Consider the following 41995-nt stretch of genomic DNA (forward strand, 5'->3'; position numbering starts at 1 on the left):
CTGGTGACCAGAACGACAAGAGCCGTATGACGAGAGATTGTCACGTACGGATCTGCGAGGGCCGAGGGGTGAGAATCCCCTCGGCTACTCGGCGGCCTTGGCGAGGATGTCGCCCGCCTCGCTTCCCTCGGGCGCGTGTACCAGGCGTACGTGTCCGTCACCCGATCCGCGCCGGTCCACCGGGGCCACGGCGCCGTGGGTGCCGTCAGGCAGGTTCACCCACAGTTGGAAGTCGTCGTGCCGGACGAAGTCAGCGCCCTTGACGGGCCACGGGTAGTGGTGCTCCCCGGGCACTTTGGGAAGGACGCCCTGGTGGTTGCCGTTACTCATCGGCACGCACGCGTTGAATAGCGAGTCGGTCCACTGCTCAACGCCGTCGGCGTCCGTGATCGGCGTGCGCAGCAGTTCCTCGGCGCCGTCGTAACCCAGTTCCCCAAGGGCGCGCAGGGTGTTGGGGAAAGCGTCGATGAGCTCGGCGGCCTCCTGCCGCAGCCGGTCTACCTTCGCCGGGTCGGCGCAGAACTGCATGCTCCACTCGATGCCCACCCGCGCGCGGTACATACGCCAGCCGCTGACCCCTTTGACCCACAGACTGCCGCCGTGATGCATCTCCCAATGCTCGGCACCGGGAGGCTGGGGCCCGTAGGGGAGGTCGTCCTCGCTCATCTCGGCGAGGATCTTGTGTGCCGCCTTCTTCGCGTCCCGGAAGTACGGCGACTCGAAACGCGGGGGGTGGTCGACCAGCTGTATTTTCCAGGGGTGGTTCTCCGATTCCGTGCCGCCGGGCGTCAGCGCCGCCGGGGTTCGGGTCTTGGCGGCCGCGGACGTCCGGGACTTCGCGCCGGTTGCTGTACGGGACTTGGCTGTTGCAGGGGAAGCGGTGTGCGTCATGGTCGGCCTCCTCGCGCCGGTGACGCGGACTCGCGCCAGACCCGCGGCGCCAGTGCCGGTGTCTCCATCGTGCGCCCGGAGCCGAAGGCGGGCCAGTCGGCGGACGGCTCTTGCGTCCGCGGAAGCCCCGCCGTACGTCTGCCACTTGGTATGCCGCGGCCATGCCCCTGGCGGCCGCCGACGACTGCGGTGGACAGGGCGGACCGGGAGGGCAGACGATGGGAGTGGCGCGGCCCGGGGCAATGGCGGGCTGCGACGGAGAAGGAGGTCCTATTGGCCTTCAGCATCTCGTTCACGCGCACCTTCCAGCAGCCCCTGAATCGACCCCGTCTTGGCCGCAGGTGACAGCGGATTCAACATCCGGTTCGGACGCGCCCTGTGGCTGGGTGACGGTCTGCTCCTTCCCACCCATTCCGGGAAACCATGTGATGTCCGGCTACGAAGTCCGCAGTGCGGGCGGACTACCGATGCGCTGCCCACTCCCACCCGTGGAAATTGACCTGAACCCAAAGAGACGGCACCGGCCGGAGAGCGCGCCCCGGTCAGCACCGCCGAGCACGCCACCAGCAGCACGCTCAAAAGCACGCCGGTGCTGGGATCGGCCAGGGTCTGCAGCTGTTCCGCCAGCGGCCCGATCACGCGGTGCTGACAGGGCGGCGACTTGATCAAGGCAGATGCTGGCAGACTGACGGCACATCAGAAAACGCGGTGGTGTAGGCGACTCGATCGGTCACCGGTAATAGCTGGAAGTGTCGGTGACCATGTCGATCACGCAGATGACGTCGTCATAGGCGCAGACCGCATAGAGCAGTCGGCCGTCGCGGGACATCAGCAACCTGTCCGGCCGGTGACCAAGGAAGATGCGGGTCGAAGTGAGGTCGGGCATGGCAGGGCATGGCACCAGCATGGAATCGACCCACAGGTCACACAAGGAACGCGGCAGTCAGGGCCGCGAGTTCCCCTATGTAGGCCAACACACTGGCCGGTTGCCACCGCCGTGGTCTTGTGATGTGGGCATGCTGGTTCCTTCCTCCGCGCTCTGGCACGGCGAGCTGCTGTGCCAGGCACCGCGTCGACATCACCTTCACCGTGAACCGAATCCTGTTTCCGGCGCCATACGAGGAGGCTTTCGAGGCGATGCCTCAGAGCGGATGAAGGTGATCTGGACTGACGATCCGTCACCCCGGCGTCCCGGCATCGGCAACACACCAGGCAGGGCTGTCACCTTCAGCCACCGGCCACGGGTAGGCTCAACTCGGTGTGATCGATGTACTGCTCATCGCCCCCGTACGGGTGTACCGAGAGGCGACCCTCGAGGCGCTGCGGTCCCAGCCCGCACTCTTGCTCGTCGGCAGCGGCGGTACCGCCGCCGAAGCGGTCTCGGCAGCCAACCGGCTCCGGCCTTCCGTCCTCCTGCTCGACCTCGCCGTGCCGGACAGCGTCGCGGCCGTACGGTCGATCCGATCCGGCACCCCAGACACCCGGCTCCTCGCCTTCGGCGTGGAGGACACCCGACCCACGCGCGAGGTGATCATCGCCGCCGCACAGGCCGGAGTCGCCGGGTTCATCGACGCCGGGCACTCGCTCCAAGACATGGTGGCCGCCATCACCGGCGTGGTACGGGGCGAAGCACCGTGCCCGCCCCGGATCGCGGCCTGGCTGCTCCGCCACGTACAGGGCGCCGGAACGCCTCCGGGCCCGGTACGAGGCGAGCTACCAGCCTCCCTGACGGCGCGTGAGCGCGAGGTGCTCTTTCTCATCGCGGAGGGTCTGTCCAACCAGCAGATCAGTGAGCGGTTGGTCATCGGGAGGGCGACCGTCAAGTCGCACGTCCACGCGGTGCTGCGCAAACTGGGAGTCACGCACCGCGAGGCGGCGGTGCGGGTGCTGCGTAGCCCGGGGGGAGCTGAAGGCGCCGGCGGCGAGGCCCCGCCACGAGGTTGAGGAGGGGGCGGAGAGCTGGCTGAGGAGGTGGAGGCCTTCCTCCACCCGGGCCCCCCGGAATTTCCCCCTCGAAGGCGGGTGGCATCCGCCGGGAAGCGCGGTAGCCATCCTTCTGTGCCCCCCACAGCCTCCCGGCGGATGCCGGAACTCTCACCGCTTCGGCACTGGGTCACCGACGTGCTCGTACGCGCTATGCAGGAGTCGTCCTCGCCGCCGCTCGCGGAGGAGCCGCAGGCACCGGGAGCAGTCCGCGCGGCCGAGGCCGACCCGTTGGAGCGGCTGTATCCGTCCCGCCGCCAGATTGTCGTGGAGCTGACCGCGCGACGGCCGACGGCCAGTGTGGCGTCCCCGCCGCCGCTGCCCGACCACCTGGCGGCCCCGCTGCTGCGACAGGGGTTCGACAACTTCGACCTGTGCGCCCTGGCCCTGGTCCTGGCACCCGACCTTGACCCCGTCTTCGGACGGACTCTCGCCTGGTTGCGCGATGGTGGCGGCGACCCTGGGTTCCCGTACCCGAGCGTGGACCTCGTCGCCCAACTGTGCTGCGCCGATGACGCTGAGCGGGACACCGTCGCAGTTCGGCTGGGGCCCGGTGCCCCGCTGATCCGCCTCGGGCTGTTGGAGGTACTCGGCGACGGGCCCACCGACTCCTGTTCGCACCGCTCGACACTGCGCGCGTCCGGCGCGCTGCTGAGCTGGACCTTCGGAGTGTCCGAGCTCCCGGAAGACCTCGCCTCGGTGGCCGAGGTGGATGCATACGTCCCGCCGGAACCCGGGGACGGGGCAGCCGTACGGGCACTGACGCGGCGGTTGCTCGGTCCGGCTCCGGCCCTGACCCACCTGTATGGGCCCCAGGCCGGCCCCTGCCTCGACGTGGCCTGGTGGAGTGCCGCGCGGGCGGACCGCACGGTGCTGCGGATCGAGGCGGAAGCGCTGGGCGAGCCGGGGACCGCCCGGCGGCTGGCCGCCCACGCGCTGCTGCGCGAGGCGGTCGTGGTGGTCGACGTCTCAGCCGGCGCCCCACCGCCCGATCCGGTGTGGGAACTGTTCGCGCATGCCGTCGTCATCGGCGCCGAGCGGTCCCTGCCACCGGTGCCGCCAGGGGCCGCACCGGCCGGCATCGCCTCTGTACCGGTGCTGCACGCCCCCACCGATCCGACCGGCCCGGCGCTGGCGGCGGCGCTGCGAGAGCGGGGTGTCGCGCTCGAAGGGACGCCCACGGCCCGCCCACGGGGTGTGTGGACCCACCTGGCCGGTATGGAACAGCGCAGGCTCGTGGAGGCGTTGGCGGCCCGCGGGCACGCCACGTTCGAGACGGGCGCGGAGGGTGGCGAGGACCGTGGAGGCGCAGCGCCGTGTGTGACGGTCGCGGACGTCTGCGAGGTGGCATCTCTGGTGACGGCACGGGCCCTGGAGCGGCTGGCGACCCGCCTGTCGACCACCGGCGACTGGTCCTCGCTGGTCCTGCCCGCGCCCGTGGTCGAGCAACTGCACGACGTACGGTCCCATGTGGCGTGCCGGAGCTCGGTCCGGGAGCGGTACCGGCTGCCCGACGCCGCCGGGCGCGGGGTCTCGGTTCTGTTCGCCGGGCCCAGCGGTACCGGGAAGACGCTCGCCGCCCGGCTCATCGCCGGGGAGATCGGTCATCCTCTGTACCGGGTCGACCTGGCGTCGGTGGTTTCCAAGTACATCGGTGAGACGGAACGCAACCTTGAGGCCGTCTTCACGGCGGCCGAACGCACCGACGCGGTGCTGCTCTTCGACGAGGCGGACGCGCTCTTCGGCAAGCGGAGCGAGGTCCAGGACGCGCGGGACCGTTACGCCAACCTGGAGGTGGCCTACCTGCTGCAGCGGATGGAGGACTACGACGGGCTTGCGGTGCTCGCCACCAACCTGCGGCACCACCTGGACGAGGCGTTCACGCGCCGGCTCTCCTTCATCGTGCACTTCCCCTTTCCCGAGGTGCCCGAGCGCGAACGGATCTGGCGGAGCACGTGGCCGGCGGGACTGCCACATACACCGGACCTGGATTTCCGGCTGCTGGCCGAGCGCTACCCGCTGTCCGGCGGCCACATCCGCAACGTGGTGGTCACCGCCGCGCATCTGGCGGTGGCCGGTGGTGGTGTGGTGGACCACGAGACGATGCTGCGCGCGGTGGAGCGGGAGTACGACAAGTTCGGGCAGCCGGCGCGGGAACGGACCGCGGGGGGTGCGCTCTGATGTCGGACCCCGGCCGCGCACGGGACGGCTCGCTGCCGGCCGTACTCGACGAACGCGACACGGAGCAGGGGCGTGCGCTTCCGGTGTCGGTCCGGGGGCCGCTGGAGCGGGCCTTCGGGGCGCCGCTCGCCGATGTCGCGGTCCATACCGACCCGGCGGCCGCCGCGACGGCCGACCGGCTGCACGCACAGGCTTACGCGGCGGGTCGGCACATTGTGTTCGGTCCCGGGCGGTTCGATCCGCACTCGCCGCGTGGCAGGGCCCTGCTCGCGCACGAGCTCACCCATGTACTGCAACAGCGGGCACCGGCGGGTGCTGGTGGGCGGCGGTCGGCGGAGGCGGAGGCCGACGGCGCCGGGGCGCTGGCCTCGGCCGGACTCCCGGCGCCGGTGGCCGTCGGGACCCCGGTCGGCATTGCGTGCGCGGACAAGGACAAGGAGCCCTACGGCCTGAAGTCCCTGTGGGCCGCTGCTAAGGAGAAGGCCCGCTCGGCCGTCCACACCGTGGTGGGTGAGCAGGAGGGCGTGCTGCTTGAGGTCACGAGCGCGATCGACACCCTGGGCGGCCTCCCGTACGCGGCGACGGCTGCGGCAGATCCGGTGATCGACCAGCTCCCGGTGACGCCGCAGACCAAGAAGAAGATCCGCACGGTGGTGGCGGTGGTCGACGCACAGGGCAAGGAGGGGCGGGACGCGGTGAAGGCCCTGGCCGAGCAGGGGCCGAAGGATCCGGAGACCGGCCAGTCCGTCCTCATCGACCCCGTCACCAAGGTGCCTGCGCTGTCCGGGCTGGTCACGCACTACGGGGGCAAGGGACTCAAGAAGATCGACCAAGCGGTGTTCGGCGACCAACAGCCGGAAAAGTCCGCGCTGTTCACCGACGAGGAGATCGGCCAGCTGATGGGCGCGCTCGGCCTGCAGCTCGCGCTGTCCTACGTCGGTGGCGAGGAGGTCCAAGTCGCGCTGAAGGTGGTGGGCGCGGCGGGGGCGGTCAAGGGAATCCTGGACAGCATCGCGAAGAACCCCAAGGGCTTCCTCAAAGACGAGGAGTTCTGGCGGCAGGTGATCGGCGCCGTTCTGTATGTGGTGAGCCTGCACCAGGCGACGGTCGGGCGGCGGATCACATCGATTCTGCTGTCGACGGGTCAGCTCATGATCGCGGCGGGGCCGCCGGCTCTGCAACTGCAGCAGGACCTGCAGTTGGTGCAGGGGCCGGAGCGGGACGCCGCGATCCAGCGGGACGTGCAGAAACTGGCCGAGGTGGCCTGGCAGGCCGTCAAGAACGTGATCCAAAACGGCATGATGAAGGTGGCCCCGCCTGCGGCGCCGCCCGCCAAACAGCCTCCGCCCCCGGCTCGGCCCGCACCTCCGAAGAAGCTGCCGCCCCCGGCTCCGCTGAAGAAGGCCCCACCGGCCCCGCACCCCCCGAAGAAGGCTCCGCAACCGCCCAAGCCGCCGGTCCCCGTCCCGGACGAGAAGGCTGCCCTCCCCCCGAAGGCGGTCCCGAAGCCCCCGGCCGAGGACGCCCCGAAGGCAGTGCCCAAGGCTCCGATCTCCGCCTCTGCGAAGGCAGTTTCCGTGGCTCCGACCTCGGAGACGCCTACAGCGTCCCCGGCAGCACCCAAGCCGGCGGCCCCCATGCCGACGGCAGCGAAGCCGAAGCCGGCACCCGGACCGACACCATCCGAGGCCAAACCGAAGCCGAAGCCGACGACACCAAAGGCTGCCGCCGGGATGACGAAAGCCGCGCCCGCCAAGAAGGCCGCATCCGCCGCCCCAAAGGCCGCCGCCGCAAAGACGTCCACGCCCAAGGCACCGAAGAGCCCCGCCGCGGCGAAACTCGCCAAGGCCACGAAGAAGGCGAAGTCAAAGTGGGCCTACCGCCGCAACGCCGTGGAGATGCAGCGGCGACGTCAGTGGCGCCAACTGTCCCGGATCATCCGCAGGCTCATCCCGACCTGCGAGATGTGTCAGTCCCGACCCACCGCCGCCGCCGACCACCTCCACTCGCTCGTGGACGCCGAGGCCGCCATGGGCGCCGGCCTCGTGACCCTCGAAGAGGCCCGTACCGCCAGCCATCTGAGCAATCTCGCCGGGATCTGCACCCGGTGCAACAGCCAGAAGAGGGACCGCCCGCTGGGCGACCCCCGTCTGGTGCCGAACGGCTGGGACCCGCCCAACCCGAACGAGCGCATGAAGCAGTGGATGCGGGACAACGGCACGGGATGGTGAGCCGCCGGTGATCGACACCGTCGACCTCGTGCTCCGCCAGACCCTGCTCGCGCGGGTGCCTGGGCTCGGGAACGCGCAGGTCGGGTTCCAGCCGCCCGACGAGACCTGGCGGTCCCAGGTCGGGGGGGCCGCCCAAGGGGTGTTCCTGAACTGCTGTCTCGTCGACCTGCGCGAGAACCGACGGCTGCGGCAGGGTGCCCGGGAAGGCGGTGCCCCATTCGTCGAGGGCGCGCCCACGCACCGTCGTACGCCGGTCCGGGTGCGCTGCCTGTATCTGCTGTCCGCCTGGAACGGAGCTCGGGACTCGCCCCAGATTGCCGCGACCGAGCAGGAGCACGCGCTGCTCGGCGAGGTGATCGGCGCGCTGGTGGCCGCCGGTCCACTGGTGCCCGCCGCGGTGCTGACGCCCCAGCAACTGGCGGGCGTCCCAGTGTCGTTGCGGGAGAGCCCGCTGCCCGTCGAGTTGCTGCCGGCCGACGGCTTCACGAAGCTGGCCGAGTTCTGGGGCACCATGGGCCGCCCCGCGGCCTGGAAGCCCGTCGTCCCCGTGATGGTCACGGTGCCCGTCCCCGAGCCAGAGCCGGCCGCCGGCCGCGTCGTCCGCTCGGTGAGTGCCCGCTACGGCCTGCTCTCCGACGGCCCGCCCGCCGACGACGCCCTCGAGATCCGGCTGACCCCCTCCTGAAAGGACATCTGCATGACCATCCCCACGCTCCCCGGGGTCACCATCGTCGAGACCGAACCCCCCTCGCCCGTGCGCGGGGTGTCGACGAGCATCGCCGCCTTCATCGGTCTGTGCGCGGACGGTCCCACCGGTGCGCCCACCTTCGTCGGCAGCCTCGACGCCTTCACCAGGACCTTCGGCGGACCGATCGACGGCGCCGGCACGCCCGTCCACCTGCCGCTCGCCGTCGAGGGCTTCTTCCGTAACGGCGGCACTCAGTGCTTCGTCCTGCGGGCCGGCAAGGCCACTCCGGCCTTCGCCGACCTGCCCGGCCGGGCGGCCGACGGCGCGCCGGTCGGCAGGGCGGTGGCGTTGAGTACCGGCGCTGGCGGCCGCGGCGGCCAGGTGGAGATCGAGGACTCCAGCGCACTGCAGGCCGCCCTGGGCGCAGCGCAGTCCGGGCTGGGGATACTCCGTGACACCGCGCAGGTCACCGCGGTCGACGACACTCGCCGCAGGCTGACGGTCGATGCCGTCGGCACCTTCGCCCCGGGCGACAACATCCTGGTCACCAAGGATGCGGAGTCCGTCGAGGCCGTGGTCCGCCGGGTCGAGGCGCCGGACGTGATCGAGGTGGCGGTCGCCCTGCCGGGGGGCACCGACTTCGCGGGCAGCTCCGTCACGACCTCGCCGCTGAAGACGGGCGACAAGACGGTACGGCTGGACGTCCCGGCCGCGCTGTCGCTGCGGGCTCTGGTCCCCAGGGGCTCGGTGGTGCTGCTGGACGACGGCACGGTCCGTGAGTGGGCGACGGTCGCGGAGACGACCGGCGAGGCAGTGGTCCTGAACAGGCCGTTGACCCGCGACCTCAAGCCCGGAGCACGCCTGTCCACCGCCGAGTTCGACCTGAAGCTGGCCAGTCCCGACGGAACCGACCCGGTCACCTTCCGCGGCCTGTCCACCGCCTCCTCCCATCCCCGCTGGTGGGCGGGGCAGGCCGTGGACAGCGATTACCTGAAGATCGTGCCGGCCGAGGTCGCGGCCTTGGCCACCGTGGACCCGCGCCCCAAGGCGGGCCCGGTCACCCTGGGCGCGGGGGAGCCCGGCGATCCGGCCGCCGACTGGCAAGAGCTCGACACCTCCGACGGCATGCGCGAACAGTTGGCCCTGATCGAAGCGATCGACGAGATCAGCCTGGTCGTCGCGCCGGGCGTCGGCATCGAGGCCCAGCAGGCGGTCGTGGAGCATTGCGAGGCCCTGCACGACCGGTTCGCGATTCTGGACGCCGGGCAGGGCATCGAGCCGACGGCCGTCCTGCAGCAGCGCACCGCGCTGACCGGGAAACTGGACAAGGGGTTCGCCGCGCTGTACTACCCCTGGGTCCAGGTCCGCGATCCGTCCCGCAACCGGATCGTTTCCCAGCCGCCCTCGGGTCACATCGCCGGTCTCTACGCGAGCACCGACAAACTGCGCGGCGTGCACAAGGCGCCGGCGAACACCGGAATCGCGGGCGTGCTGGGGCTGGACCGGCGGCTGCGGGACAGCGAACAGGAGCTGCTCAACCCCAACGGGGTGAACGCCCTGCGGATCCTGCCGGGCCAGGGCGTGCCCGTGGTGTGGGGCGCCCGCACCACATCCAGCAATGTGACCTGGCAGTACATCAATGTGCGCCGGCTGTTCCTGTTCCTGGAGGAGTCGATCCAGGAGTCCCTGCGCAGTGCGGTCTTCGAACCGAACGACCTGGCCCTGTGGAATCGGCTCAAGCGGACGCTGACGGAGTTCCTCGGCCGCGTCTGGCGGGACGGCGCCCTGTTCGGAGCGACCGAGGCCGAGGCGTTCTTCGTCCGGATCGACGAGGCGCTCAATCCGCCCGCCACCCGCAAGCAGGGCGTGCTGCACGTGGAGATCGGTGTCCAGCCCGTCTATCCGGCCGAGTTCATCGTCGTGCGGATCGGCATCTGGGACGGCGGCTCCCAGGTCAGCGAATAGCCCCCAGTCAGCAGCAGCGCACCGCAGAGGAAGAGGAAGAGGAACGTGGCCACTGCCGAAGTGCCGGACCCCTACGTCAACTTCAACTTTCTCGTCGAGCTGGACAACATTGCCAGGGCCGCCTTCCACGAGGTGTCCGGAATGGACTCCACGGTCGACGTGATCGAACACCGCGAGGGCGGCTGGAACACCACCCCGCGCAAGTACCCCGGCCAGACCAAGCACACCAACCTGGTACTCAAGTGGGGTATGGCCGGCGACACGGAGCTGTACGACTGGCACCGGGAGGTCGTCCAGGGCAAGGTCAACCGCCGCAACGGCTCGGTGGTACTGCTGGACGGTGCCGGCAAGGAGGTCGCCCGCTGGGACTTCGTCCGCGCCTGGCCGGCCAAGTACACCGGGCCCGGCCTCAACGCCGAGTCCAGCGACATCTCGATCGAGACCCTGGAACTCGTACACGAAGGCCTGACGAGGGTGAGCTGACCATGCTGCAGATCGAACACGAATTCACCCTCCCGGTCGGGCTGCTGGGCGAGGACGACACCCTGCACCGGGACGGCACCATGCGTCTGGCCACGGCCGCGGACGAGATCCTGCCGCTGGCGGACGTCCGGGTGCAGCGCAATCCCGCCTACCTCTCGGTGGTCCTGCTGAGCCGGGTGGTGACCCGGCTCGGCGGCGTCGAGACGATCACCCCGAAGACCATCGAGGGGTTGTTCGCCGCGGACCTGGCTCATCTCCAGGCGCTCTACAACGAGGTCAATGCGGTCGACGAGGCCGGTGGCGCGGGGGCCACGTGTGCGCACTGCGGGGAGGAGGTCCGTACGGGCCAGGAGCGCCTGGGGGGGTCCGTGGCTATCCCGGCGAGCGCCTTCGGGATGAGATGAGTTTCCTCGCCTACTACCTCCACTGGTCCCACGCCGAGCTCATGGGGCTGCACCACCGGGAGCGCCGGGAGTGGGTCCGGCAGGTGTCGGCGATCAACCAGCGGGTCAACGAGCAGGAACGGGAGGAAGCCTGAGGTGACGCGCCATCGGGCCGGGCCGCCGATGCGGCCCGCACTGCGCGCCCTGCTGCGGCGGGCACGCCAGCACGGGGAGCACGGCATCGGGTGGCACCGGCGGGCGGGCGGCGCTCGTCCTGCCCTGCGGTTGCCCGCGGTGCCGCTCGTCCACCGGGGCCGGCCGCGTCTTCGGCGTATCGTCACGGCCGTCGGCGCGGCCAGTCCGGCCGGCTTGTCCGATGGACCGATGTGCGCGCACCCGAGGTGCGCCGGCCGCTGTCCGGCCTGGCACCGCTTCCCCGCCGGTCCGTCCTTCGTACGTCCGGCCTCCGTAGATCCGCTGTTCGCGCGGCCCACGGCCGCCGCCGCACGACTCGGGGCCGTCATGGTGCTCCGTACGGCATCGGGCGCGGTGGCCGGCGGGCGGCCCTCGGCGAGCGCGACCACGGGGGCATTCCGCCGGCCCGATCGGCCGTCTCCCCTCGCCGGCCCTGCCGGGACGGGTCCTGTTGGGGTTGTTCCCGCCTGGCCCGGACCTGTCGGCGCACCGGCACGCGTCGTGCCGGGTGCCGCCGCGCCCGCTCCGTGGCGGGACCTCCTCCCGCACATCCGGCGCGCCAGGATGCGGGGCCCCGGACCGAAGCAGAGCGGTGCGCGCCCCAAGGCCGCTGGGCGGACCCCGACCGCTGCGGCGTGGGTCCCGCCGCAGGTTTGGACCGCTCCGGCGCGGATTCCGCTGGTGTTCACCCGGCCGGGAGGCGCGACGGCCCACGCGGCCGGTCGGCCTCCGGCGTCTCCGGCGGACCCCGCCGACCCCATGGCCAGCGCTGCCGCGGTCGGCCACCGTTCCCACCCGGCCGCGCCCTCGCTGACCGTGTCCGACGTCCCGCAGCTCGTCGAGCGGGTGGTCCGGGAGATCGACCGTCGGATGCAGGCCAGGCTCGAACGCCGAGGGAGGCCGTAGTGCGGCTCGAGGACAGTAGGGGCCTGGGCCTGATCCGTGCCGCGACCCACCGGATCACGGCCGGCCTGGAACGGGCCACCCTGACCAACCTGGTCGACGGTGCCCGAATCGAGGTGCTCTTCAACCCCGAGGAGTACACGGTCAACCGGGAGACGAACTTCGCGCAGCTGGCAGTACCTGGGCTGAGCGCGCCGGTCGTGCAGTTCGTCCACGGCCAGGCGCAGACCCTGGAGATGGAGCTCTTCCTGGACTCCCTCGCGGCGAACCGTCAAGCCGACGCTGGCAGCGACGTACGCCTGCTGACACGCCGAATCACCGGCCTGATGGACATCGACCCGACCCTGCACGCCCCGCCGCCGGTGCTGTTCACCTGGGGCAGCCTCACCTTCACCAGCGTGCTCAGCCGGGTCTCCCAGCGGTTTGTGATGTTCCTGCCGAGCGGAGTGCCGGTCCGGGCCCGGCTGACCGTCACCTTCAGCGAGTTCCGCAACACCGAGATGGAGGCCAGGGAACTCAAGCGGCAGACCAGCGACTTCACGAAGGTCCATATGACCGCCGAGGGAGACACCTTGCCGCTGATCGCCTGGCGGGCGTACGGATCGGCCGCCTGCTGGCGGCCGATCGCGCTGTGCAACGACCTGGACGACCCGCGACAGCTGACCCCCGGGGTGCCGCTGGTGCTGCCGCGCCTGCCCTATATGGACCGGGCCACCGGCGAGGTGCACGACGTACCGGCGGCGGAGACCTCGTGAACACCCCCTGCTACGCGCCCGAGATGCGCCTCACCTTCGGCGGGAGTCCCGCGCCTGCGGTCCTGCGCGGCTCCGTGACACAAGTCTCCTGTGCGACCGGGCTGGGCGCGGAGGCCGACCGGCTGGAGATCTCGCTGGCCAACGAGGGCCTGCGCTGGCTGGACCATCGGCTGTTCGCCCTAGACACCCCGGTCGCGCTGGCCCTGGGCTACGCCCCGCACGAGCCGCTGCCCCTCTTCCACGGGCAGGTGGTCGGTACCGACGCGGACTTCCCCGCCGACGGCATGCCCGCCTTCCGCGTCGTCGCCCAGGACCGTCGTACCCGGCTCGCCGACAGCTCGCCCGCCCGCTGGTTCGCCGCGCCGCTGCCCAAGATCGGAGTGCTGCCGGTCCCCGATCTGCTGGTCGCCCCGTACCTGGCGCTGGAGCACGGCCTGATCCCGGCGGTGGACCGGCTCGGCACCGTACTGGCCGCCGTGCTGGGGGCCGCCGACATCGCCGGCTCCATCGAGGACCCCAGCATGCGCCAACGGGTGGTACGCCATCAGCAGTCCAGGACCACCCTGGAGTTCCTTCACCGGATCGCGACCGAGAACGGCTGGGAACTGCTGATGGAGCACGACCTGGATCCGCGCGGCTATGTGCTGCGGCTGATGTCCCCCGGGGCGTACCTCACGCCCGACGTCACCCTGCGGTACGGAGGTTCGCTCCAGGAGTTCGCGCCGCGGATCACCTCGGTCGGTCAGGTGGCGAGGATCATGGTGCGGGTGTGGCGGCCGGAGGTGCGGCTGGAGTTGACGGTCAGCGTCGGCTACGACTGGGACCGGCAGAAGCTGTCCATCGACATCGCGCCCGGCTTCGGGCTGCCCGAGGGGTTCCAGGGCAAGCAGGTGGTCCTAGTCGACGAGCCGGCCACGCTCGCCTCCGCGCCCCGGTTGATCCTCGGCAAGCTGCTGCCGATGCTCAACCGCCGCACCACGGCCAAGGGTTCCTGCGTCGGCGACCCTCGGATCCGGGCTGGCCGGGTCCTGCGGGTCGAGGGGGTCGGCGAGACCTTCGGCGGGCTGTGGCGGGTGGTGTCCGCACACCACACCCTGGACGCCGGCGGCTACCGCACCTCCTTCGACCTGCGCAAGGAGATCTGGTTCGACGGCATCCCGCGCCCCGCCCAGGGCGCGACCCGGGTCCAGGGCAGCCAGCTCATCCTTCCCTCACCTGACCGGTGACCCTGCCCCATCCCCCGGAGGTTTCCCCGTGTTCGAGCCGTTCTTCGATGCCCTGGACGAGTCGCAGACGTCTGGCGATCCCCGTATGTCCGGCGTCGCGCCGGCCATCGTGGTCGAGAACCTGGATCTGACCCACGCCGGCCGGGTCCAGGTGCGATACGCGTGGCTGCCGGGCGTGGAGCCATGGGCCCGGGTCTGCGCGCCGGTGGCCGGGGACGGCTCCGGCATCTGGTGTCTCCCGCAACCGGGCGACGAGGTCCTGGTGGGCTTCCACAACGGGGACGTCCGAGAGCCGTACGTGCTGGGTGGGCTGTGGAGCATGGTCTCACCGCCGCCGGTGAGCCTGCCGACCGACGCCCGGTTCAAGCGCGTGCTGCGCTCCCCGCAGGGCCACGAGTTCTCCATGGACGACCTGCTGGGCGAGGTTGTGGTACGCCACCAGCAGGGCCACTCGATCAAACTGGCCAGGGACGGGATCACCATCTCCGTGGCTGGCGGCGCCGCCTCGGTCACCCTGGACGCCACCGGCACCGTGACCCTGTCCGGCAAGCGGGCGGTGGAGGCGCGCGGCCTCGACATCACGCTCAAGGCCGCCGATTCGATGACCGCCTCCGGAACCAGGGCCGCACTCAAGGCCCAGGCCACCTGCACCGTCCAGGGAGCCATGGTGAAGATCAACTGACCGTCGCACCCGTCCGGCACCGATCCCCGAGCAGACAGGAGCCGCCCGTGCCGCTCGCAGCCCGCGTCAACGAGCCGACCGCCCATCCGGGAGCCGTGTCCGGCCCCGGCGTGGCCAATGTGATGATCGGCGGCCTGCCGGCCGCCGTCCAGGGCGACATCCACTGCTGCGCGTTCCCGCCGCCGGCCACCCATCCGCCCAGCCCCTTCCCGAAGGGTTCCGCGACCGTGCTGGTCGCAGGGCGCGGCGCCTTGCGCCAGGGCGACACGGCCGGCTGCGGAGCGCCGATCGTCGCCGGCTGCCCGACCGTAGTGATCGGCGGCTGACATGGACGTGTATCCGTCGTCCGCCCCAGACGGGCCGGACAACGACAGGTCCGTACTCGGGCACGGCTGGGCCTCGCCGGTCGGCTTCGGCCCGCTGGGCGAGGTAGCCGGGGCGGGCGGCCCGGAGAAGGTCCGCCAGTCGATCCGGCTGATCCTGGGGACCCGTCGCGGGGAGCGTGTCCTGCGCCCCGACTTCGGGGCGGGCCTGGAGGAGTTGCAGTTCGAGCCGCTGTCCACCACGACCGCGGCGCTGGTCCGACACCGCGTGGAACAGGCCCTGATCACCTGGGAACCGCGGATCGACATCGGGGACGTGACGGTGACCCTGGCCGACCGGGCCACCGGCCGGCTCGATATCGAGGTCGCCTACCGGATCCGTACCACCAACACCTTCTACAACCTGGTGTACCCCTTCTATCTGAGTGAGCAGGCCCAGCAGTGACCGCGTCCCCACCACCGGACGGACGCGCCGAGATCCTCGACCTCCTGATGCGCCGTCGCACCGGTTGGGTTCCGGAGTGGCAGCCGACCGCGGACGAGGTGTCGGCGGCCGCCGGACACGCCTTGGCCGCCCTGCTGGCCTCCCTGGCGGAACGGCTGGCTGCGCTGCCGGACCTGCAACTCGCCGCGCTGCTCGACCGGATCGGTGTGTCGCCGCTGCCGCCGCGCGCGGCCTCCGTACCGGTGCTGCTGGAGCCGCTCCCCGCTGCGGTCGGGGGGCGGGTGGCCGCGGGCACGCGACTGGGGGCGGCCGTAGCGGGGAGCACCGATCCGCTGCCCTTCGAGACGGAGAGCGGCGTCGGTCTGATGTCGGCGCCGCTGGCCGAGGTGTGGAGCGTCCTGCCGGGGTCGGACAGCGCGGCGGACCACTCGGCCGACGCGCTCGCACGGCGGCCGTTCACCCTCTTCACCGGTCTGCGCCGGACCCGCCGGGAACTGTATCTGGGGCACGACAGTCTGCTGGCCTTCGCCGGGCCTTCCGCCGTGGACGTCCGGATCAGCCTGGCCACCGCTGCCTCGGTGCCGCTGCGGCTGGAGTGGGCCTGGTGGGACGGGAGTTCGTGGCGCGCCTTCGCCCCGTGGGGCGAGGATCCAGGCCACTCCCGTGACGGAACGCGCGGGTTGACCGGTTCGGGGACGGTCACGCTGGTCGTCCCGTCCGCCCAGGCCCTCCCCACCGAGGTACGGGGCATCACCTCTCACTGGTTGCGTGCCCGCCTGACCTCACCCGTAGTGCCCGCGCCCGGACTGGTGCTGCCCGAGCTGGCGGGCATCACGCTCATCGGCAGCACCCAGAGTGTGCCCGCCGGGCTGCGGCCCGACCGGGCCGTGGCCGAGGGGCTGCCGGTCGACATCTCCAAGGAGTTCGCCCCGTTCGGGCCGGCGCCCGAGCTGGGCAGCGTCTTCCACCTGGCCTGCGACACGGTCTTCGCCAGGCCCGGCGCCGTGGTGACCCTTGGACTCGAACGCGCAGCGACAGCCGCCGAGTCGGCCGACCTCGTCGCCCCACCCCCTGCTATCGACCCTCCCGAACGCCGCGCCGCGCCCTTGGGCCCGCCCCAAGTGGCATGGGAGTTCTTCGACGGATCCGGCTGGCGCGAGTTGTCGCCCCTGACGGAGAGGACCCAGACGCACGGCGCACGGCCACGCGACCTGGTCGGCAAGGGCACGATCACCTTCAGCGTTCCCCAGGGCTGGGCCCCCCTCGCTGTCGCCGGCGAGGAGCACCGCTGGCTCCGGGCCCGGCTGTTCGCGGGCGCCTACGCGAACCTGCGGATCCTGACCCTGCCCAGCGGCGAGGAGACGCAGCAGCTCGCAATCGTCGAGCCCAGGCCTCCCGTCCTGGGGCCCATCGAGATCTCCTACCTCTACACCCCCACTGCCGGGCCGCCCCAGCACGTCCTGGTCCTCGACGACCACGTGTGGCGGGAGGGGACGGTCGGCAGCTTGGGGACCGTCGCGCCGCTCTTCCGGCTCCTGCCGGACGAGACCCCGGCCGTCTACCTCGGGTTCGACGGCGACCTGCCCGCGGACCGGATCGGCCTGTACGCGGAGCTCGACGAGGGCGGGGCACTGCCGGCGCCGGGCCGGCTGGTGTGGGAGGGGCACGACGGCACGGACTGGGTGGCGCTCGCCCACGAGGACGCGACGGCGGGACTCGCCCGTTCAGGCATCGTGCACCTCCAGTGGCTGGGCATCGGCGGCCCGGCGGGAGCACCCCTCGTCGGAGCCCAGGGGCGCTCCGTCACCCTCCGGGGGCGCGGTGCCGCCACCCGCTTTTCCCCCGGTGACTGGCTGATGCTGTCGGACCTGCGCGGCAGCGAGGCTGTGGTGGTGGACGCCACCGAGAACGAGACGGTGACCCTGCGCGACCCTGTTTCCCGTGCCTACGCGGGCGGCGAGCTACGTGACGCCCCGCCCGCCCGATTCGGTACGCCCCGGACCTGGCTGCGGGCTCGGCTGCCCGCAGACGCCGACCCGGCACAGGCCACAGTGCTCGTACTGGCTCCCAACGCGGTCTGCGCCCGCCAGTCCCTCACAGTGACCGACGAATTGCTCGGATCCGGCGACGGGACTGCCGGTCAGGTGTTCCGCAGCCGGCACGCTCCCCTGCTCGAGGGCATCGTGCTGGAGATCCAGGAGCGCGACGGTATCCGTGCTGGTGTCGATCTTCCGCTGCTCCGGCAGGAACTCGGACCCTCCGGGCAGGAGCGGGTGCGTACCGTGGTGGACCCGCGCACCGCTCGGGTCGTGGAGGCGTGGGTGCGGTGGACGGAGGTGTCCAGCCTGAGCGCGGCCGGGCCCACGGACCGTGTCTTCGCCTGCGATCACGCCTCGGGACGCATCCTGTTCGGCGGAGAAGGGCACGGCATGCCCGCTCCCCGGGGCGAGGGCAACGTAGTGCTGCGCTCGTACCACACGGGCGGCGGCGCGGCGGGCAATGTCGCGGCGGATGCGATCACGCAGGTGGTGGGTGCGGCCGGAGTCTCCGGGGTGAGCAACCCCTGTCCGGCCGCCGGCGGCGCCGACGCAGAGACCTTCGCCGCGGCTCTCGCCCGGGGGCCCGCGATCCTCAGGCACCGGCGGCTCGGCGTGACGCGCGAGGACATCGAGTCGCTCGTGACGGAGGCCTGTCCGGCAGTGGCGTACGCACGGGCGCTGGGAGCCGTCGACAGGCACGGCCGGGCAGTCGCCGGGGCGGTCCGGCTCATGGTGATCCCGCGCGACGGGTCGCGCCGGCCAACGCCCTCCGGCGAGCTGCGGCGGTTGGTACGCAACGCGGTCGCGGCCAGGATGCCCGCCACGGCGGTGCCCGGACTGGTGGTCGAGGGGCCGCGCTACCGGCCGGTGGGAGTGACGGTGGAGGTGCGTGCGGCGCACACGGCGGAACCGGGTGTGGTCCGCTCGGAGGTGCAGACCGAACTCGACCGCTTCCTGGACCCGGTGGCGGGCGGCCCGCAGGGACAGGGATGGCCGTTCGGCCGGGCGGTGCACGCCTGCGACGTGGCCCGTCTGCTCCAGGCCGTACCCGGCGTCGACGTGGTCACCCGGCTCAATCTCGACGTGGGCGGCAGCCCGGCAGGCGACCGTGTCGAGATCGAGCCTGACACGGTGGTGTGCGCCGGACCGGTCACCGTACAGCTCTTCGGAAGGGAGGCGTGAAGTGCCTCTGCACCCACCCGTGCTCGACACCCGCCGATGGCCCGACTTGGTGGCCGAGGCCAGGGCGCTGATCCCTCTGGTCGCTCCGCGCTGGACCGACCAGAACGTCTCCGACCCGGGCATCGCCCTGCTGGAGCTGCTCGCCTGGCACGTGGACGCAGGCATGTACCGGGCAGGCCGGACCACCGATCCCCTCCTGCGCAAACTGCTCGCCCTGATCGGCCATCCGCCCGGGGGAGCGCGGCACGCCACAGCCGTCCTCGCCCTGAGCGGGAATCCCGCGCAGCCGGTGGAACTCCCCGCCGGCCTGGTGTTGTCCGCCTCCCGCCCGACGTCCCAAGGGCCGAAGGCGGGGCCCTCACCAAGACTCACGACGCTGCACCCGGTCCGTCCCACCGGCGCCGCCCTCACGGTGGCGGGCGTCGACGACGGGACCGCCGAGGACACGCGGTACACTGCGGGGTGGACCGACCGCACCGCGGCTCTCGCCGCGGGCGTCCCATACCCCGCCCTGGGGCCGGACCCCGGACCGGGCGCCGCGCTGGTGCTGGGGCTGGATCGGGAACTGCCCGCCGGCACACGGCTGTCCCTGTACCTCGGCTTGGACCAGGGGCGGTGTGGCGACGGGACGTCCGCCGCCTCTCGGGACGACGATCCCAAGACGCCCCACCACGATGCCCGGACCGTGTGGGAGGTACGCCGCGCAGGTACCTGGCAGCACCTCGATGCCGCCGACGTGGTCGACGGCACGCGTGCCCTGACCCGTGGCGCCGGCGTCGTACTCCACTTGGCGCAGCCGCTGGCGCCGGAGGCGCTGGGAGTCCTTCCCGAACGGGCCTGGATCCGCTGCCGCCAGGATCGCGGGCGCCATGACGCGCCACCGCTCCTGACCGGGATCACCGTGGACGCCGTGCGCGCGGAACTGGCCGAGACCGCCGTCGGGTCCTTCACCGTCGCCGCCGGTGTCACCCCGTCCGGCGGTCCCATGCCCCAGCCACCGGCTCTGGTCCCCCTCGTGCTCTGCGTGAACACGCGGGGACAGGTCGAGGGGCTGCGCCTGGGAGTCGCGACGGAGGCAGGCCCCTTGGTCCGCGTCCTCGAATGGCAGCAGCCCGAAGGACAGTCGCAGGGCCGCCTGGTGGTCGAGGCCGTCGTAGCGGGAGTGGGCGACGGCACCCCCGAACAGAGTTTCGCCCTGCCCGTGGTGGGGACCGTGCCCGCAGACCGTGCCGAGGTATGGCTGTGCTCACCCGACCTCCATGCGCGCCGGGTGACGCTGATGCCCGATCTCGACGCGTCGGGACGATCAGACCGTCACGCGGTGCTCGCCCCGTCCACCGGTGTGCTCACCTTCGGCGACGGGCGGCACGGGGCGGTGCCGGAGGTGGGTGAGACGGTACTGGCGATCTGCTCGGTCGGCGGCGGGAGCGGTGCGGGCAAACCCGCGCCCGGCCTTCACTGGGCCCTGGAACCGAGCCCGCGCAATCAAGCGCTGCTCGGCCGGCCTCCAACACCAAGCGACCCGACAGCCACCCTGGCCGTCGCGCCCACCGGCGGCGCCGAGCCGCAGGACGTCGCCGCCGCGGCAGCCCGTGCGGAGCGGGCGGTCTGGGTCCACGAGCGGCTGTGCCAAGCCCTCACCGCGGCCGGCGCCTCCTCGCTGGACGAACTCGATCGCAACCTGGTGCGCGATCTGGACGTCCCCGAACGGGCTGTGACGCTCGCCGACTTCGAGCGGTGCGCACTCGCCACCCCGGGAACGTCGATCACACGGGCGCGGGCCTTCGTGGAGACAGACCCACGGGTGCCGGGCCACCGGGCCGCGGGGTGCCTCACCGTAGTGATCGTTCCGGAACTGCCGCAGGCCCGGCCCGAGCCCTCGGCCGGACTGCTGGACGCCGTCCGCTCCTGGCTCGCCACCCGCCGGACGGTCGGCACCCGTGTCTTTGTCACCGGCCCGCGCTACGTTCCGGTCGCGGCGCAGGTGACCGCAGTCCTGCGCCCCGGTGCCGACCAGGCGGCCACCACGCGGGCGGCCATGGCCGCCCTGAACCGGTTCCTCCATCCCCTCACCGGCGGCCCGAGGGCAGGCGGTTGGCCCTTCGGCCGTGATGTCCACCGCAGCGAGGTGATGCAGGTCCTCGACGAGGTCCCCGGTGTAGATCACATCAGCGCCCTGACGCTCCTCACCACGGATGGCGACCGCCATCATTCCGGCCTACCCGTGCCCGCCGACGGCCTAGTGGTGCCAGGCGCCCACACGTTCGACATCGCCGAGGGAGCCAGGACATGACCGCCGTGGACCGCATCGCCTTCGAGCAGGGACAGCCGCTGCGCTCCGCCGATCTGGCCGCTCTCTTCGGCCCGCTCGACCTGAGCCTGGCCGATCACGTCCGGTCCGCCCACCACTGCCAGGGGGTTCTGATCGGACTGGAACCCGCCCTGCAGACCACCCCGAGAAGAACCCTCAGCGTCACACCGGGCATCGCCGCCACCGCCGATGGCGACCTGCTGGTCCTGACGGAACCTCACACCCTCGTGCCGGGCGACGCCGTGGTCACCGTGGTGCTGCGCGCCATCGGCACGGGCCCGCGTGCCCGGCCGTGGCTCCTTGGCCCCCACACGGCGGCCGAGCCCGGCACGGATGTCGTCCTAGGCCGGCTCGCGCCCGACGCCACCACCGTGGAGACCACCGGCCTGCGCACAATCGCACTACGGCCCGGCACCACACAGCTGCTGACCGGCCGACTGTCCCAAGCCACGGCTCAGCTTTCCGGTACGCAGCTGTGCTGGTCGGCGACCGTGTCCCTGCCGAGCGACCTGGCAGCCACACCCACGGTGATCGCCTCCCTGGACGGTCCGCCACCACTGACGACGATCAGCACCACCATCGCAGTCCAGGCGCCCGACTCCGCCAGCTTCACGCTGCTGGTCCGTCACGGACGACCGGCGGATCAGAACCCGGTTCTGTCGCAGGTGACCAAGGCCACCGTCGACATCGTCTGGACGGCCGTCGTCGACGTGCCTCCGGTCGCGATCGGCCCCGCTCCGCTCGCGACCCGCACCACCGAGACCATGGCCCTCCCCGACGAAAGAGCGGAGACCCTGAACGTGGACGAGCCGACCGCCCCCCTGCCCTCGGTATCCCGTCCGGCCTTCTTCGAGCACCAGGTGCTGGCTGCCGCCGACCTGATGGAACTCGTCCACGCCGAACGGGCACTGCGCGAACTCCACCACCGGACGCTGCACGGCTGGGGCATCAGCCGCGGGATCGAGGTGAGCGGCGAGGCCGGAAGCCCTTCGGTGACGGTAATGCCCGGCTACGCACTGGACGCAGTCGGCCGGGAACTGCTGCTGACCCGGCAGGTGAAACTCGACGTGCCCGCTGTGACCGGCGACCTCGAGGGCCAACCGGACGACCCTGAGAGCCATCCGCAGGAGTTCCGCCTAATCCTGCGCTGGACGGAGGACGACGAGGCCACCGTCCACACCCGCGACGGTGCCGGAGCGTCCTTTGGCGCCGTCCGGCTGGACAACGACCCCACCCTGCAATGGCTGCCCAAGGAGGCGGTCCGCAACGGCTTCGACCTGGAACTGGCGACCGTCCACGTGCGGGACTGCACACTGACGGCATCGCCCGACCCGTCGTCCCGGCGGCCTCTGCGGATCTCCCCCCATGTGGCGGCCGGTGTCACCACCCCCGGTCGCACCGAGTGGACGCTGGTCAAAACGGACGGCGGGTCGGTCATGGGCCTGAGGACGGAGATCGACACCCGATCCGGCGGCTTCACCGGTTCCCCCACGTATCTGCTGCGCCTGGAAGGCCGCCGCGACACACCCTTGCCGCCACCGGAGGAAGGCGACGCCGTCCTCGACGGCACTCCCTACGTTGAGAGCTCCGCCACCAACAGCCTGGTCGTCGTCATCCCCCTGCATTCAGGGGTGACCGCGTCCGATCCCGATCCCGCCAACCCCGCCACATCGGTACAGCTCAACCCGGCCTCGCTGCTCAACGACGACCTCCCTGCGCTCGTGGGAGGCTCGCTCGGGTGGAACGTGGCCTGGGTCGGCGTGGAGAGCTGACCGTGCCCCAGGAAACGCCGTATCGCTGGCTGAACCAGGAAGGCCGCTGGCCCGGCGCGTCGGGCGGCACGCTGGGCCGTGAGGGCGACACCCGACTGCTGCCTGTCATCGGGCTCCCTGTCGGGGAGCCGTGGGCACCGTTCGCCTTCCGGCCTGCCGGCGGCGCCGTCGAAGTGCGAGCGGAGGCCGACGGCAGCGTGACCGTGATCGATACAGGTCGCCAGCGTGTCGTTCGGGTCGGCGAGGACGGCCGGGCAGCCGAGGCCGAGGACGCGCAGGTGCCCCCGGAGGCCCCGGAAGACCCCGCTCTGCTCGCCGCACGTACACGGGTGGACGGGGTGGCCGCCGCGCCGGCCCCCGACGGCTGGGGATCCGGTTTCGTGGCCGTCACATCCTCGGGCGACGTGTTCCTGGTGCCCGAGGACGCGGCGGAGCCCGAAGCGCGGCTGACCGGGGTGATCGCGGGCCTGGCGGGTGTCGCCCTCGACCACCGCGGGCGACTGCTACTGGCCGGTCCGGCTGGGCTGTACCGGCCCGCCGCGCCGCTGCGGGCGGCTTGGAGCGTGATCGTGATGCCTGCACCACACCCTCACGGCCACGCCCGCTGGGACCGGGTGCAGGTCGAACTCGCCGAACCGGCCCCCTCTGACACGCATGTACGCATCTGGACGCTCGCCTCCGGCACCCCCCACGGTCCTGACGTCCCCGCTCCCGAGCCGCCCGCCCCCACAGCACGCGACGCCACGGACCCTGACCATGCCCCGGTGCCCACAGCTGCCGAACGGTGGCGGGCCGGCCCGCTGGACTGCCCCGACGTACGCGTACTCGCGGTGCCCCAGGACCTCGCGCCCGCCCTGTGGGTGGCGGTCGAGCTGGTCGGAGACGGATGCTCGACACCTCGGCTGAGCGATGTGCGGGTCCTGCGCTCCGGGCGCGGACTGCTGGACCAGCTGCCGGCCGTGTACACGGGGGACGACGACGGCACCGGGCAACTGGGGCGGCTGCTGGGGCTGTTCTCCTCGGTGTACGAGGAGGTGACAAGGGACTTGGACCGGCTGTCCGAGCTGCTCGACCCGGCGGTGGCCCCGGACCGCGAGGACGCGCCCTGGCTGTCGCGCCTGGCCGCGTGGGTGGACACAGGTCTGGACGCCCTCGATCCGGTGGCACCGTCGTCCCGGGTGCGGTGGCGACGCGAGCAAGTGGCACAGGCGGTCGCTGCGCACGCCCGGCGGGGTACTCCGGCCGGACTTGTGGAGGCCGTGCGCCGCGAGGTGGGCGGCATCGAGGTGGAGGTCCACGAGCCCCTGCTCGACGCCGGGGTCTGGAAGCTGGGGGATCCCGGGAGTTCGGTGCTGGGCTCCACCACCCGGCTCACCGCGCGGCCGGAACCGCCCGTGCTCGGCAGCACGGCCGTTCTGGACGAATCCTGGCTGATCGACGCGGGGGATCGCGGACTGCCGCTGTACGCGCAGTGCGCTCACCGCGTTCTCGTGCTGGTCCCGGCCGAGCACGCGCCCGCGCTCGCCGCGGTGCGGCAGGTCGTCGAACGCGAGCGCCCTGCCCATGTGGTCGCCGAGGTCCGGCTGAAACCGGCGGAGTAGGCCCCGCGGCCCCGTCGCCGCAAGCAAGAACACTGCAGAGAGGAACCTCATGCCCACACCTGTAGAGGAAACCGAACGTCCGCTCTGGTTCACCGGGCAGCTTGTCGGTCCGGAGGACCTGGGCCAGTGGAACACCTGGGCCCTGGCACGCAAACGCCGGCACAACCGTCTCCTGCACGGCTGGGGTCTGGTGTTCGGGGCGGACGTCAGGACGGCACAGACGCAGAACACCCCGATCCCCGGAACCGTGGACATCTCACCCGGCTTCGTCCTGTCCCCGCAGGGCGACGAGATCGCGATCGACGACCCCGTACGGGTAGACGTACGCACGCTCGCGCCGGTCGGCCCGCTGGACCCGGCACACCTGTTCTTCATCGCCGTTCGGTACGACGAGAGTGGGGCGGCCGGGCAGACGCGTACGACGGAGGGGTTCAGCCTGGGGCTGCTCGATACGCTGCCGGAGATCTACACGGCCCCGGATCCACAGGCCATGCCCGACGGGCAACCCGCGCCTGCCCAGACGTCGGAGCCGTGGGTGGTACTGGCCGGAGTCCGTATTCCGGCGGCCGGCGGGGTGCAACTGGACCCGAAGGTCCGGCGCTTCGTACCGCAGCTGCGGCCGGAGGGACCCGTCGGCCCGTCCCAGCCGGCCGACCTCACCCTGACGCCGAATCTGATGTGGATGAACGACGACTTCCAGCGTGCCTGGACGCACGAGGACGGTTGTGCGGTGACACGCGCATCGGACGTCTTCTCCTCGCCTCCCACCAGCGGCGGCGTCACCAGTTCGGGCATCATGAATGTGGTTCTTCCGCAGGACAGCCTGATCTCCGAGTTCAGGGCCTCGGGCACCAAGGCCCCCGACCGCAACCTGACCATCACGCTCTCCCGCAAGGAGATCGCGCTCAACGGCAGCGACGGCCCCACGGAACCGATCGCTGTCCTACGGGTGCCCAAGGGCCCCAATCAGGCGTTCTTCGACATGACGGCCATGGCAAAGCCGGACCGGGCCCAGGTCCACAACACCAGGTTCCGCTATTACATCGTCGCCGAGGCGGTCAAGACGACGGACACCGGTCAAGCCCTCACCGGGAAGGCAGTCATCAACGACTTCCGGATCGTCCACACGCCCTGACCCGGACCTGACGGCCGGTCACAGCTCCACGACGGACACCAGATCGGTGGAAGGATCGGTCACATACAACCGGCCACCACCAGGAGCCAGACAGACACCGTGAGCGGCGGTCTCCAGCCGGATCCGCGCACCGGACTCCAGCAGGGTCCGCGGATCGACCACGGCCAGACTGCGCTCTCCGGGCAGCGTCACGAACAACCTGTCCCCGCCCTCGGCCATCGCCAGCCCGAACGGATTCGGAAGACTCACCGACCCCGTCACCTTCTGCTGTCCGACATCGACCACCAGCACCTTCTGCGCCTGCGCGTCCGCCACGTACAACAATGCCCCGTCCGGGGAGAGCGCCAGACCCCGCAGCAACAGACCGACATTCTCCAGCGTCCTCAGCACGGCGCCCGTAACGGCGTCCACCACCACGACACTGCCGTTGAAACCGTCGGCCACATACAAAAGCCCCCCGCCGGGAGCCACCGCCACCCCGGCCGGCTCACCGCCCACCGCGAACGGAGCCCCCACCACTGCCCTCGTCACCAGATCGATCACGGACACCGTCCCCGACGACGAGTTCGCCACGTATGCACGCGACGTGTGCGGGGACATCGCGATGCCCGTCGGCCTGCCGCCGACACCGATCGTCATCTCCCGAACCTGCACCACCGAGACCGTACCGGTCACGGGGCTGGCCACATACAGACGACCGTCCGCCACTTCGGCCAGCGAATCCGGGTCGGAGCACGCTGGGACCCGTTTGTTCGTCGTGCGGGTGGCGATGTCCACCTCGCTCACGTGGCCGTCGACGACTCCCGCCACGAAGAGGCTCCGCCCGTCACGGCTGACCACCGCGGGGCCGGGGCCGCCGGGGACGGTGATCGGTTCACCGTCGAGGGCCGGGAATTCGGGGTCGATGACCGTCACCGCGTCCATACCCGGCCTGGTGACGAAGACAGGGCCAGCGGGGCTCACAGCCATGTCACGCGCACCCTCGACAGTGAAGAACCCCTCGCTGGGCCCGCCGTCCATGTCGACGGCCACTACGGTGTCGCCGCCCGTGACGAAGACTTGGTGCCCACTGCCCGCCAGCGCAATATGGCTCATGAAGAATTCGGCTACGTCCTGCCCTGGCGTGAACGTCACATCCGCCAGCAGTGTCTGCGTGGAGTATCCGGTGAACGTACCTGTCTGAGGGTCGGTGACACAGACGCGGTTTCCGTCCGTCGCCAGAACTCGGCTGCTCCCCGAAGGGCCGACGGAAATGTGGTCCACAATGGCGCGGCTCTGGGTATCGATCACCGACATCCGGTCGGGCCCCACGACGTAAGCGTGTGCACCGCTCGGGTCCGCCGCCAGGTCGAACGGGTCCTCGAAGGCGATGGTGTTGACCACCTCGTCGGTGGAGGAGTCGATCACGACGACCTTCCCTCCCACGGTGTCCGCGATGTACACCTCACGGCCGTCTCCCGGAGCCACCACCGCCGTCGGCCGCAGGCCGACAGGGATCCGTTTCTCCGGAGTGCTGATGACCGATACCGCGTTCCCCTCGCCGAGGGTGGCGAAGAGATGCCGGCCGTCGGGACTCATGGCCACCCCCTCCGACTTGCCGGCGGTGGCCACCGGACGGAACCGGGTCGGGAAGACCAGCACCGACTGGCCGCCGATGGAGGAGGCATAGAGATGCTCCCCGTCAGGAGACATGATCAGGCGGTCCACCCCTTCCGCAGCGAACTCGCGAATGACGGACATGTCGGCGCTGTCGACGACGGTGATGCTCTGGGCGGACCTGGCGACGTACAGCCTCCTGCCGTCGGGTGACACCGCCACATCGCTGGGCCCGGCACCGACCTTGACCTCGGCGGTCACCGCGAACCTGTCGGCGTCAACGAGGCGCAGCGTGCCCGATTCCAAAGCCGGCACGAAGACCTGCCGACCGCCGGGGCCGACCGCCAGACCCGGGATCCCCTCCATGTCCGCACCGACGCCGACCGTGCCGAGCACGCTCATGGTCTGTGTATCCACCACCACAAGCATCGATCCGCTCTCGTCGACCGCGTAGATGCGATCGCCGGTGGGAGACATCGCGAGCAGGGACGGCAGAACACCGATCTCGAACGTGCCGGTGACCGCGTTCTCGGCAGTGTCGACCACCGCGATGCCCATCGGCCCCTCCAGCGGCACATTCCCCAGAGGCAGATAGGCGAGCCGACCGTCCGGGGCGACAACGCCCTCGGAAGGGCGACCGCCGAGCGTGATGGTGCCGGTCACCGACCGGGCCACGGTGTCGACGATCGCCACGACGCCCTCATCGACCATCACATAGAGGCGCCCGTCGTGCGTGAGAGTGGCGTGCCGGCGCAGGTTGGGGCAGGCGATCGTGCCCGTCAGCCGGCCGATGGCTGTGTCGATCACGCAGATGACGTCGTCAGCGGCACAGACCGCGTAAAGCAGGCGGCCGTCACGGGACATCAGCAACCTGTCCGGCTGGTGACCAAGGAGGATGCGGGCTGGAGTGAGGTTGGGCATGGCATCAGCATGGAATCGGCTCACATGTCACGCAGGGAGCGCGGCAGCCTGGGCCGCGAGTTCCCCCATGTGGATCAGCGTGCGTGACCGACAACACGATCGGCTGGTGCATGAACGCCTGCCGCAACGCACGCGGCGCGGTGCGGGATGTCGTCGGGCGTCGTACGCCCCGCCGACCTAGACATGCATCCTTGGGTAGGGTTGTCCGATCATGTGGGACAGGGGGTTGGTGACCCGGTGGGTGACTCCGGAACTGGTCGCCGAGGTGCTGGAGAAGTGCCGGGTCCGGGACAAGAAGCCCGGCGCGCTGCCGGCCGGGTTCATGGTCTACTTCACGCTTGCCCTGGCGCTGTTCCAGCAGGACTCCTATGACGATGCGGTAGAGCAACTGGTGGTCAGCATGCGGGAGTTGAGCGGGACCATCCCGAACAAGTCCTCGTTCACGCGGGCGCGCAGGCGTCTGGGACCGCTGGTCCTGGAAGCCGTCTTCCGCGAGCTGGCCGACCCGTTGGCCCCCGTGAGCCCGGAGGGCTCCTTCTACCGCAGGATGCCGCTGGCCGCGGTGGACGGGTTCGTGGACGCGCCGGACACACCGGCCAACCGGGCCGCATTCGGTGGGCCGGTCAAAAACGGCCGGCCGGCAGGGTTCCTCAAGTGCGGGTGGTGACACTGACCGAGTGCGGCACGCACGCGCAGATCGACGCGGCGGTGAGCGGATTCAACAGCGTGAGCGAGGGTTGGCGATCACTCTGGCAACCTCGGCGAGCAAGATGCTCGTCATCATGGACCGGGGCTTCCCCGGGGGCGAGTTGTGGAAGGCCTATCTCGGATTCGGGGCCCATCTGCTGATCCGGGCACGCCCGCCGGTGGCGCACCAGCCGGTTGAGTATCTGCCCGACGGGACCACGCAATGACCCTGGCCGACTGTGTTTGGTCGCGCGCAGCGGAAAGGCAACGATGAAGCCGTGTTCGTCCAGCGACCCGGCAGCCCTGTGGAATGCGTACTTCACCACCGCAGGCTTCGAGCTGATCAACAACGGGACAAAGACCTGCCTCGGCGAGGGATCGGGGGACACTCGCCACGTCACGCTCGTCAGGTGCACCGACGGCAATTCCCAGCAATGGACGCTCTACCGCTGAGCATTCGACGCATCGAGCGTCGGCCGCCAGAACACTCCTCCTCGCGATCACGGGCAATTGGTCCGAGACCAGCGCAGCGAAGCTCCTCACAACTCCGTCCACGACCGCGGCTCACCACCGCCCAGCGGTACCCACACAGCCTGGGCAGGACCGTGCTCCTCGATATCCTCCAACACGGCCGCCCTCAAACGGACTTCACGGGGAAAGGCTGCGACGAGCGGGTGCTGAGCCACCATCGCCTGCAGATCACCCACCCGATCGTTCAGCCTGGAACGGGAGGCACCCGTCAGCACGAACAGCACACGCGAAAAGACCGGATACCAACGCAGCCACGCGGGCCCTGCCAACGTGCTTGTCAGGCAGTCGACATCACGAGCTCGAGGACCTGATCGAGATGCGGGGCCGTGAGCACCACGTCTCCCGCTCACCCTCCAGCCGCACGGTCAGCATCGGGTACGCAGACCGGGTGGCGGGCGCAAGTCTGCTGACCCGGTGCGGGGGGCGCAGGACACGGAACGTGTCCGGCACGTCCTCGCCGCAGCCGAGGGTGTCGGCGGTCAGGCCCGCGCGGATCGGGCTGCCGTCCGATTTGTGGACACTCTCGGCCAGCACGAGGTCTCCGACCGCGTCCAGCGCGTCGGTGAGGTCGGCCAGCAGCGGGTTCACCGCCGCCCGGTCGCTATCCGACGCGACCACCGGCGCCCCATCGATGACACTGGCCCAGTCGGACGCATCGGCCCCGGCCCGTGCGAGGGCCATGCCGTCGACGACGTTGCGTGCGGAGACGGCCTCCGCACTGCGCGCCCACAGATCCGCGTCCGGGTCCTGGGCCCGCGTCTCGGGCACGACCGGAAGGGGGAACTGCCGGCGGAACCGTTCGACGAGATGGTCCAGTTCGGCATCGTGCAGTGCCCGTTCGAACCGGTAGCCCAGCAGCGAGCCCAGGTTCTGCCCCTGCCGTACACCGTCGAGCAGCCAGCGTGCGATACGGGTGCGGCGGGAGGTGAGGTTGACCGCGTAGCTCTGCTCGTCGGGGTTGCCGAGGAAGCCGGAGCGCAGGACGGCGGCCGTGGCCGCGTGGTGCAGTGAGGGGGCGTGGATGTAGCCGTCCTTCCCGGACAGCTCGACGGTGGTCGCCCCGTCGTCCAGCTCGACGTCGAGCTGCTCCCTCGGCTCCGGCGGCCGCAGGTCCTCCATCCACCGAACCGGACGCCCTCGGCGCCGGACGCCCGCAACTCGGCCAGACGCTTGGACGCCAGTGAGGTGATCCACGCGCCCAGGCGGTGCGAGTGGACGTCGATGACCTCCAGCAGCAGCTCGGGCAGCCGGGTCACCGGTACGGCGGCGAGGGCCCGCAGTGCTTGCTCAAGCTGGGGCAGCGCGCCCGCGGCACCGGCGGCGGCCGCGACGCGTTCTGCGCGCTCGCGCTCGTCGAGGCCCTCCAGCACGTCGGCCACGAGTTGATCCACTTCGCCGGTGACGGCCCTTCGGCAACCCGGACGGTCTTGTCCCGGCGACGATGGCCCGTGACCGTGCGCCGCGGAGCGGCGACGTTCGACGTCGCACTGCGGTCGGTCGGGCAGGAGGTCGGTAGGAGGAGCCGGTCATGAGTGAGCTCGGTACCGTGGCACTCGAGGTCAAGCACGACGGCTCCTGCCAGGCGACCGCCTTCAGCCCCGATGGCAAGCGCTTCGCCAGTGGAGGCAGCGACACCCTTTTGCGGGTGCGCCCGACCGGCATCGGGACGCGGCGGGACATGACAGTCGGCGGTGCCGTCACGGGCATCGCCTTCAGCCCGGAACCCGGGGTCCCCTGACCCACAGGCTGCCGCCGCGGTGCATCTCCCAGCGCTCGGAATTCTTTGCCCCCGTGCCGTCCACGGGCCTCGGCCCGCACGGCAGTCGGCATCGTCCATGGCGTGCAGAACCTTGTGGGCTGTCCCTTTAGCGGCCCACAAGTGTGACGATTTTTCAAAGCGCTTCGGGTGCTCGACGAGGCGGATCCTCCACGGATGGTTCTCCGATTCGGTGCCGCCCGGCCGGGGTTCGGAGTGACCCATGGCTGACCTCCTTGGCTCGGCCTCACGGATCGGCCACCGGCTCGCGGGGCTGAATCCCCCTGCATCCTGCGTGCGCCGCCGACCGGCCGACCGCGACCTGGGCGGACGACCGTGATCGTGGGCAAAGTCCCTGCGTGCACGGCAGTTTGACGGTGTGTAGTCCTGTGTGGCGCCACGATCGTGGAAGCCGGCCTGATCGGGGTCGGCAGTGCGGTTGCGGGGCGTTCCGGGCAGAGTAGCCTGGAGTTGATGTGGCCCTGCCCGATCTGGAGGTGGGCGATGTTTCTCCGATTTCTGCGGCGTCGTCAGTCGCACCGGCTGGTCCTTCTCGGCAACGGCCGTCTGATCCGGGGCTTCAGCGGCGGACTCTACGACGGTCACGGTTACCTGTCGTGACGCTGTTCACAGTTGAACGTGGGAGGAAGTGCGGTGACAGAGGACACCGATGCCCTGGCAGCCATGGCAAGGATCCTGTCACCGCACTGCCGTGTCAGCGGGATGTCTGACGGGGCGCTGATCGCGGACTGGAAACGGACGCGTTTCCTGGGGATGGCGACGGCGGATCTCCGTAAGTTCGCTGAAGGAACCCCTCAGGAACGCGCCGAGCTCGTCACCGTCCTCCTGCGTGCCGGCTGTGTCCGGGACCGCCGCAAGCAGCACGCCGACGCCGATGTCGGCCCCTGGCTGCGCGGAGTGCACCTGCTGATCCGCACCGTGGGATTCGGGCGGGTCCTGCGGTTGCTGTCCCTGGCCGCCCCGGAATACGCCCGCGCGGACGTGCCCTCCGCGGAGGAGGTCCGACGGCTGAAGCGAGCGGTGCAGGCGCACAGCCGCGGCAGCTGGCTGGTCGACGGCGACTGCAAGTCCGAGGCGGTGACAGCCTTCGTCCTGCTGCGCCGGTCCGGTCTGGAGGCCGTACTCCACGTCGGTGTGCGCGAGCACCCGTTCGCCCTGCACGCCTGGACGGTCTCGGCCGGTCAGTGCATCCCGGACGCCGATCCGCAAGGGCACGCCTTCGACCCGGTGCTCTCGATCGACGGCGGGGGACGGTGACATGGATGCCCTCCGCCTCGAGTGGGCGGGCGGCGCCCCGAAGCTCCGGGCTGCCGACGCCATGGCGCGTCATGGACTCGTGACGACGGTCTCCTCGCCGGCCGGCACCGCGGCCGTCGTCGGCTGGGTGGGCTCGGCCCGCGACCGGGTGACGGGCGCGCACGCCCTCCTCGACGCCTACGGACGGCAGGGAGCGGCCCTGCCGTCACCGGCCGGCGACTACGCGGCCGTACTGGTGTGCCGCGACCGCATTTTCCTGACCCGCGACGAGCAGGCACGCATCCCCCTGTTCTTCAGGGTGACTGGGGACCGCGTGAACGCCGTGAGCACGTCCGCCCGAGCCCTGGGCAGCGCCGACGGGCTGGACCCCCGCTACTTCTGCCGGTACCTCACTGGGAACATGGCGCAACCGCACACGGACATGACCCCGTTCACCGGCGTGCACCGCGTCCTCGGCGGTGAGGTGGTGGAGCTGTCCCTCACCGGGCAGCTGCGCGGTCATACGCTGCGCCGCGCCCGTCCCGCCGGTGACGCGCCCGCGCCGACAGCCGACGGACCCCGCCTCGACGAGGCCGCGCAGGACCTGCGCCTGGCGCTGGAGAACGCCGTCGGACGCCGTATGGGCACGACGACGGCATGCCATGTCTCGGGCGGCACCGACTCCACGGGTGTCGCGCTGCTCGCCGCGCGTCTTCTGGCCATGGGGTCCGGCTGCCCGCGAGAGCTCGTCCTGCTCGCCGGGCGCTTCTCCCAGGGGGAGCTGGCCGCGGAGCAGCCGTACATCGACCTCGCACTGGCGGAGATCCGCCGGCACACCCCAGCGGCCCGCCCGGTGATCGTCGACGCCGACGACGTGGCCGACTTCGACGACTTCCGCCACCACGCGGGAGACGCGGACGAACCTCAGGCGCACGCGTTCCGCGCCCCGTTCTGGAGCAGACTCCACGGCGCAGCTGCGGGACTTGGCTGCGACACCCTCCTGACCGGGTGCGGGGCCGATCCGGTCGCCGACGCCAACCCCTTCCACCTGCACAGGCTCGCCCGCACGGGCCAGCTCCGGCAGATGACCCGGCAGGCACGCGCCTGGGCCGCAGGGAGCGAACGGGGCCTGCGGGACGTCGTCCACGCCTACGTGGTCCAGCCGACTCTCCCGCTCACGGCCGAACGGATCACCGCACTGTCCTGCGGCGGAACGGTGCTGGGCGGGCTCGGCACCTTCGCCCGCCCCCGATGGCTGCGGCCCGGATTCGCGCGGGCTCACGGGTTCCGGGAGGCCCGCATCGCGGAGAGCCGCTTCGTCTTCGGGCGCAGACCGGAACAGTCGCTGTACGACGCCGCCAACTACCTCGCCGCCCCCGATCCGCTGTCCTGGCATCGGGCCGCACAGGACGGGTTCTTCCTCTCGCACCCCTTTCTCGACCCCGAGGTCGTCGCCACGATGAGCCGCCTCCCCGCGGCAGCCACGTTCCGGCCGGGCCGTCCGAAGGCCGTTCTCCGTGAGGCCTTGGCGGACCTGCTCCCGGCCCCGATCCGCGACAGGGCGGTCAAAGTCCCCTTCGACGACCTCTACGCACGCGGCCTGCGCAGACACGGCGAGGAACTCATCGGCCTGTGCCGCTCCGCCCAGCATCCGCTCGTCACGGAGATGTTCGACGTCGAGACGCTGTGCCGGGCTGTGCGGGAGGCGCAGCTCGGCATGGGGGACGCGTACGCCTGGGACCGGATGAACAGCTCGCTCGCGCTGGTGGCCTGGCTGGAGGGGCTCAGCGCTGGTTCTTGATGTCCCACAGGGTCCGCTCGACGGGGCCAGCGACGAGATCGACGAGACCGTACCGGCTCACCAGCTCCCGTTGCTCCTCCCCGGACAACTTGCTGTTGTCATCTTCGTCCTTGCGCGTGATGCTGGACTGCAGGATCGCACCGTGCGCGCCGAACGTCCAATAGACGTTGACGAAGCGCGGCTCCGTGGTGTTCTCGTCGATCGCGTTGTTCTCGTGCAGCCGGGCAGTGAAGAGGAGGGAGTCGAGGCCGATCTTCTGTTGGTCCTTCACCCATTTCGGGACGTAGCCACCACCCCAGGAGGTCCTCACGAAGTTGAGCGGTGACTCCAGCACGATCTGGTCCTTGCGCGCAAGGCTCGCCGAGGCATACAAGGCCACCTGGTCATACCGCGTGTCCAAGGGGAGTTCCATCACCATGCGCGTGGCGAAGGCGTCGCCCGGCTCGATCCAGTGTCCGAGCGACATCCAGGGTTTTGCCTCCACCAACTCGCCAGGCTGGTGAATCTCCCTGCGGGAGAGCGGGTTCATCTCACCCAAGGAGCGGGCAAACTGCTCGGCATCGTTTCGCCACTGCTCGCGAAGGCGGTCCTTGGGGCTCAGCGGCACCCGTTCCCCCATGGCGTGGACTTCCGTGCCGAGCACATAGAACCCCACGTCGGCTTGGTTCTTGAGCGTGATGTCAACAGGTACGGCGAACGCCTTGCGATCCTTGCTCAACACAGCCTTCCCCACGGACAACGTGATGAGAGGCCTGGCCTCACGCCGGTACGGCAGATAAAGGTTCTGATAGCCGAAATTTGCGACGGCGAGGATCGAGGAGACCAGCAGCGCAGCGGCCACCCGCTTCGGGGCGGGGATCGTGACCGACGTCCGCCACACGACGAAGAGAGCCCATGCCGCCCCCGCCGCGAGTGCGCCGAGAAGCGCTGGGAAGACCACCAGATCGCCGTTCTTCAGCGTCCTGAGCATGAGCAGGGCGTCGGTCAGCAGCGCCAAGAACACACCCATCAGTGCGACGAGGCCGGAGTACTGGAAGGTGTGCCCGACCCAGTGGTCCAGGACCGCGCAGGCAGCCAGGAGCGTGGTGAAAGCGACCGCGATGAGGACGGCACCGGTGAGGCGACCGGGGAAGGTCAGGGCATGGGCGAAGTTGCCGAGACCGAACCAGCCCAGCAGCCCTATCGTCCCGAGGAGGACCAGCAGGATTCCTGCCACGCTGAGCTGGGCCCGCCGGGTGTTCAGCGAGGGCCTCAGCACTTTCGGGTGCAAGCCCGCGTGGGGCGTGAGGGAATTCCGCACCCGATCACCTCCTGAGACCGCGACCGCGACCGCGCCGGGCACGCATGCCGTGCCGGGACATACGTGCACGGCGCGGCCGCGGGGGATCCGCTGCCGTGCCGACGGTTCGTCACCATCGTCCGTGGTGATCCACGGGAGCGCCATCGGACGCCCCCGGACGTGGGACCTCCCCGGCGCTCGCTGGGCCAGAAGCCCACTCCGGGCGGGCCGGTCACACCACGGCGGCGCACGTTCACACAGACCGCCGAGATTCTCCGGCTCTTCGTCCAGCGCTGGGGACGCGCTCCCGGCGCCCGTGAATGGATCGAGGTCGATGACGAGCGCGTCATGATCGGACCCTGGCTCGTCAAGGCCCGTACCAAGCGAAGCGCAGGCCAACTACCACGGTCGCAGGCAGAGTTGCTGTCCCGGACTCTGCATGAGAACTGGACAATGCCGCAGCCCGACGGGACCGCCGTCCCTGACCCTCGCACTTGCTGAGACCGTGGAGGAGATGCAGGCCCAGCCATTGAACTGGCTCGGGATGGTCACTTCCCAAGGGCGGATTGCCGCATTCATCGCCTGGCGGCCTCTGGAGGGGGAGGACGGCATGGGCATCGATCGTCTGTGCGTCGATCCGGGGTTCTTCCGCCGCGGTGCGGCACGGACCCTTCTCGGTCACCTGGTGACCGGGCTGTCTCCCGGCGGCACGGCGTTGGTCAGCACGGGTGCGGACAACCGGCCGGCCATCCCCCTGTACGAACGTCTCGGCTTCGCCCGAGTCGGCACCGTTCGGAGGGCGCCTGGCCTGCTCATGGCCGAATTCAGGCTCGTGAGGGGACCTTCTCGAAGCCGCACCTGAAAGAGCCGGACACGCTCCGGGAATTGCGGGGTGCGGTCGGCCGCCGGACCTCCATCGGGCGCCGGATGGACAACTGGCCAGTCCCTGGGTCACTCCTGTTCAAGGGTGACGCGGATGGCGGGGGCAAGGGTGGCGACGACCTGTTCGGGGGAGAGGTGGGCGACGGCCGGGATGCGCAGGATGTAACGGGTGAGGGCGAGGCCGAGGAGCTGGGCCGAGGCCAAACCGGCTCGTGCAGCCTGTTCGGGGCCGGCCGGGCCGGCGAGTATAGGCGCGACCTGTGCGGCGAAGATCGCGCGCATGTGAGCGGCGGCCTGTTCGTTGGTGACAGCCGAGCGCAGAAGCAGAAGCAGGGCATCGTCGGCTTCGTCCTGCTCCCAGATGTGCAGGAAGTGCCGGACCAGCGTTGCGGCGCGCTCATCCGCGGGCACGACGGACAGGTCGGGCAGGTGCAGGTTGATGTCGAGTGCGGCATCGAAGAGCTGAGCCTTGTTGCCGTAATAGCGCATCACCATCGACGGATCGATGTCGGCGTCTGCGGCGATGGCGCGAATCGTCGTGCGCTCGAAGCCATGCGTGGCGAAGCGGCGGCGGGCCGCGTCGAGGATCACTGCCCGGGTGCGGTCGGAGCGTCTGGCGCCTGAAGGTGGGCTGTCGATGTCCTGCGTCATGCCTACAACTGTAGGCCAACGCCTGTTGACTCGCCAGGGGTGTTGCGTGCACTCTATCAACACCCGTTTGCCAACGCACGTTGGCATTCGATTCGCGCTGCTCCCGGAGGCCCACCTTGAACAGCCCTGCCCCCCTGCTGCCCGGCCGCACCGAGGTCGCGATCGTAGGCGCCGGCCCCACCGGCCTCGCGCTCGCGGTGACCCTGGCACTCGCCGGCATCGACTTCGTCCTGCTGGACCAGCAGGACGAAGGGACCAACACCTCACGCGCGGCAGTCGTGCACGCCCGCACCCTTGAGGTCCTCGACGAACTCGGCGCCTCCCACGAACTGATCAGCCGAGGCGTAAAACTCACCCGATTCGCCGTCCGGGACGGCGCTCGCCGACTCCTCACCGTGCCCTTCGACCAGCTCCCCACCCCGCACCCCTACACCCTCATGGTTCCGCAGTATGAAACCGAAGCCGTCCTGCTGGCACGGCTGCGATCCCTGGGCGGAGACGTCCACCGCCCCCACCAGGTCACCACCGTGGTCCAGGACGAACAAGGCGTCACCCTCACCACCAACACCGGACACACCTTGCGCGCCGCCTACGCGGTCGGGGCGGACGGCAGGCACAGCACGGTGCGAGAGGCCTCCGGAATCGGCTTCACCGGCAGCGCCTACGCCGAGTCGTTCGTCCTCGCCGACGTCGTGATGGACTGGGCCCCGGGCCCGGCTGAGGTCTCCCTGACCTTCGGGGCCAGTGGCCTCCTGGTCGTCGCCCCGCTACCTGGCGGCCACTACCGCATCGTTGCCACCACCGACCAGGCACCTGAACACCCCGACCTCACCCTCGTGCAGCAACTTCTCGACGAACGCACGCCCGGCCAGGCCACAGTCACCGACGTTGCCTGGTCGTCACGCTTCCGCGTCCACCACCGGGTCGCCGACCACTACCGCGCGCGGCGGCTCTTCCTCGCCGGAGACGCAGCGCACGTCCACAGCCCCGCCGGCGGACAGGGAATGAACACCGGCATCCAGGACGGCCACGCTCTGGGAACCGCGTTCGCCGGCGGGACCCTCGACGGCTACGAAGCCCGCCGACGACCGATCGCCGAACGCGTCGTCGCCTTCACCGACCGCATGACGCGCATCGCCACCACACGCAACCCCGCTGCACGCCTTCTGCGCAACACCGCCATGCGCTTTGCGGGGCACACCCCGCTACCCCGCAAGCTCGCCACCGAACTCGCCGAGCTCAACTACCGATGAGCCCTCCAGTGGGGCCCTTGAGCCTGCAGACTTTGCCCGCGACGCCCAGCAGGCAATGCACCCTGTTGGTCCGGTCGAGGAAAAGCAATCAATTTCCATGCTCTGCTGATTCTGTAAACGCGATCGACGATGAGCATTCTCTACTCATGACGCAAATCTGATCCACGAGAGATGGTAGCCGAAGAGGATCCAGAAATCCGCTGAAAGGATCGCGGCCAACCGCTTGGAGCGCACTCAGGGGAGACCGCGATAATTCCTGATCGGGGCGACGAAGTGCTCGACGCGAAACAAGTGGAAGCATTGCAGGCCGTAGCGCGTGCAGGTTCCCTCACGCACGCTGCCGATATGCTTGGCATGACTCCACTTTCCGTATGTCGACTACTGGCCGGAGTAGAATCAGAGATCGGCCAGCCGGTGTTTCAGCCTTACGGTCGGATGATTCGCCTGACTCGCGCCGCTCTGCTCTTCTGGCAGAACACGAACCGAACATCCTCCGATTCATTGCAGTCAGGTGAGTGAAAAGCTTCCGTCGACACAGGCGGTCTGCATATTTCAGCCTTTCCCGCAGTCATGCGCGGGCTGATTCCTCACGTCACACAAGCTCTGACGATGCAGCAACCTACCCAACGCTTCTCCATTTGCGAGCAGGAATCCGATCGGCCACTGCCTCTGCTCGACAGGAGAAAACTGATCCGGGGGACGCCTGATACGGCGGCGAATATCAAGAGTGCTCGGGTACTTGAATTCCGCTGTCCTGCGCATCCTTTTGACGAGATCACGCAGATCACCCGAGACTTTGCCACGGCTGCGGCTTTACACCTCAAGCGGTACCCTAGGCTTCATGGATACGCAGTGGCCTCTGGTCGGTCGCGCTGTTGAACAGCGGCGCGTGGAGGAGCTCCTGAGGGAGGGTAAAGCGGGAGGTCTGATCATTGTCGGTCCTGCCGGCGCGGGAAAGACGCGCCTCGCACTCCATGCGAATGATTTTGCGATCGAGCACGGCTACCGTTCGCTGAATGTCTCGGCGACGCACGCTTCTCAGGAACTGCCACTGGGTGCCTTCGCGCCGTGGCTTTCACCCGAGGCGAGTGCGACGGCTGAACCGCATTTCGTTTTGGCTGGAGCGGCCGCTTCCCTGAAGAGAAGTGCGGGCAGGAAGCGCCTCCTCCTCTGCATTGACGACATACATTATCTCGATAACGCATCCAGCCTCCTCGTGCACCAGATGATCAGTCACCACGATGTCGTCGTTGTGGCTACCTGTCGAGACGATGCAGCGTCCAGTCCGAATGTTTTTACGCTGTGGAAAGAGGGCCTGCTCGAACGGGTCGATCTTCGGTCGTTCAATGAGGAAGAATCCGCTCAGCTTGCCTCTGTCATTGCGGGCGGTCCCATTGACTCGATCACTGCATCCGAGCTTCACCGCCTGAGCAATGGCCTCCCGCTGATGCTGCGAGAGCTGATATTCGCAAGCGAGAGAAGAAATGTGCTCACATTCGAAAACGGAGTGTGGTCGCTGTCGGGAGAAATTGCCACCGAGAGCCGTCTCGAAGATCTCTTCAAAGGGCAGATCAAAGAAAACTCGCCCGCGGAAGTGACGCTACTGCAGACTGTGGCCGTAGGGGAACCAGTCATCCTCCGGCGTCTGCTACAAATATGCGACATCTCACTTCTGGAAGAGCTTGAGAGTCGATCAGTCCTGGCGATCCGGAAAGAGGGCGCCGAAGAAGAAGTTCGTTTCGTCCATCCCCTGTACAGCGAAATACTTCGGAATTCTCTCCCCTCGCTGCAGCGGCGCCGCCGCATACGTGAGCTGTCAGATCTGTACCGTGAAGACTCCGGAAGCCGGAGTGACGTTGCGTTGAGAGTTGCGCTCTGGAGCATTGAACTGGGGGAGAACGCAAGCCCAGCCGTGCTCATGGATGCTGCGATGATCTCATTTGCGACCCTCGATCTGAAAAAGGCTCGACATCTTGCGGAGGCGGCTTGGAAAATAGCGCCGACGGCGGAAACTGCAACGTTCCTCGGGACAGTGCTTTGGATGACAGCCGACTATAAGGCGGCAAGCGAAGTCCTCGCCGCCGCCTGGTCCACGCTTCGCGGTCCCCGCGAGATGGCAATAGTGGGGCTCGCCCGCTCCACAGCGCTGGAAGGGCTGGAGAAATTCCAAGAGGCCGAGGATATTCTGACCCAGGCTGCTGCCGCACAAAACGGCGCCGACACAGCAGACGATAAAACTCTGCCCGACGTGGACTACAGTGGCCTTCTGCAGGTCAGGAGAGCGAAGTTCCTACTGCATCTGAACCGAAAGTCGGAAGCAGAAAGCCTGCTCAGCTTCTACAAGGATTCACCAGACCCGTATGTTCGCTGGGAAGCGTGTATAACGCTGGGGTTGCTCCTGGCTCACGACGGACGGCCGGAAGAGGCCGCGCGCACAGTGGATGCCCTCAGTTCGCCAGAATCTCACCGCCACAGCCATATATTTCTCAGTCACCATCCGATCATGAAGGATCTTGCCCAGGCGATTGCACTGATGCAATCCGGTGCTGTCGCGGACGCCCTCACATTGCTAGGTGAAGCTGAGAACTCCGACACCTACCGTGACTCGCCCAGCGGTCGCGCCATGCTCGAGGGCGTCCGGGCAGAAGCAGAACTTCTGCGAGGAGACGCGCGCCAAGCAGCTGACCGGTTGACGCGGGTCCTCGCCAGCAGAGTCGAGCAGGGCTGGCCCCTCGGGCGAACCTACCTGCAGTGCTGTCTGCTCCAGGCGGGATCTCTGGTCGGCGACGCGCAGGCGATGGCGCGAGCCCGAGCCGGCATCGGCGCGGGAGGCGACTCTCTTGCCTACGCAGTCGGAGCACACGGCGTCGCAGAAGCATGGGCCGCAGTTGCCGACGGAAACATCGCTCTCGGGCAGCAACTACTCATGGGTGTCGTTGAGAAGACCGAAGGCCGCAGAGAAACAATCAGGCTGGAGGCAGCCCATTCCCTTGCCCGCCTGGGCGATCCCAAAACGGCCGCCCGCCACATTCAAGACGTCCCGCCCCCCGAAGGTCCGCTGCTTTCGGCGCGAGTACAGTACATCAAAGCCCTGGCACGGTCGGATGCCTCCACACTGGAGACTGCAGGCGAAGAATTTGAAAAATGCGGAGCCCGCCTGCTCGCCGCGGAAGCGCATGCTGATGCCTCGCGAATATATGCGCGTCGGGGAGATAAACGTGCCGCAGTCAAAGCAATGCGAACCGCTACCGGACTGTTCGATCAATGCCCGGGAGTTCGCACGCCGATATCGATCTCCATGGGTTCCGCGGCTCAGCTGACCGGACGTGAACGGCAGATTGCACTACTGGCGGCACGCAACATGAGCAGTGCAGAGGTTGCAGAACAGCTTGTCGTGTCGATCCGTACCGTGGACAATCATTTGCAGAAAATATTCTCCAAGCTGGGCATCACAAGCCGGAGGGAAATCCGCAAGGCTTTGGGCCTGGGCCCCGATGACGAGTCCACTGGCGCGCCGACAACTCGGTAGAGGCCCGGACGAGAACGTGTTGACCCCGTTCCTCTCGGGGCAGAGTGTCGGCAGTCCGCCGACGTCTGATCTGCTGCCCCTGCGCGGGGGGAGAGACCCAGGACTGTGCGAGACGCGGTCGAGCACGTACCAAGGTCGCCCTGACGGCCGCGAGAGGACGCTGTTCCCACTGCGCGACAGGTCACTTGCGGCGGTATCGGCCCCGTAGCTGGGCGCGTGACGGCCTTGTGGCCGTCCACGGCCGGATGGCGCATCAACACGGTTGGGTAGGGATTGCTCATGGTTTCTCTGGCGTCTGGAGGTGTTCTGGACAGGGCGATTGCAAAGTCGCGGTGATCTCGTGAGTGTGCAGGTCACGGCGGTGTGACGATGTCGGGAGGGTGGGGCCCTGACCCTTGATCGCGGACACCGGTTGTCATGCGGCAGAGGCCAGCGTAGTTGATCGTTGCTCGAAGGCGATCGGGCTGATCTGGCCGAG

The 41995-nt window shown here is 69.7% G+C and carries 36 protein-coding genes and 2 pseudogenes; 30 read left to right on the plus strand and 8 right to left on the minus strand.

From position 1 onward, the window contains the following. Positions 1–84: 84 nt before the first annotated feature. Both ABZV34_RS30090 and ABZV34_RS30095 read right to left on the minus strand, forming a co-directional pair. Positions 85–891, minus strand: coding sequence for a DUF6424 family protein (locus ABZV34_RS30090; protein WP_356283433.1), 807 nt, complete (start codon positions 889–891; stop codon positions 85–87). Between the two features lie 730 nt (positions 892–1621). Beyond that, the gene (locus ABZV34_RS30095; RefSeq protein ID WP_356283436.1) at positions 1622–1777 is read right to left on the minus strand and encodes a hypothetical protein; all 156 of its coding nucleotides are present in this window, start codon (positions 1775–1777) and stop codon (positions 1622–1624) included. A 374-nt stretch (positions 1778–2151) separates the two neighbouring features. Here ABZV34_RS30095 and ABZV34_RS30100 point away from each other — a divergent pair, with 374 nt between their 5' ends. The 19 genes from ABZV34_RS30100 (at position 2152) to ABZV34_RS30190 (ending at position 25374) form a co-directional block, all read left to right on the plus strand. Beyond that, complete coding sequence (locus ABZV34_RS30100; RefSeq protein ID WP_356283439.1) at positions 2152–2835, plus strand: response regulator transcription factor; 684 nt, start codon at positions 2152–2154, stop codon at positions 2833–2835. A 138-nt stretch (positions 2836–2973) separates the two neighbouring features. Beyond that, positions 2974–5055 (plus strand): ATP-binding protein, encoded by a 2082-nt coding sequence (locus ABZV34_RS30105; protein ID WP_356283442.1) that lies wholly within the window; start codon positions 2974–2976, stop codon positions 5053–5055. Continuing rightward, positions 5055–7286 carry a DUF4157 domain-containing protein gene (locus tag ABZV34_RS30110; RefSeq protein WP_356283444.1) on the plus strand — a complete coding sequence of 744 codons (2232 nt, stop codon included), beginning with the start codon at positions 5055–5057 and terminating at the stop codon, positions 7284–7286. Before ABZV34_RS30105 ends, ABZV34_RS30110 begins: the two co-directional genes overlap by 1 nt. A gap of 7 nt (positions 7287–7293) precedes the next feature. Further along, positions 7294–7971 (plus strand): Pvc16 family protein, encoded by a 678-nt coding sequence (locus tag ABZV34_RS30115; RefSeq protein WP_356283447.1) that lies wholly within the window; start codon positions 7294–7296, stop codon positions 7969–7971. A gap of 12 nt (positions 7972–7983) precedes the next feature. Continuing rightward, a complete protein-coding gene (locus tag ABZV34_RS30120; protein WP_356283450.1) occupies positions 7984–9939 on the plus strand; it encodes a phage tail sheath subtilisin-like domain-containing protein in 1956 nt (651 codons plus the stop codon). Between the two features lie 45 nt (positions 9940–9984). After that, positions 9985–10422: a phage tail protein gene (locus ABZV34_RS30125; protein ID WP_356283453.1), complete on the plus strand. Its 438-nt coding sequence runs from the start codon at positions 9985–9987 to the stop codon at positions 10420–10422. Positions 10423–10424: 2 nt separating this feature from the next. Further along, the gene (locus tag ABZV34_RS30130; protein ID WP_356283455.1) at positions 10425–10826 is read left to right on the plus strand and encodes a hypothetical protein; all 402 of its coding nucleotides are present in this window, start codon (positions 10425–10427) and stop codon (positions 10824–10826) included. Then, entirely contained in the window at positions 10823–10960 is a 138-nt protein-coding gene (locus tag ABZV34_RS30135) for a DUF6760 family protein (protein ID WP_356283458.1), read from the plus strand. The genes ABZV34_RS30130 and ABZV34_RS30135 overlap by 4 nt, the downstream gene beginning before the upstream one ends. Positions 10961–11759: 799 nt before the next feature. Continuing rightward, a complete protein-coding gene (locus ABZV34_RS30140; RefSeq protein ID WP_356283461.1) occupies positions 11760–11906 on the plus strand; it encodes a hypothetical protein in 147 nt (48 codons plus the stop codon). After that, positions 11906–12658: a peptigoglycan-binding protein LysM gene (locus ABZV34_RS30145; RefSeq protein ID WP_356283464.1), complete on the plus strand. Its 753-nt coding sequence runs from the start codon at positions 11906–11908 to the stop codon at positions 12656–12658. Before ABZV34_RS30140 ends, ABZV34_RS30145 begins: the two co-directional genes overlap by 1 nt. Continuing rightward, positions 12655–13884, plus strand: coding sequence for a hypothetical protein (locus tag ABZV34_RS30150; protein WP_356283467.1), 1230 nt, complete (start codon positions 12655–12657; stop codon positions 13882–13884). The genes ABZV34_RS30145 and ABZV34_RS30150 overlap by 4 nt, the downstream gene beginning before the upstream one ends. Before the next feature lie 28 nt (positions 13885–13912). Beyond that, positions 13913–14566, plus strand: a complete 654-nt coding sequence (locus tag ABZV34_RS30155) for a phage baseplate assembly protein V (RefSeq protein ID WP_356283470.1) — start codon at positions 13913–13915, stop codon at positions 14564–14566. Positions 14567–14613: 47 nt separating this feature from the next. Then, complete coding sequence (locus ABZV34_RS30160) at positions 14614–14892, plus strand: PAAR domain-containing protein (protein ID WP_356283472.1); 279 nt, start codon at positions 14614–14616, stop codon at positions 14890–14892. Between the two features lies 1 nt (position 14893). Further along, positions 14894–15334: a GPW/gp25 family protein gene (locus ABZV34_RS30165; RefSeq protein WP_356283475.1), complete on the plus strand. Its 441-nt coding sequence runs from the start codon at positions 14894–14896 to the stop codon at positions 15332–15334. Then, positions 15331–18555 (plus strand): baseplate J/gp47 family protein, encoded by a 3225-nt coding sequence (locus ABZV34_RS30170; protein ID WP_356283478.1) that lies wholly within the window; start codon positions 15331–15333, stop codon positions 18553–18555. The genes ABZV34_RS30165 and ABZV34_RS30170 overlap by 4 nt, the downstream gene beginning before the upstream one ends. A 1-nt stretch (position 18556) precedes the next feature. Then, entirely contained in the window at positions 18557–20848 is a 2292-nt protein-coding gene (locus ABZV34_RS30175; RefSeq protein WP_356283480.1) for a baseplate J/gp47 family protein, read from the plus strand. After that, positions 20845–22638 carry a hypothetical protein gene (locus ABZV34_RS30180; RefSeq protein ID WP_356283483.1) on the plus strand — a complete coding sequence of 598 codons (1794 nt, stop codon included), beginning with the start codon at positions 20845–20847 and terminating at the stop codon, positions 22636–22638. The genes ABZV34_RS30175 and ABZV34_RS30180 overlap by 4 nt, the downstream gene beginning before the upstream one ends. A 2-nt stretch (positions 22639–22640) precedes the next feature. Continuing rightward, a complete protein-coding gene (locus ABZV34_RS30185) occupies positions 22641–24239 on the plus strand; it encodes a phage tail protein (RefSeq protein ID WP_356283486.1) in 1599 nt (532 codons plus the stop codon). A 49-nt stretch (positions 24240–24288) separates the two neighbouring features. Then, complete coding sequence (locus ABZV34_RS30190) at positions 24289–25374, plus strand: hypothetical protein (RefSeq protein ID WP_356283489.1); 1086 nt, start codon at positions 24289–24291, stop codon at positions 25372–25374. 18 nt (positions 25375–25392) lie between these two features. Here the strand turns inward: ABZV34_RS30190 and ABZV34_RS30195 are convergent, their stop codons facing one another. Then, positions 25393–27891 carry a hypothetical protein gene (locus tag ABZV34_RS30195; RefSeq protein ID WP_356283492.1) on the minus strand — a complete coding sequence of 833 codons (2499 nt, stop codon included), beginning with the start codon at positions 27889–27891 and terminating at the stop codon, positions 25393–25395. Positions 27892–28102: 211 nt separating this feature from the next. On the opposite strand from ABZV34_RS30195, the gene ABZV34_RS30200 reads away from it, so the two are divergent. The 3 genes from ABZV34_RS30200 (at position 28103) to ABZV34_RS30210 (ending at position 29031) form a co-directional block, all read left to right on the plus strand. Next, the gene (locus ABZV34_RS30200) at positions 28103–28558 is read left to right on the plus strand and encodes a transposase domain-containing protein (protein ID WP_356283495.1); all 456 of its coding nucleotides are present in this window, start codon (positions 28103–28105) and stop codon (positions 28556–28558) included. A gap of 70 nt (positions 28559–28628) precedes the next feature. Next, positions 28629–28805 carry a hypothetical protein gene (locus ABZV34_RS30205; RefSeq protein WP_356283497.1) on the plus strand — a complete coding sequence of 59 codons (177 nt, stop codon included), beginning with the start codon at positions 28629–28631 and terminating at the stop codon, positions 28803–28805. Positions 28806–28821: 16 nt separating this feature from the next. Next, positions 28822–29031, plus strand: a complete 210-nt coding sequence (locus ABZV34_RS30210) for a hypothetical protein (protein WP_356283500.1) — start codon at positions 28822–28824, stop codon at positions 29029–29031. Positions 29032–29117: 86 nt separating this feature from the next. Here ABZV34_RS30210 and ABZV34_RS30215 read toward each other — a convergent pair. Together ABZV34_RS30215 and ABZV34_RS30220 are read right to left on the minus strand one after the other, a co-directional pair. After that, positions 29118–29375: pseudogene (locus ABZV34_RS30215) on the minus strand (hypothetical protein); the annotation flags it as partial. A gap of 25 nt (positions 29376–29400) precedes the next feature. Beyond that, a complete protein-coding gene (locus ABZV34_RS30220) occupies positions 29401–30228 on the minus strand; it encodes a hypothetical protein (protein WP_356283502.1) in 828 nt (275 codons plus the stop codon). A 92-nt stretch (positions 30229–30320) separates the two neighbouring features. On the opposite strand from ABZV34_RS30220, the gene ABZV34_RS30225 reads away from it, so the two are divergent. After that, on the plus strand, positions 30321–30641 hold the full coding sequence (locus tag ABZV34_RS30225; protein WP_356283529.1) for a hypothetical protein: 321 nt from the start codon (positions 30321–30323) through the stop codon (positions 30639–30641). Then, the gene (locus tag ABZV34_RS30230) at positions 30638–30847 is read left to right on the plus strand and encodes a hypothetical protein (protein WP_356283532.1); all 210 of its coding nucleotides are present in this window, start codon (positions 30638–30640) and stop codon (positions 30845–30847) included. The genes ABZV34_RS30225 and ABZV34_RS30230 overlap by 4 nt, the downstream gene beginning before the upstream one ends. Positions 30848–30961: 114 nt before the next feature. Here the strand turns inward: ABZV34_RS30230 and ABZV34_RS30235 are convergent. Continuing rightward, positions 30962–31090 (minus strand): annotated as a pseudogene (locus ABZV34_RS30235) (DUF6424 family protein); the annotation flags it as partial. A 459-nt stretch (positions 31091–31549) separates the two neighbouring features. Between ABZV34_RS30235 and ABZV34_RS30240 the strand changes: the two are divergent. Further along, positions 31550–32143, plus strand: a complete 594-nt coding sequence (locus ABZV34_RS30240; protein WP_356283505.1) for a lasso peptide biosynthesis B2 protein — start codon at positions 31550–31552, stop codon at positions 32141–32143. A 1-nt stretch (position 32144) separates the two neighbouring features. Further along, positions 32145–33923 carry an asparagine synthase-related protein gene (locus ABZV34_RS30245; RefSeq protein WP_356283508.1) on the plus strand — a complete coding sequence of 593 codons (1779 nt, stop codon included), beginning with the start codon at positions 32145–32147 and terminating at the stop codon, positions 33921–33923. On the opposite strand, the gene ABZV34_RS30250 is transcribed toward ABZV34_RS30245, so the two are convergent. Then, positions 33907–35223 carry a hypothetical protein gene (locus ABZV34_RS30250; RefSeq protein ID WP_356283511.1) on the minus strand — a complete coding sequence of 439 codons (1317 nt, stop codon included), beginning with the start codon at positions 35221–35223 and terminating at the stop codon, positions 33907–33909. The genes ABZV34_RS30245 and ABZV34_RS30250 overlap by 17 nt on opposite strands. Positions 35224–35716: 493 nt before the next feature. Between ABZV34_RS30250 and ABZV34_RS30255 the strand changes: the two genes are divergently transcribed. Beyond that, positions 35717–36064, plus strand: coding sequence for a GNAT family N-acetyltransferase (locus ABZV34_RS30255; protein WP_356283523.1), 348 nt, complete (start codon positions 35717–35719; stop codon positions 36062–36064). 89 nt (positions 36065–36153) lie between these two features. Here the strand turns inward: ABZV34_RS30255 and ABZV34_RS30260 are convergent, their stop codons facing one another. Next, on the minus strand, positions 36154–36735 hold the full coding sequence (locus ABZV34_RS30260) for a TetR family transcriptional regulator (protein ID WP_356283514.1): 582 nt from the start codon (positions 36733–36735) through the stop codon (positions 36154–36156). Between the two features lie 116 nt (positions 36736–36851). Here ABZV34_RS30260 and ABZV34_RS30265 point away from each other — a divergent pair, with 116 nt between their 5' ends. The 3 genes from ABZV34_RS30265 to ABZV34_RS30275 all read left to right on the plus strand — a co-directional run bounded on the left by ABZV34_RS30265 (position 36852) and on the right by ABZV34_RS30275 (position 41517). Continuing rightward, entirely contained in the window at positions 36852–37988 is a 1137-nt protein-coding gene (locus ABZV34_RS30265; protein WP_356283517.1) for an FAD-dependent monooxygenase, read from the plus strand. Between the two features lie 291 nt (positions 37989–38279). Continuing rightward, on the plus strand, positions 38280–38507 hold the full coding sequence (locus ABZV34_RS30270) for a LysR family transcriptional regulator (RefSeq protein WP_356283526.1): 228 nt from the start codon (positions 38280–38282) through the stop codon (positions 38505–38507). Positions 38508–38829: 322 nt separating this feature from the next. After that, positions 38830–41517: a LuxR C-terminal-related transcriptional regulator gene (locus tag ABZV34_RS30275; protein WP_356283520.1), complete on the plus strand. Its 2688-nt coding sequence runs from the start codon at positions 38830–38832 to the stop codon at positions 41515–41517. The last annotated feature ends 478 nt before the right edge of the window (positions 41518–41995 follow it).

The organism is Streptomyces sp. NPDC005195, from assembly GCF_040608315.1.
In the GTDB taxonomy this organism is placed as follows: domain Bacteria; phylum Actinomycetota; class Actinomycetes; order Streptomycetales; family Streptomycetaceae; genus Streptomyces; species Streptomyces kaempferi.

What these genes read in the sequence shown, in the direction of transcription:
- ABZV34_RS30120 (WP_356283450.1), top strand. Translation starts at nt 7,984, where the DNA reads ATGACCATCCCCACGCTCCCCGGGGTCACCATCGTCGAGACCGAACCC.
- ABZV34_RS30230 (WP_356283532.1), top strand. Translation starts at nt 30,638, where the DNA reads ATGAGTGAGCTCGGTACCGTGGCACTCGAGGTCAAGCACGACGGCTCC.
- ABZV34_RS30255 (WP_356283523.1), top strand. Translation starts at nt 35,717, where the DNA reads ATGCAGGCCCAGCCATTGAACTGGCTCGGGATGGTCACTTCCCAAGGG.
- ABZV34_RS30275 (WP_356283520.1), top strand. Translation starts at nt 38,830, where the DNA reads ATGGATACGCAGTGGCCTCTGGTCGGTCGCGCTGTTGAACAGCGGCGC.
- ABZV34_RS30130 (WP_356283455.1), top strand. Translation starts at nt 10,425, where the DNA reads ATGCTGCAGATCGAACACGAATTCACCCTCCCGGTCGGGCTGCTGGGC.
- ABZV34_RS30135 (WP_356283458.1), top strand. Translation starts at nt 10,823, where the DNA reads ATGAGTTTCCTCGCCTACTACCTCCACTGGTCCCACGCCGAGCTCATG.
- ABZV34_RS30180 (WP_356283483.1), top strand. Translation starts at nt 20,845, where the DNA reads ATGACCGCCGTGGACCGCATCGCCTTCGAGCAGGGACAGCCGCTGCGC.
- ABZV34_RS30195 (WP_356283492.1), bottom strand. Translation starts at nt 27,891, where the DNA reads ATGCCCAACCTCACTCCAGCCCGCATCCTCCTTGGTCACCAGCCGGAC.
- ABZV34_RS30105 (WP_356283442.1), top strand. Translation starts at nt 2,974, where the DNA reads ATGCCGGAACTCTCACCGCTTCGGCACTGGGTCACCGACGTGCTCGTA.
- ABZV34_RS30260 (WP_356283514.1), bottom strand. Translation starts at nt 36,735, where the DNA reads ATGACGCAGGACATCGACAGCCCACCTTCAGGCGCCAGACGCTCCGAC.
- ABZV34_RS30140 (WP_356283461.1), top strand. Translation starts at nt 11,760, where the DNA reads ATGGCCAGCGCTGCCGCGGTCGGCCACCGTTCCCACCCGGCCGCGCCC.
- ABZV34_RS30090 (WP_356283433.1), bottom strand. Translation starts at nt 891, where the DNA reads ATGACGCACACCGCTTCCCCTGCAACAGCCAAGTCCCGTACAGCAACC.
- ABZV34_RS30095 (WP_356283436.1), bottom strand. Translation starts at nt 1,777, where the DNA reads ATGCCCGACCTCACTTCGACCCGCATCTTCCTTGGTCACCGGCCGGAC.
- ABZV34_RS30165 (WP_356283475.1), top strand. Translation starts at nt 14,894, where the DNA reads ATGGACGTGTATCCGTCGTCCGCCCCAGACGGGCCGGACAACGACAGG.
- ABZV34_RS30190 (WP_356283489.1), top strand. Translation starts at nt 24,289, where the DNA reads ATGCCCACACCTGTAGAGGAAACCGAACGTCCGCTCTGGTTCACCGGG.
- ABZV34_RS30220 (WP_356283502.1), bottom strand. Translation starts at nt 30,228, where the DNA reads ATGGAGGACCTGCGGCCGCCGGAGCCGAGGGAGCAGCTCGACGTCGAG.
- ABZV34_RS30240 (WP_356283505.1), top strand. Translation starts at nt 31,550, where the DNA reads ATGGCAAGGATCCTGTCACCGCACTGCCGTGTCAGCGGGATGTCTGAC.
- ABZV34_RS30200 (WP_356283495.1), top strand. Translation starts at nt 28,103, where the DNA reads ATGTGGGACAGGGGGTTGGTGACCCGGTGGGTGACTCCGGAACTGGTC.
- ABZV34_RS30245 (WP_356283508.1), top strand. Translation starts at nt 32,145, where the DNA reads ATGGATGCCCTCCGCCTCGAGTGGGCGGGCGGCGCCCCGAAGCTCCGG.
- ABZV34_RS30110 (WP_356283444.1), top strand. Translation starts at nt 5,055, where the DNA reads ATGTCGGACCCCGGCCGCGCACGGGACGGCTCGCTGCCGGCCGTACTC.